This is a genomic window from Pseudoalteromonas sp. C2R02, from assembly GCF_018860845.1.
In the GTDB taxonomy this organism is placed as follows: Bacteria; Pseudomonadota; Gammaproteobacteria; order Enterobacterales; family Alteromonadaceae; genus Pseudoalteromonas.
The window spans coordinates 1-53,148 of the sequence record NZ_JAHKQC010000047.1 but is presented as its reverse complement, the minus strand read 5'-3'; the positions used below and the strand labels follow the sequence as shown (position 1 = coordinate 53,148).

At 34.4% G+C, this 53,148-nt stretch carries 44 protein-coding genes; 21 read left to right on the top strand and 23 right to left on the bottom strand.

Annotated elements, in window-relative coordinates; translation table 11 throughout:
* On the bottom strand, positions 1-499 hold a 499-nt coding region (locus KO527_RS23465; RefSeq protein WP_216042669.1), incomplete at its 3' end, for a hypothetical protein.
* Between the two features lie 469 nt (positions 500-968).
* Positions 969-3,155, bottom strand: a complete 2,187-nt coding sequence (locus KO527_RS23460; protein WP_216042668.1) for a transcriptional regulator — start codon at positions 3,153-3,155, stop codon at positions 969-971.
* A 203-nt stretch (positions 3,156-3,358) separates the two neighbouring features.
* Between KO527_RS23460 and KO527_RS23455 the strand changes: the two genes are divergently transcribed.
* A complete protein-coding gene (locus KO527_RS23455; protein WP_216042667.1) occupies positions 3,359-5,218 on the top strand; it encodes a serine hydrolase domain-containing protein in 1,860 nt (619 codons plus the stop codon).
* A 72-nt stretch (positions 5,219-5,290) separates the two neighbouring features.
* Here KO527_RS23455 and KO527_RS23450 read toward each other — a convergent pair whose 3' ends face one another.
* The 4 genes from KO527_RS23450 to KO527_RS23435 form a co-directional block, all read right to left on the bottom strand.
* A complete protein-coding gene (locus KO527_RS23450) occupies positions 5,291-7,309 on the bottom strand; it encodes a methyl-accepting chemotaxis protein (protein WP_216042666.1) in 2,019 nt (672 codons plus the stop codon).
* A 415-nt stretch (positions 7,310-7,724) separates the two neighbouring features.
* Positions 7,725-7,940, bottom strand: coding sequence for a DUF1653 domain-containing protein (locus tag KO527_RS23445; protein ID WP_216042665.1), 216 nt, complete (start codon positions 7,938-7,940; stop codon positions 7,725-7,727).
* A 63-nt stretch (positions 7,941-8,003) separates the two neighbouring features.
* Complete coding sequence (locus KO527_RS23440; protein ID WP_216042664.1) at positions 8,004-8,762, bottom strand: hypothetical protein; 759 nt, start codon at positions 8,760-8,762, stop codon at positions 8,004-8,006.
* Positions 8,763-8,870: 108 nt separating this feature from the next.
* Entirely contained in the window at positions 8,871-9,170 is a 300-nt protein-coding gene (locus tag KO527_RS23435) for a hypothetical protein (RefSeq protein WP_216042663.1), read from the bottom strand.
* Between the two features lie 112 nt (positions 9,171-9,282).
* Here KO527_RS23435 and KO527_RS23430 point away from each other — a divergent pair, with 112 nt between their 5' ends.
* The 8 genes from KO527_RS23430 (at position 9,283) to KO527_RS23395 (ending at position 19,577) form a co-directional block, all read left to right on the top strand.
* Positions 9,283-10,923 carry a methyl-accepting chemotaxis protein gene (locus tag KO527_RS23430; RefSeq protein ID WP_216042662.1) on the top strand — a complete coding sequence of 547 codons (1,641 nt, stop codon included), beginning with the start codon at positions 9,283-9,285 and terminating at the stop codon, positions 10,921-10,923.
* A gap of 91 nt (positions 10,924-11,014) precedes the next feature.
* A complete protein-coding gene (locus KO527_RS23425; protein ID WP_216042661.1) occupies positions 11,015-11,773 on the top strand; it encodes an SDR family NAD(P)-dependent oxidoreductase in 759 nt (252 codons plus the stop codon).
* Positions 11,774-12,051: 278 nt separating this feature from the next.
* Positions 12,052-12,657, top strand: coding sequence for a transcriptional regulator BetI (gene betI, locus KO527_RS23420; RefSeq protein ID WP_216042660.1), 606 nt, complete (start codon positions 12,052-12,054; stop codon positions 12,655-12,657).
* Positions 12,648-14,111 carry a betaine-aldehyde dehydrogenase gene (gene betB, locus KO527_RS23415; RefSeq protein ID WP_216042659.1) on the top strand — a complete coding sequence of 488 codons (1,464 nt, stop codon included), beginning with the start codon at positions 12,648-12,650 and terminating at the stop codon, positions 14,109-14,111. The genes betI and betB overlap by 10 nt, the downstream gene beginning before the upstream one ends.
* A gap of 97 nt (positions 14,112-14,208) precedes the next feature.
* On the top strand, positions 14,209-15,894 hold the full coding sequence (gene betA, locus KO527_RS23410) for a choline dehydrogenase (protein WP_216042658.1): 1,686 nt from the start codon (positions 14,209-14,211) through the stop codon (positions 15,892-15,894).
* Positions 15,895-16,074: 180 nt separating this feature from the next.
* The gene (locus KO527_RS23405; RefSeq protein ID WP_216042657.1) at positions 16,075-17,292 is read left to right on the top strand and encodes a BCCT family transporter; all 1,218 of its coding nucleotides are present in this window, start codon (positions 16,075-16,077) and stop codon (positions 17,290-17,292) included.
* Positions 17,293-17,308: 16 nt separating this feature from the next.
* Positions 17,309-18,013, top strand: a complete 705-nt coding sequence (locus KO527_RS23400) for a TorF family putative porin (protein WP_216042656.1) — start codon at positions 17,309-17,311, stop codon at positions 18,011-18,013.
* A 238-nt stretch (positions 18,014-18,251) separates the two neighbouring features.
* Positions 18,252-19,577 carry an aminotransferase class III-fold pyridoxal phosphate-dependent enzyme gene (locus KO527_RS23395; protein WP_216042655.1) on the top strand — a complete coding sequence of 442 codons (1,326 nt, stop codon included), beginning with the start codon at positions 18,252-18,254 and terminating at the stop codon, positions 19,575-19,577.
* Positions 19,578-19,625: 48 nt separating this feature from the next.
* On the opposite strand, the gene KO527_RS23390 is transcribed toward KO527_RS23395, so the two are convergent.
* Positions 19,626-20,225 carry an outer membrane beta-barrel protein gene (locus KO527_RS23390; RefSeq protein ID WP_216042654.1) on the bottom strand — a complete coding sequence of 200 codons (600 nt, stop codon included), beginning with the start codon at positions 20,223-20,225 and terminating at the stop codon, positions 19,626-19,628.
* Positions 20,226-20,512: 287 nt separating this feature from the next.
* Between KO527_RS23390 and KO527_RS23385 the strand changes: the two genes are divergently transcribed.
* Together KO527_RS23385 and KO527_RS23380 are read left to right on the top strand one after the other, a co-directional pair.
* Positions 20,513-23,290, top strand: coding sequence for a tetratricopeptide repeat protein (locus KO527_RS23385; RefSeq protein ID WP_216042653.1), 2,778 nt, complete (start codon positions 20,513-20,515; stop codon positions 23,288-23,290).
* Between the two features lie 92 nt (positions 23,291-23,382).
* Positions 23,383-23,802 (top strand): tetratricopeptide repeat protein, encoded by a 420-nt coding sequence (locus tag KO527_RS23380; RefSeq protein ID WP_216042652.1) that lies wholly within the window; start codon positions 23,383-23,385, stop codon positions 23,800-23,802.
* Positions 23,803-23,888: 86 nt separating this feature from the next.
* On the opposite strand, the gene KO527_RS23375 is transcribed toward KO527_RS23380, so the two are convergent.
* Positions 23,889-24,449 (bottom strand): DUF922 domain-containing protein, encoded by a 561-nt coding sequence (locus KO527_RS23375; RefSeq protein WP_216042651.1) that lies wholly within the window; start codon positions 24,447-24,449, stop codon positions 23,889-23,891.
* Between the two features lie 319 nt (positions 24,450-24,768).
* On the opposite strand from KO527_RS23375, the gene KO527_RS23370 reads away from it, so the two are divergent.
* The gene (locus KO527_RS23370; RefSeq protein ID WP_216042650.1) at positions 24,769-25,413 is read left to right on the top strand and encodes an HAD-IA family hydrolase; all 645 of its coding nucleotides are present in this window, start codon (positions 24,769-24,771) and stop codon (positions 25,411-25,413) included.
* Between the two features lie 42 nt (positions 25,414-25,455).
* Here the strand turns inward: KO527_RS23370 and KO527_RS23365 are convergent, their stop codons facing one another.
* Entirely contained in the window at positions 25,456-25,788 is a 333-nt protein-coding gene (locus KO527_RS23365; RefSeq protein WP_216042649.1) for a zinc ribbon domain-containing protein YjdM, read from the bottom strand.
* Between the two features lie 145 nt (positions 25,789-25,933).
* Positions 25,934-26,980, bottom strand: coding sequence for a Preprotein translocase subunit SecY (locus KO527_RS23360; protein ID WP_216042648.1), 1,047 nt, complete (start codon positions 26,978-26,980; stop codon positions 25,934-25,936).
* A gap of 364 nt (positions 26,981-27,344) precedes the next feature.
* On the opposite strand from KO527_RS23360, the gene KO527_RS23355 reads away from it, so the two are divergent.
* On the top strand, positions 27,345-29,258 hold the full coding sequence (locus KO527_RS23355; RefSeq protein ID WP_216042647.1) for a GGDEF domain-containing protein: 1,914 nt from the start codon (positions 27,345-27,347) through the stop codon (positions 29,256-29,258).
* A gap of 28 nt (positions 29,259-29,286) precedes the next feature.
* Here KO527_RS23355 and KO527_RS23350 read toward each other — a convergent pair whose 3' ends face one another.
* From KO527_RS23350 to KO527_RS23340, 3 genes are all read right to left on the bottom strand, one after another.
* On the bottom strand, positions 29,287-29,859 hold the full coding sequence (locus KO527_RS23350; RefSeq protein ID WP_354668660.1) for a hypothetical protein: 573 nt from the start codon (positions 29,857-29,859) through the stop codon (positions 29,287-29,289).
* Between the two features lie 485 nt (positions 29,860-30,344).
* Positions 30,345-31,292: an MBL fold metallo-hydrolase gene (locus KO527_RS23345; RefSeq protein WP_252734028.1), complete on the bottom strand. Its 948-nt coding sequence runs from the start codon at positions 31,290-31,292 to the stop codon at positions 30,345-30,347.
* Between the two features lie 241 nt (positions 31,293-31,533).
* On the bottom strand, positions 31,534-32,853 hold the full coding sequence (locus tag KO527_RS23340) for a DEAD/DEAH box helicase (RefSeq protein WP_216042645.1): 1,320 nt from the start codon (positions 32,851-32,853) through the stop codon (positions 31,534-31,536).
* A 205-nt stretch (positions 32,854-33,058) separates the two neighbouring features.
* On the opposite strand from KO527_RS23340, the gene KO527_RS23335 reads away from it, so the two are divergent.
* Complete coding sequence (locus tag KO527_RS23335; protein ID WP_216042644.1) at positions 33,059-34,132, top strand: type 1 glutamine amidotransferase domain-containing protein; 1,074 nt, start codon at positions 33,059-33,061, stop codon at positions 34,130-34,132.
* A 303-nt stretch (positions 34,133-34,435) separates the two neighbouring features.
* Positions 34,436-35,146, top strand: a complete 711-nt coding sequence (locus KO527_RS23330) for a VC0807 family protein (RefSeq protein ID WP_216042643.1) — start codon at positions 34,436-34,438, stop codon at positions 35,144-35,146.
* Between the two features lie 52 nt (positions 35,147-35,198).
* On the opposite strand, the gene KO527_RS23325 is transcribed toward KO527_RS23330, so the two are convergent.
* Positions 35,199-35,540: a DUF3703 domain-containing protein gene (locus tag KO527_RS23325; protein ID WP_216042642.1), complete on the bottom strand. Its 342-nt coding sequence runs from the start codon at positions 35,538-35,540 to the stop codon at positions 35,199-35,201.
* Between the two features lie 314 nt (positions 35,541-35,854).
* Between KO527_RS23325 and KO527_RS23320 the strand changes: the two genes are divergently transcribed.
* Entirely contained in the window at positions 35,855-36,145 is a 291-nt protein-coding gene (locus KO527_RS23320; protein ID WP_216042641.1) for a DUF3817 domain-containing protein, read from the top strand.
* Positions 36,146-36,474: 329 nt separating this feature from the next.
* On the opposite strand, the gene KO527_RS23315 is transcribed toward KO527_RS23320, so the two are convergent.
* Positions 36,475-36,747 (bottom strand): DNA polymerase III subunit epsilon, encoded by a 273-nt coding sequence (locus KO527_RS23315; RefSeq protein WP_216042640.1) that lies wholly within the window; start codon positions 36,745-36,747, stop codon positions 36,475-36,477.
* Positions 36,748-37,118: 371 nt separating this feature from the next.
* On the opposite strand from KO527_RS23315, the gene KO527_RS23310 reads away from it, so the two are divergent.
* Entirely contained in the window at positions 37,119-38,654 is a 1,536-nt protein-coding gene (locus KO527_RS23310) for an AbgT family transporter (RefSeq protein ID WP_042151658.1), read from the top strand.
* A 307-nt stretch (positions 38,655-38,961) separates the two neighbouring features.
* Here the strand turns inward: KO527_RS23310 and KO527_RS23305 are convergent, their stop codons facing one another.
* The 3 genes from KO527_RS23305 to KO527_RS23295 all read right to left on the bottom strand — a co-directional run bounded on the left by KO527_RS23305 (position 38,962) and on the right by KO527_RS23295 (position 43,640).
* Positions 38,962-40,125, bottom strand: coding sequence for a heparan-alpha-glucosaminide N-acetyltransferase domain-containing protein (locus KO527_RS23305; protein WP_216042639.1), 1,164 nt, complete (start codon positions 40,123-40,125; stop codon positions 38,962-38,964).
* Between the two features lie 39 nt (positions 40,126-40,164).
* Positions 40,165-42,282 (bottom strand): TonB-dependent siderophore receptor, encoded by a 2,118-nt coding sequence (locus tag KO527_RS23300; RefSeq protein ID WP_354668659.1) that lies wholly within the window; start codon positions 42,280-42,282, stop codon positions 40,165-40,167.
* Positions 42,283-42,713: 431 nt separating this feature from the next.
* Positions 42,714-43,640 carry a DUF5050 domain-containing protein gene (locus KO527_RS23295; RefSeq protein ID WP_216042638.1) on the bottom strand — a complete coding sequence of 309 codons (927 nt, stop codon included), beginning with the start codon at positions 43,638-43,640 and terminating at the stop codon, positions 42,714-42,716.
* 259 nt (positions 43,641-43,899) lie between these two features.
* Between KO527_RS23295 and KO527_RS23290 the strand changes: the two genes are divergently transcribed.
* From KO527_RS23290 to KO527_RS23280, 3 genes are all read left to right on the top strand, one after another.
* Positions 43,900-46,104, top strand: coding sequence for a transcriptional regulator (locus KO527_RS23290; protein ID WP_216042637.1), 2,205 nt, complete (start codon positions 43,900-43,902; stop codon positions 46,102-46,104).
* A 314-nt stretch (positions 46,105-46,418) separates the two neighbouring features.
* Entirely contained in the window at positions 46,419-47,315 is an 897-nt protein-coding gene (locus KO527_RS23285) for a hypothetical protein (protein ID WP_216042636.1), read from the top strand.
* Positions 47,316-47,594: 279 nt separating this feature from the next.
* On the top strand, positions 47,595-48,023 hold the full coding sequence (locus KO527_RS23280; RefSeq protein WP_216042635.1) for a hypothetical protein: 429 nt from the start codon (positions 47,595-47,597) through the stop codon (positions 48,021-48,023).
* Positions 48,024-48,158: 135 nt separating this feature from the next.
* On the opposite strand, the gene KO527_RS23275 is transcribed toward KO527_RS23280, so the two are convergent.
* Positions 48,159-49,304, bottom strand: a complete 1,146-nt coding sequence (locus KO527_RS23275; RefSeq protein WP_354668658.1) for an acyltransferase family protein — start codon at positions 49,302-49,304, stop codon at positions 48,159-48,161.
* Positions 49,305-49,483: 179 nt separating this feature from the next.
* Here KO527_RS23275 and KO527_RS23270 point away from each other — a divergent pair, with 179 nt between their 5' ends.
* The gene (locus tag KO527_RS23270) at positions 49,484-49,792 is read left to right on the top strand and encodes a hypothetical protein (protein ID WP_216042633.1); all 309 of its coding nucleotides are present in this window, start codon (positions 49,484-49,486) and stop codon (positions 49,790-49,792) included.
* Positions 49,793-49,940: 148 nt separating this feature from the next.
* On the opposite strand, the gene KO527_RS23265 is transcribed toward KO527_RS23270, so the two are convergent.
* From KO527_RS23265 to KO527_RS23250, 4 genes are all read right to left on the bottom strand, one after another.
* Positions 49,941-50,327: a hypothetical protein gene (locus KO527_RS23265; RefSeq protein ID WP_216042673.1), complete on the bottom strand. Its 387-nt coding sequence runs from the start codon at positions 50,325-50,327 to the stop codon at positions 49,941-49,943.
* A 111-nt stretch (positions 50,328-50,438) separates the two neighbouring features.
* A complete protein-coding gene (locus tag KO527_RS23260; RefSeq protein ID WP_252734026.1) occupies positions 50,439-51,599 on the bottom strand; it encodes a lipase family protein in 1,161 nt (386 codons plus the stop codon).
* 13 nt (positions 51,600-51,612) lie between these two features.
* Positions 51,613-52,140, bottom strand: coding sequence for a DUF6795 domain-containing protein (locus tag KO527_RS23255; RefSeq protein ID WP_216042632.1), 528 nt, complete (start codon positions 52,138-52,140; stop codon positions 51,613-51,615).
* A gap of 291 nt (positions 52,141-52,431) precedes the next feature.
* On the bottom strand, positions 52,432-52,956 hold the full coding sequence (locus KO527_RS23250) for a DUF6795 domain-containing protein (protein WP_354668657.1): 525 nt from the start codon (positions 52,954-52,956) through the stop codon (positions 52,432-52,434).
* Between the last annotated feature and the right edge of the window lie 192 nt (positions 52,957-53,148).

Here is a 53,148-nt window from a genome sequence, read left to right as displayed (position 1 = left end):
TCCGGCTCATATGTGTTAGGTGTTTATACTCTACATTGTTGCATTGTTCTAACTTTTCTTTCTGCTTGGAATAGGAGTTATACTTTTTATATAGATTAATGATAAGTACCTGTAACTTTCTATAGTCCAATTCAACCTTGTCGAAAATTTCACGTCTCTTTAAAGCTTTTTCAAACTCTTTTCTTGAAAAAAACGTTACTAGGCCGTCATTTTCTGTATTCAAAATAAAGTATAAAACTTTATTACTTAATATTATCTTCTGAGGATGAGTATTTGAACACCTCGGTAATTGAATTCCAACAACATAATTATTGATTTGAGATATATCCACTACGGTATTTTGGATTAACATTTTATCGTTTTTTGCAATATAGTGATAATCAGAACGACTGGTATTAAAATACTTATAGCCGTTTCCTAAATCATCGTAATCTACAAAGAGACCAACTAGGATCAACACAAAAAAAACAATAAATAAAAGACAACCTACTTTTTTCACCGAACCATCCAAAACACCTAACATTTGTATAAACGGCATGCACACTTATCAGGTTAGACCTCTTAATGTAAATTAAAAATAAGTCATTAATAATAAATAGCTTAGAGAAAAATAACGTCAAAAACGGAGGCGAGAAAGTGTGCGCGCACGCTTTCCTGGTTAGACCACTATATAAAAATCAATGTTTAATTATTTAAAATCAATAATATAAATTAAAATTTTTAACTAAATAAAGTGTGCTTGCACGCTTTGTAATTTATATGCGCCTATTATATCGGAGCATAAATTTGTATGTCACTGACTATACTAGTTTTATTTTTTATCAACAAGATAAAGCGTGCGCTACTTAAAAGCAAACCGTGCGATAAAGCTTAAGTTATGAGGTAAATAAAGCAAATAACATACTTTTTTAAGAGATTTAAAAACACTTCCACAAAATTGAATGTTTTTTCTCAGCTAAATATTCAAATCACCATTTCACTTTTACAAAATCGCTTTGTGCACTTAAAGATTCAACTAATAACAGTTTATTTTTATTCGGATGTAAATCAAATCCTAATCTAAATTTATTATTGCCAATTGAAATGCTTAATAAATCATTGTTAGCGCCTGCTTTTAATTTAGATATAGGCTCAAAAGAAACGCGATTTAAATATGATTCTCGACCTTGCCTCGAAGTAAAATATAATCCACTTTTATCTACTGACCAACGATGTAAATTAGCCGCTTCTATTTTAGTTAATTTCTCTTTTTTTATAACTTTATTCTCTTCAGTCTCTTCTAATGAAATCAGCCAAGCCACATCATTTTTATCTATGACAACAGCGTTATAGCCTTCAACCGCCAAAAATGGTCTATAGGCAATATATTCATTAATCACATGCGTATATGTTTTATCTTTAATAGTGATGTTTTTTATTTTAGCTTTACCATGTTCATAAACAGTTAAATACACAGATTCGTTATTATCATGCCATACAGGCTCTGCCACTTTCTTTAACGAATCCGTAATATAGGCTGGCTGTGACTGTAAACTTATATCACACTCAGCGAGTGCTTTAATGGGTTCTAGGACGAGCCTTTGATTTACGATAGCTGCAAAGTGGCTCTCTTTTGGACTGATCTCTAAATTTGTAATTTTTATATTACTTGGCCAGCAAGCCAATATAGATAAACTACCGCCAAACTCTTGTTTATGAAGTATTAAAGATTCAGTGGTTGATGTCACAAAATATACCGCTGTGCCAATATTATTATATCGAGGTAAGTCTTGCGCCCCCGGCAATGCGATAATGTCACTTGCAGATATTAATGGTCGGTTATGATCTACTTTCTCAGATAATAAAAAGTTTGGCTCTTCTTTGATATCCAAATAATTACCATTATGTTGGCGCATGAGATAACAATTATCTCCACAGTCAGCAAAAATATCATTTGTATAAGCTGGAAATTGGGGTAATTTAGTTAAGCTGTTTTTAATGATATCAAACTTAATTGCAGCACCGCTAAAAGCACTTAAAGTTAATGTATTATTATCTTGATGCCATACAATACGGTTAACAAACATAGATACAATACGATTCGCGATGAGTGTGCCTGATCCAGTTTCAATAACTAATAATGAAAACTCCCCTTTAGCAACTTCTCTGATAATAGCTAAGTATTTTCCATCAAATGATTCTGAAGCTAAATAATCACCTGACCCTGTCACTTGAGGAGATGTCATTGTTATTAATTCTTGTGTTACTAAATCAAATTTATAAATGCTGCGGTTATTTGATACATAGGCTTCTTGCGCTAGATAAAGCGCATTATCTCCATGCCAGCCAACAATATATTTATCCTTCAAACTAGGGTGTTGCAATATATCTACATTAACGACTTCCCCGTTTTGATTAAACTGTGTAATTATGCTGTTTGATACACCATTATGACTTCGTCCAAATGCCAGTTTATATCCTTGTTTCGACCAATAAGCACCTGAATAATGTGCACCATCCCAACTTATTCTTTGCAGTCTGTTATTTTTTAAGTTTTTAATAAGAATTTGTTGTGGAGAATCACTTTTACTACGGTGTGTAAATGAAATTGTTTGCGAATTATGATTGAAACTACCATAAGTTTCAGAGCCCGCAAGTTGTGTAATTTTACTGACTTTAAATTCTGTTGTGATTGTTAAATCATTATCAGTAGTGTTATTTAAGTAGAAAACATAAGAAAAACCAATGCACAAACAAGCTAATACAATAATAAAAGGATTTAAAAGGCTGGGTTTCACTTCGCTATTTGAAGGGTTTTCATTTGATTTATCAGTTATTAAAACTTTTTCAACTGGCGCTATAAATTTATAACCTTGACGTGGCACAGTTTTTATAAAAACTGGAGATTTCGCATCATCCCCAAGTATTTTTCGTAACTTTTTAAATGCAGCTCTAACTGCTTCATCACTAACATGTCTTCCAGCCCACACTTTATTTTGAATTTGCTCACGACTCACCACATTAGGTGACTCTAAAACTAATAAAGCCAAACAAGAAAACAGCTGAGGTTCTAGTTTTATTTCTTCATTATTTTTATAAATACGCTCTTTAGACAAATCAATTTTAAATTCGTCAAAAATAACAACATCCTGAAAACCTGACTCTAAACCAGCCATAAAAAACCCTAATAATACATGTGACCTTTTGTGAACACCCCATTATTACATGAGTTCACAACAGTTAACAAAAGGTTGTTTGCTTTAAACCATTCTTTTAATTAATTCTAATAAAACACTTTGGCCTACTAGGTTCAAGTGTTTTTAACTTGAAATTTCGCATTAATTTCATACTGAAAATAATAAATTCATAAAGAGGTACTATGAAACTTTTATCCATACCAATTATCATCTATTGCTTTTTACAGCTAGCGATTTTAAATATTGCTAATGCCAGTTCTGAGACAAAAAAAGCGCAAACATTAACTCAACTCAATAACAATATTTCAAAGATCATGGAAAAAAGTACACTTCCTTCTTTGGCTTACGCATTAGTCAATAAAAATGGTATTGAAGAAATTAAAGTACTCGGATTTTCTGATTTAGAGTCGCAGAAAATAGCTGATAAAAATACCTTATACCGTATAGGCTCAGTATCTAAAATGTTCACCTCTATTGCGATATTAAAGTTGATAGAACAAGGCCGTTTACATCTTGATGATGAAATAAAAGCGTTAGTCCCAGAAGTCAAATTTTATAACCCTTGGCATGATACTCATCCTATTAGAGTGGTTCATTTACTTGAACATACAACTGGTTGGGATGAAATCGCTTTAACTGAATATGCAAAACACAATACGCCTGAACAAACTTTAATTGAAAGCTTAAATTATTATCCTGAATCTAGAACATCTCGCTGGCCTGCAGGAAGCCGTTCAGCCTACTCCAATTCAGGCTCAGCTGTGGCAGCTTACATAATTGAACAAATTACAGAACAAAACTTTGAATCTTATATCCAAGAAACAGTTTTTACTCCGCTTAAAATGCACAACACAACTTATTTATATAATGGACAGGTTAAGAGGTTTGGTGCAATCTCTTATGTAAACCAAAAAGCTCAAACATATAAACATCTTATATACCGTCCAGTGGGTGCAATAAATTCAACTATTGAAGATATGGCTAAGTTTACAAAAATGCTACTTAATAGTGGCAAACCAATTTTAACTGCTGAATCTATCAAGCGTATGCGAAACAGTGAATCAACTAATTCAAATGAAATTGAAAATGGATATGGCCTAAACAATATCCCTGTTTTATTAAATAATTTTTTATATCACGGACATGACGGAGGTGTTAATGGTGCTTTAGCAGATCTAAGATACTTACCTAGTGACAACTCTGGGTTTGTAATTTTAACTAATAGTTCAAATCCAAGTAAATTAAAACAAATTCGAGAACAGATTGTCACTTTTCAAACTCAAGGGTTAAATAAACCTGAAGTGTTTTCAGAAACCATATCAAATAAAATATCTAAACAACTGAGCGGCTACTATTACACTGTAAACCCTAGATTTGAATTAGCACATTTTTTCAATAGATTAGTAGCTGTATATAAAGTAACTGCTACGGAGGAAGCATTATTATTTGGTGGTTTAATATTTAATGCTAAACCTAAACAGTTTTTATCGGCCTCTAAAACTTCATTTAAATCTATAGATAATGGTCTAGTAACTTTAGCGGTTGCAGAAGATCCTATTGATGGCAAAGTTATCCATTATGGAGATAAAGTACTTAAACGTACCAATGCCTTTGCTGTTTATTTTCAGCTTATAACAGCAAGTCTTTGGATAATAATCGTCATTTCATTCATTGTTGTTTTATTAATAAATGGTATTAATAAACTTAGAGGGAAAAAGCTAGCAATTGACCACAAACAATTGAGGAAATATCCATTATTAGCCTCTTTTACTGCTTTATTGATGGTCACATGTGTATTTTTAGGTATGCAAAACCCCTATTTAAACTTTGGCAATAAGACTGTTTTTTCATTAATGCTAATGTTAAGTACTGTTTGTTATGCCATTTTCTCATTAATAGCCATTTACAATACTGTTAAAATACCTATTAAGAAAGTAAATAAGCTAGCTTATAGTTATCATGCTACTTGTTCTGTTATTCATTTGCTTGCGTTTAGCTATCTACTATATTTTGGCATTATAGGTGTGAGAGTATGGGCTTAAATTCAAGCGAAGCAGCTTGAGTTGATAAAAAAGCAGAATGTAAATCCTGCTTTTTGAGTACAACTAACAAATCTAAGAACGTAACTTAAAGCGATCTACCAAGTGTTTCATTTGATCAGAAAGCTCATTCATCCTAGATGCTTTTTCTGATGTTTGATTCGTAACTTCTAATATTTCAGATGATGATGAGCTAATAGCGACAACATCTTTTGAAATTTCAATTGTTGTTGCTGACTGCTCCTCACAAGCCGCAGCAATTGATGTGATCATAGCTTCTATACTTTGGGTTCCAGCCATAATTATCTCTAAAGACTCACCTGCTTTACTTGCTAACTCAACACTTTTAGAGGCTTGCTCAATGCCTTCGTTAATACTACTAATCACAGCTGTGGTGTCTGTTTGTATCGCACCGATAGACTTGGCTACTTCTTGCGTTGCATCTGTGGTTCTTGCAGCTAAAGTTCTTACTTCATCTGCTACAACAGCAAAGCCTCGACCTTGTTCTCCAGCTCTTGCCGCTTCAATTGCAGCATTGAGGGCTAATAAATTTGTTTGCTCTGCAATACCATTAATCACTTGTATCACGTTACCAATTTCAGTGCTACGTTCTCCAAGTTGATTGACAATATTTGCAGTTGAATTAACCGCTTCTGATAATAAATTGATCCCTTGTACCGTTTGAGTAACAACTAAACCACCTGTTTTTGCTTGTGCTCCAGATTCACTCGCACTCGTTGCTGCGGTTGAGCTTTGGTGCGCAACTTCATTAACTGTTGCTGTCATTTCTTCTGTTGCCACAGAAATAACATTTGCTTTATCAGCCTGTTCATTACAACTTTGAGTCATATCTAAAGTTGCAGTTAATATCTCATTGGCGGCACTTGCAACAGAGCTCGATACGCTATTTATATCCCGAATTAATTCATTTAAAGAGTTTGCCATAGTATTCATAGCTTGAGCTAACTCTCCTATTTCATCACCACTATTATCTTCGATAGGTTGGCTCGTTAAATCACCTTCACTGACCCTATTTGCAACACTCAGTACGTTATGTAATCGTTTATTAATACTACTTGTTAAGTAAAATGAAATACCACCCGCAGTAAAAATGGCAATAATTGAAATGATAATTAATGTAGATAACTGGTTATTCAATGAAACTAATGTACCATCAATCGCCGCAATAGCATCAGACTTCTCCTCTTCAGCTGAACGATCTAAAATTTCTTCAACCTTAGCGAATAGTTGATGTTCCATTTCGTCCGCTGATTTTAAAGCAGACGATCTACCTGTTGGATCGAATTTTTCAAAAATAAGCTGCGCAGTAGTTTTTATCTCATTATATAGATTATATATTTTTTGAAGGTTAACTAATTCTTGAGGCTTTTGCTCTAGCGGTTTTAGTTGCTCAAAATAACTTTTAAATGAGTCACTATCTTTGTAAAAATCAGCTTTTTTACTTAAATCTCCTGCAGTAAAACTCGTAACAGATGCTAACATGTCTCCTGCTTCATCTATTAACTCTAAATATAGACGCACACCAGGTAAGTCATCTTTTAGTGACTCTGCTAAATCAGTAGATTTTAAAGCGTCGTTAAACTCTTCTTGCTTAAGTTTATCGAGCAAGTTTTCAAGCTCACGCGCTTTACCTTCTTCTAGATTTTTAATTAAAGAGAATGCCCACTTTTCTGTTTCAGGATTATAACGAGAAAAAATATCTTTATGAGCGCGACTAGCATAGGTATCAACGATTTCTTTAATTTTGGCCATTTTATCACGATCTTTTTTATTAGCCGATTCCAGAGGTTTTAACTGATTATAAAACCCCTGAAATTCCTGATAGTTTTTATCAAAATTTTCAACTTCATCTATTTCTCCAGTTAAATATTCTAATAAGTTAGATTGCATATCTCCAACTTCATCTAATACTTGTAGATATAAGATCACACCTGGAATATCATCACTTTGAACTTCAAAAACGACTTTTTGAATGTTACTACTCTTAATCCAAATAGTTAAAGATACGATTAACATCAAAAAAATCACTATACCAAAACCAGCATAGATTCTTTGAGAAAGGGTCATTTTCATAATGGAGTACTCTATCAGGGTAAGTTTTTACTGTAGTATATTTAGCTCGATTTACTAGTTTTAGAGTATCAGAACTTACACAAACAAAATGTTTAAAAATAAGTGATTTATGTATATTTATGTACTGAAGTTTTTTCGACACTAAAAAAAGTAAACGATGCTTTTCAAGGGATAAAACACCGTTTACATTTGGGTTACATACTTCAAATACAGTGTACCCGCATATTAAAATTAAAAGGTTGTTGTAATATTGGAATTTATTGATTTTTATTGAATGTGGATATTTAATAAACAGCTTTATTATTTTTCATAAAAAAGTCAGCAATAAAAATTATGAACTGCTATTTCAGGTAAAATATTTGTAAAATAAAAACTGCGTATTATTGAAGAAAATAACGGTTAATTTTAAAGATTTTTATGATAAATCTTCAACTTTAGAGAACCTTTTAAACGATTTACCATCTCTTTCAATGGTTTCATCAAACATAGTTAAAGGGCGTACCCAAATACCTTTATCACCATATTCAGGTTGATATACAACTAATAATTCTTGTGTTTCACTATGTTTTGCCACATGCAGTACTTGATAAAAATTACCTTTAAAGTGTTGGTATCGGCCTGGTTCAATCATATTAATTCCTTAAATAACTTGGCAAGCAAGCGCCAAACTGGCGCTTATAAAAAACAGTTAAGCTTAGCCGTTGAGCTTATCAAATAAACCGCCCAATTTTTCTTTGGCTTTTTCTTCTAACTTCTTTTTAGCTTCGTCTTTTAAAATTTTAGTTTGTTGTTTTTTAGCTTGCTGCCAAATCGCAGATAATGCTTGTTTAACTAATTCGGTGCCTAATTGGCTTGCAGGCATGCCTTTCTCGCCACCAATATTTGTTAAATTGATATCAGTTAACACAGCTTGATGTGCTTTATTACCAAGCTTTGATAAATCAACTGTTAAAGCAACACCTGCTAATACAAATTTGTTAACGCGAACAATTGGCTCTTTTGTCGCTGCAGAAGTGTTTTGAGATGCAGGTTCAGTTGCATTATTACTAGCTGTATTTTTCTTAATCGTATCGAGTACATCTTTAATATTAGCATCTGCATTTTCAGTAAACTCAACAAAAGCTTGCGGTTTATCTATGACTATTTTATCGATAATAATAAGATCGGTAGTCAAGCTCTCAAGATTAATATCTAAAGTGACTTCATCTAATGAAAACACTGAAGGTGCAGTATACTTTGATGGATTAGCCAAAACTAAACCTTTAATTGTGCCAGCGCCTTCTAACAGTTTCATATCTACTGTATTAACAGTGACAGGCTGCTCTATCACTTTTGTACCAACTTGCTCAATTTGCTGTTTAATCAAATCATTAAGTGCACCACCAGTTAAAAACCAAAATGCACCTAATATTACCAATATTAAAGCAGCTAGAATCATTGCTATTTTTTTCATTTCAAAATATATCCTTTATAAATTTAGATGAATTATATAGAAATTTAAAAAAACACAAAGTAATTAATGTATTAGAGAGCTTTAAATATGTTTGATTAAATAACCATGTTATGCAAATTTAAAAAATACAATACTGCCTATTAATACCAAAGCAACATAGAGTAAGAAATGAATACCTGCTTGGCGATGTTTTTTAGCATGTTCGCAAACTGTTTGATTAGTGATATTTTTAAGTAGTTTTAATCCGTTAGGAGAAACAAAAACCATAGGAATTTTAAAATATTTAGGTGAACCTAGTTGTTGCCATACTTCAGGCTCTAAATTTTTAACTGATTGATAGTAATAATATTCAGAAAATGCTGAGCGCAACATCAGCAGCACCCAAATTGATATCAAAAAAATTAGCATAAGTCCCTTCCTAAAAAATTAAATTGTCATCTATCATTTAAGCATAATAGATATTAGACAAACACCCAATCATGCACAAAAATTGTTAGTGGGATATTGGATAGGCTCAAATATGAATATTAGACAAAAAATTACACTGCCCGTCATTATTGGAATATGCTTAATCCTTTGCTGTACGTATTTTAGTATCTTTAAACTACAGTCATTACTTGATGAATCAGAACATATTATTAAGCATGATATGACAAAAAGTTTGTTAATAGCACAAACTAAAATCTCCTTTAAAGATCAAGTTCAAGCTTGGAAAAATATTTTAATTCGAGGTAGTAAAGCAGATTTAAGAGATAAATATTGGGCACAATTTTTATCTCATTCTAATAAAATACAAACCAACTTCAAAAAAATTGTTCAAATTTATGAATTGAACGATGTATTAAAAAACAAAATACAACAACTTGCCAGTGCCCATCTTTCTCTGAACAGGCAATATGAAGCGGGATTCAACGCATTTTCAATCTCCTCAGATATGGCTGCTGTAGATGAACAAGTTAATGGGATTGATAAGCCTTTTAGCTTGGCTTTAGAGCAAGTAATAAATAGCATTGCCGATATCGCACAAAATAATCAACAACAAATCAATCAGCAACAATCATTAGTTACAGCGGTATTTCCAGCGATTGCCTTTTTGTTATCTATCATGGTAATCGCAATCATCATGTACATCTTTAATAAAAAAATAATTAACCCATTAAATAAAATAATTGAAGATACAATTTTAATATCCCAAGGAAAATATGATATTGATATTCAATACCCTCACGATGATGAACTTGGCAAACTTAAAGACTCATGTATTGAAATTAAAAACCATATTGTTGATGCAGTTTCGAGTATTTCAGTGGTAAAAGTCGAAGTTGAAGATGCTTTTGCTGAGCTCAATCTTGTCGCGGAGCAAATATCTAAGGGAGCCAAAGAGCAAAGTGAATGTAGCCAAATGATGGAAAAGATCATAACAGGGTTAATAACCATAGCTGGAGAGCTTGAGCATCATAGCCATGAAGCAATGTCTTCTACTCATACAGTAATCAAAATGTCAGATAACTGTAGTGCTAAAATCAGCGAGTCATCAAAAGACATGCAAGACTTAGTTACAGAGGTAGAGCACACAACCACTATAATAGAAGAGCTATCTAGCCAAGCGGGTGCCGTAAGTAGTGTGTTAGACGTAATAGAAGGCATAGCAGATCAAACCAACTTACTCGCATTAAATGCAGCAATAGAGGCAGCAAGAGCAGGTGAAGCCGGCCGTGGATTTTCAGTTGTTGCCGATGAAGTGAGAACCCTTGCCACAAAAACACAAGAATCGACTCACAATATCAATAGCATAATTAAAACTTTACAAAGTTCGGCAGATCAAGCTGTTTCAGCTATGGCAGAAGAAGTGAACATCACCACAAAAAATGCTAAACAAACTGAAGAAGCACAAATGTCCTTAAAAAATATCTCTCAAGAAATGGGAAATATGGCAGCGCTGAATCAAAAAGTTGAAAATGCAGCAACTCAGCAAATGAATATCACTCATGAGCTCAATGAAACTTTAGAGCAGCTACATCACGTATCAGAAAATTACCGTACATTAGCAGAAAGCGATAAAGTCAGTAACGCTGTGGCTAATGCAAGTAAAGATCTCCATTTAATGGTAGAAAAGCTCACTGGTAACCTTGAACATCAAGAGATCGAACTATTTGATTAATTAAATCGAGTTCATATTAATTATTAGTAATTTACTGAATTTAAATACTTCTATACCATTGCAACATAAAATGACTTCCTAGAGAAATAATATGAAAACAGCATTTATTACAGGTGGTGCAACAGGTATTGGTGCAGCTACAGTAAAAAAATTCGTTAACCAAGGTTATAAAGTTGGTTTTATTGATACTAATCCACAAGCTGCTGATTCATTAGCTATAGATTTAAAAGAAAATATATATTTTTATAAAGGTGATGTACGTAAAGTATCAGATCAAATTGCTGCTATTGAAGGTACTATTGCAAAATTTGGCGAAATAGATGCTGTATTTGCCAATGCCGGTATTCACCAATCTAATTCTATTCTTACTGTCACAGATGAAGAGATTGATACCATTATAGATATCAATATTAAGGGGATTGTTATCACAGTAAGAGAAACCGCTAAAAAGATGAAAGATTCAGGTGGTGGTAGCATAGTGATAATGGCTTCAGATCAAGCATTAATAGGCAAACCTAATAGCTTTAGCTATGGCATGACAAAAGGTGCACTAGGCCAAATCACAAAAAGTTTAGCACTTGATTTATCAACACATCAAATACGTGTAAACGCAGTTTGTCCAGCAACAATCAAAACCCCTTTAGCAGATAAAGCAATGCAACGTTGGGCTGATGCCGACTTAGATGGCAATTTAGAAAAAGCATGGGAGCTTGAAGCACAGGCCCACCCAATCGGCCGTGTCGGTTTAGGTGAAGATGTTGCTAATTTGGTTTATTTTTTATCATCTGATGAAGCAAGCTTTATTACTGGTAGCTTGCACAGTGTAGATGGTGGTTTAACTGCAGGTTAGCACTCTATGTGCCAATAATTAAGCAGATAAAAATACCTTAGGATACTTTTATCTGCTCAGACTAATAATTTCACAATTACCCCTTAGCCAAAAAATCTAAAACATAACAGTTTAACAAATTCAAGAAAACCCCATTAATTCACGTTAAATCCCCCTAAAATAGCTTTAAATTCAATAAAATTACTTTTCCTCTAAATTACACCAACTTGATATTTTTAGCTAAAACCTATAACATTATTATTGATTGAACGTTCAATTAAAAATAAAAAGAGAAATTAGTGCCTAAAGTTGGAATGCAGCCTCTGCGAAAACAGCAGTTAATTAATGCAACATTAGAGTCTGTTGCGCAATACGGATTACAAAAAACCACCATCGTCACTATAAGTAAAATAGCGGGATTATCGTCTGGCATTATTAGTCACTATTTTGGTGGTAAACAGGGATTAATTGAGGCAACTGTTAAATATCTTTTAGAGCAGTTAAAAATCGCTTTATTAGAGCGTGTTACAGATCATACTCTCAGTGCCCCTGAACGATTAAAAATGATAGTTGAAGCAAACTTCACGCAACTACAACGCTCTATACCTGCCACAAAAACCTGGCTTAGCTTTTGGGCGCAATCAATGCACGAACCAGGCCTTGCAAGATTACAAAATATTAATAGCAAACGCTTATACAGCAATTTACTTTTCTCTTATCGTCAAATATTTGATGAAGACTTAGCACAAATCACATCAAAACAAACAGCTGCTATGATAGATGGTTTTTGGTTGCGAAGTGCATTAAACCCAAATCCTGAAGAAGCGTTCAAACAAGCACAACAATTGTGTAAAAACTTTATAGATGACTTAATCAAGCAACACGGAGATAAAACATGCCATTAAAATGTTATAAAAACTATGTAGATGGTGGTTATATTTCAAATTCCAGCGGTGAAACATTTGATGTAATTAACCCCGCTACAGGCAAAGTTATTTACCAAGTTGAAGTTACAGATGAACATATAAAACAAAAAACCATAAAAAGTGCAAAAAATGGTTTTGCACTTTGGTCGGCTATGAGTCCAACAGAGCGTAGCCGAATATTAAACAAAGCCGTAACTTTATTACGAGAACGCAATGATGAACTGGCAAAAATTGAAGTATTAGATACAGGTAAACCAATTCAAGAAGCTGCTGTAGTAGATGTACATTCTGGAGCTGATTCAATTGAGTTTTTTGCAGGACTTGCTCCCGGTATTGAAGGCAATCAGCAAGCTGTTGATGGCGATTTTTATTATACTCGCCGCGAACCTTTAGGTATTTGTGCAGGCATAGGTGCTTGGAATTACCCATTGCAAATAGCGTGTTGGAAATCAGCCCCTGCACTTGCTTGCGGTAATGTAATGATTTTTAAACCATCAGAAGAGACCCCCTTAGGCGCATTAAAGCTAGCTGAAATCTTCACCGAAGCAGGTATTCCCGATGGCGTATTTAATGTTATTCAAGGTGCGGGTGATATTGGAGCTTGGCTAACATATCACCCTGATATTTCAAAAGTCTCTTTTACAGGTGAAGTCGGTACAGGTAAAAAAGTAATGGCGGCAGCTGCCACATCACTTAAAGATGTGACAATGGAACTTGGTGGAAAATCTCCTCTGATTATTTTTGATGATGCTGATATAGATAATGCAGTGTCTGCGGCCATGATCGGCAACTTTTATACGCAAGGTGAGATTTGCACTAATGTGACCCGCGTATTTGTACAAAAATCGGTTTACCCTAAATTTATAGAAAAACTGATTGAAAGAACAAGCCAAAATATTGTTGTTGGCGATCCATTGGATCCAGAAACAAACTTTGGCGCTCTTATTTCTGCTAAGCATCGTGATTTAGTACAAAGCTATATCGATATCGGTATAAAAGAAGGCGCTAAATTACTTCATGGCGGTAAGGCACTCAAACCTAAAAACGCACCTGATGGCTATTTTATTACGCCAACTATTTTTGGTGACTGCACTGATGACATGACAATCTGCCGCGAAGAAATTTTTGGCCCTGTTATGAGTGTTTTAACATTTGATGATGAAGATGAAGTTATAAAACGCGCCAATGCAACTGATTTTGGCCTGGCGGCCTCGGTATTTACCCAAGATATTAATCGTGCCCATAGAGTGACCCATCAAATACAAGCCGGCATTTGTTGGATAAACAGCTATGGCGCCTCCCCTGCTCAAATGCCAGTTGGTGGTTACAAACAATCAGGTATTGGTCGTGAAAATGGCCTTGCGACACTTAACCACTATACTCAAATTAAAGCTGTGTATGTTGGTTTACAGCCTTTAGAGAGTCCATTTTAGATAAAATAGATTTTCATCTATAAATTTAAATCATTAACCATTTAATTGAGATCAAAACTACAGTTTTGATCTCTGAAGTAGTAAATACGAGTTTTACATGACAAAACAAAATTTTGATTACATTATTGTTGGCGCAGGATCTGCTGGCTGTGTTTTAGCAAATCGCCTATCAGAAGACAGTAATAATCAAGTATTGCTACTTGAAACCGGCGGCACTGATAAAAGCATTTTTATTCAAATGCCAACAGCATTATCTATTCCTATGAATACCAAGAAATATGCTTGGCAATTTGAAACTCAACCTGAGCCATACCTAGATAATCGCCGTATGCACTGCCCTCGCGGTAAAGTCTTAGGCGGTTCGTCTTCTATTAATGGCATGGTTTATGTTCGTGGGCACGCTAAAGATTTTGATGAATGGCATGAAAATGGTGCGACAAATTGGGATTACGCACATTGTTTACCTTATTTCAAAAAAGCTGAAACCTGGGCATTTGATTGTGACGATTATCGCGGTAAAAATGGCCCATTAGGGGTTAATAACGGTAATCAAATGCAAAACCCGCTTTATAAAGCATTTATTGATGCAGGTGTGCAAGCCGGATATTTAGAAACTAACGATTATAATGGCGCCCAGCAAGAAGGCTTTGGCCCTATGCATATGACCATTAAAAATGGCGTGCGCAGCTCTACCTCTAATGCCTATTTACGCCCAGCTATGGCGCGTAAAAACCTCACAGTGATCACCCATGCTTTAGTACATAAAGTATTGCTTGAAGGCAAAAAAACAGTGGGTGTACGTTATGAACGAAAAGGCAAAATAGTTGACGTAACAGTTAATAAAGAAGTTATTCTATCAGCAGGCCCTATTGGTTCTCCCCATATTTTACAGCTTTCTGGCATAGGACCAAAAGCAGTATTAAAAGATGCTGGAATTGAATTAAAACATGACTTACCTGGTGTGGGTGAAAACCTACAAGATCACTTAGAGTTTTATTTTCAATTTAAGTGTAAAAAGCCAATATCACTTAATGGTGAGCTAGATTTATGGCGTAAATTCCTAATAGGCACACGTTGGATATTGACTAAAAAAGGCTTAGGTTCAACCAATCATTTTGAATCATGTGGTTTTATCCGCTCAAAAGAAAACGTTGAATGGCCAGATTTACAATATCATTTTTTACCAGCAGCAATGCGATACGATGGTAAAGAAGCCTTTGCAGGTCATGGTTTTCAAGTACATATTGGTCATAATAAACCTAAAAGTCGTGGTTTTATAAAAGCAACGTCTGCCAATGCTAAAGCGCACCCTCAAATTCAGTTTAATTATCTAGAGCATGAAGCAGATCGCGAAGGGTTTCGTGCCTGTGTACGTTTAACCCGAGAAATAATCCATCAAGCGGCATTAGATGAATATCGCGGTGAAGAAATTCAACCTGGTATTGAGATTCAAACCGATGAAGAAATTGATTCGTTTGTTCGCCAATTTGTAGAAAGCGCCTATCACCCATCATGTTCATGCAAAATGGGCACAGATGAGTTATCCGTTGTTGATCCACACACAAAAGTGCATGGCATTAATGGACTTAGGGTGGTCGATTCTTCCATTTTTACCACAATTCCAAACGGTAATCTAAATGCACCTACCATTATGGTTGCTGAGCGTGCTGCTGACTTTATTCTTGGCCGAGATACATTACCACCATCAACAGCAGAAGTGATTATTGCGCCCAATTGGCAGCAAGAACAACGTACCAATAAACCAAATAGAAAAACAGATTAGATTCATTCGCGAGCATTTTTAATTCGTTAATTTTCGCAATCATGACGCTTATATTCACTGTCATCATTGCGAAAGTTAATATTTAGGTGAGAACCTGAAAACTTAAAATGCTCTTATTATAAAAAAGAAACAGGAGTATTACGTGTTTATATCTACTAAAATCAAAATAAGGAGACTGCTATGACCCCTTGGTTATCTGCCGGTATCTTATTTACCTTTACTGCCATCGCTTTTATATTATATCGCTGGGGAAATATCCGCTGTGTTGGTGTCACCCCCGTTAAAACATTTACCTTTATTGCGATTTTATTTACTTCAGGACTTGATGTGGGACTTATTATGTTTCCGCTCACTGAGTTTGCAGGTTATGCCGACTTGGCCGCTAGCCCTGAATATGCCTTTACAAATCCACTAGCAATTGAATTTGGCTTTTGGGCATTTTTGATTTGGGGTTTTTACTTTTTAACCTGTTTCTATTTTTGTGTAATTGAGCCTCGGGTAAAGTTCTTTGAAATTCCAGCAATAAAACTAATCAATAACGTGGTTATTGTTGGTACCTGTGCTTTTACAGCCTACTTATTGCTATCAAATCTTCCTTGGTATGTACCTCAACTTGGCGATGGTGAATCAATTATTGGCAGTTTCTACTTAATCGTATTTTTGGTCATTGCTGTTGCTGTTTATTCTAGTACCAGCATCCGTTACGTACGTTTATTAAGCTTGCTAACGACCTGGATGTTTATTGGTTTAATTTTATTAATGTGGGCAGGTGCTTTTCTTTCAGAAGGTTCAGGTATTGGCGAGTTTGCAACCACAGTTGCATTGCTTGGCGGCTACTTTGGCAATATTCATGAGTTTGTATTACCAATGAATGCATACCATGAGTTCTACCTTTACTGGTGGTTTGCTTGGAGCATCATGATAGGTCAATTTACTGCGCGTTTTGTTGGAGGCTTACGTACATACCAAGTATTGTTGGCTATGTTGATATTCCCATCAATTCCAATCGGGATCTGGTTTACTGTGTTGTATTACTACAGCGCAAATGGTCTAGAAACAGCTGGTTTTTACAATATAACAATGGCAATCGTAGGCATAACTTTTGTAGTTAACTCGCTTGATTCATTGATCCGTTTATATACAGACAACTTAAATTTAACTGTGTCACGGATGGGTAAAGTTAAGTACTTTTTAGGCAACTTAGTTGCACTAAGCTTACTCACTTTATTATTCAAATTGGACTTTTTACAGATCCAATGGGTCGGTGCAGTCGTTATTGGACTATTCTTTACTTGTTTTGGTTATATTTTATTTTCCAAATTCAAGGTTGTTAGTGAGATAGAGTGCTCACCAAAAGAGAATAAAATCGACTTTAATAAAATTGAACTAGTTAATTAATATGAGCATAAAACTAATGAATAAAAATATCATCGCTATTGCAGCAACTAGCTTACTTGCAGTGTCTGCAAGTTCACACGCTGCGCTATCTTCTACTGTGAATTTAGCATCTGACTATACCTTTAATGGTGTCAGTCAAACAGTGAACGATCCAGCTCTACAAGCAAGCTTTGATTATGCTGCTGACAACGGATTTTATGCGGGTACTTGGGCATCTAATGTTGATTTCGGTACTGGTGAAGATACAAACATTGAATGGGATGCTTACATAGGTAAGTTTTATCAGCTTAATGACAAAGTTGGTTTAGACACTGGTATTGCGTACTACACTTACCATGGTGATGATGCTTCAGATACATATAACTACCCAGAAGCTTACGCTAAATTTGCTTATAACTCTTCAATGGGTGATACCGAGTTTAATTTTTGGTATAGCTGGGATTACTTTGGTTTAGACGTAAATCACTATATTGCTATGATTGCACATACAGTAGAAGTATCTGAGGGTCACAGTGTTAAAGTGAGCTTTGATCGCTCTACTTCAGCCGATGAAAATAAATGGTCTTGGGATGGTGATGATGCTTATAACCATTACCGCGTTGAATATATGACAAGCTTGAATGGCTTTGATTTTAATTTAGCAGCTGAGAATACAAGCATGGATATGGATAGTGCAGATTCGCGTATCGTACTAGGTGTATCTCGTACTTTTAGCTTCTAGCAACATTATACATGCCCTTTATTGGGTATTTAAAAATATAAAAAACCGACTTTGCTCGGTTTTTTATATTTATCCTCAAAGGTTATACACTTTTGAGTTTCTTTCGTTAACATTAACGATATATAAAGTAACTTTTTAGTTGTTAAACATAGGTAAGATGTAAGTGCACTTTTATAGTCGCATACATAAAATTACAGCTAAAATTGAAATAACATTTAAGATAATTAAGAGTACCTTCATGACTAAGATACACAAACCAAACAGTTCTACTATGTTCAAAAGAGCCATTGACAATATGCCACTAGGCGTTGCTGATAGTTACCGTTACTGGGGTGAGGAAAACACCGTATTTTTAAAAAGTATGAAAGGATGTACTATCACAGATTGTGATGATCAAACGTTTACAGATTTCCGTTTAGCGTATGGCCCTATTATTCTTGGTTATCGTGATTCGCGTATTGATAGTGAAGTGATTAATGCAATTACAAACGTTGGTACTATTTCTGGTTTTTCTACTGGTTTAGATTCTGATGTTGTGGAATTAATAAAATCACTTTGTCCTAATATTGAAAAAATGCGTTTTTCAAACTCTGGCACTGAAGCTGTAATTGGTGCAGTACGTACAGCACGTGGTTTTACAAAGCGTAATAAAATTGTTGTAGTGGAAGGCGGATTTCATGGCCTGCACGATGAAGTAATGTGGAAATCAGATGTTGATAATTGGGATGTTAATACCCAGGAAGTTCCTGAAATCATTCCTTTTGGCGGTGGTATTCCACACAATACCCGTGAGCACCAAGTAAGCGTACCACTAAACGATTTTGATGCGATTGATGCTGTTTTTGCACAGCATGGCGATGATATTGCAGCTATTTTAATTGAACCTATCATGGGTAACTGTGGCTCAATTGCTTCAACACAAGAGTATATGCAAAAGCTGCGTGATATCTCTGATGCAAATGGTTCATTACTTATTATGGATGAAGTGAAAACCGGTTTCCGTGTTGCTAAAGGTGGCGCACAATCTTTATACGGTATTCATGCTGACTTAACAACCTACGCTAAAGCAATAGGTAATGGTTACCCAGTTGCATGTTTTGGTGGCCGCGCCGATGTCATGGACACGATTTCATTCGATAAAGATGGCGTAACACATGGCGGCACGTACACTGCGAATATGGTGGCATTAAGTGCAGCAAAAGCGACATTAACAGTACTTAAAGAAACAGATGCACTTGAAACAGTGAACCGTGCAGGTAAAGCAATTCAAGCATTACTATCTCGTGTATTTACTAAGTTTGGCATTGAGCATTGTTTTGCAGGCCCTGATTCTATGTTTGGTGTACATTTTGGTAACTCAGTACCGCAAAACTACCGTGACTGGAAACAAACTAATAGTGACCTATACACGCAATTTGCACTTAACTTAATTGATAATGGTGTAATGTTAGAACCTGATTCACGTGAACCTTGGTTCATTTGTGAAGCACATCAAACGACTGATCTTGCATGGTTAGAAGACGTTGCTGAAAAGTCGATGGAAGCAGCTATAAACGCAAAATAAATTTAAAGCCTCTTTAATTACTAGATTAAAGGGGCTTATAGAAACTGATTAAAAATGATAATGGGCTTGTAATGAAAATATATCCATATCAGCATCAAGATCAACAAGTGAATTTTTAAACACTAAAGTCCAATTATTAAGCTTATATTTAGCACCAAAAGCATAATATATGCTCGAATCTCTACCATCTTGCAAGGTTTCTGTATCAGTTCCTGAGTATGATAAATTTTTACTTTCATCTATCTCTAAATCCACTGACATACCGCCTAACTCACCAAAGACACTAAAGTTTTCTAGAACTGGATAACTGCCAATAATGCTTAAACTGGCACCATTGCCTTTCATTCCTAAATCTGTGTGATCACCCAGATTAAACAGAGAAGTTTCTGCACTAAAGTATTTTGAAAATGAATAACCCCCTATCAAAGAAAAACCATTTTCTCGACTTGATTGACCTTTTTCCTCTGCAGAAATATTTGCAATACCAAAGCCAGCATAAAAACCAGAATCTAGCACATTAGCGTGTACTGGCATTGCTAAAACAGCCATAGAAAATAAAATCAACCCGCTTTGTTTAAAGCTTGGTATAGACAAATTTAAATCAGTCACGATTTGTTTTTGATTATTATTTTTATTATTTGAAATCATTAGTTTATTTTCTACTTTAGGGTTAGTTTAAAGAGGATGTGAATGTGGAGCATACTATTGCACAGTAAAAACTGACTTTCAATGTACATGGAATTTATGCCTAACATTAGAGCTATTTGAACACAAACCACTTAGCAAAATGTTTGACTTAAATCTTGAAAAATACACAATAAACTTTTTACTCTTTTGATCCGTTAACTATGATTGCTTAAACCATTTCATAGTTTGACGTTATTTCTGACATTTATATACTAAAATATAAAAAGTATCTAAGAATTGAGTGAAATATGCTAAATCTTAAAGCCTGTATTGTTATTATTTTATTCGTTATTCATCCCCTATATGCACATGCAATTGAAAATACAAACGACGCTATAAAACAAGCGATTAAAAGCCCATCAGCACTTAATACTTATTTAAATAAAATAGCTACAAACGATGCAAAAAAAGCCATTAAAGCCATAACTGAATTTGATTTAAATAATAAACAACCAACTAATATCAATTTATATGCGCAATTATACAACCATGCAACAACAGCTTATTTACTCAATGGCGAAAAAACATTAGCACAATCATATTTAAACAAATCATTGTCATTAATAGTGCAAGTAACAGACGATACTATCGTCTCTAACATTTATTTTTCACAAGCATTAATTTCATCTGAGCAGGCAGAATATGAACAAGCGATTCTAATTCTAAATAAAGCGATTAGTTTATACCCCAAAACAGCTACCAATAAGCAACTTGGCATTGCATATCAAAAACTTGCAGATAATTACTTATCTCTTAATCAACATACAAAAGCTTTAAACGCCTTGTTTAACAGTAGTTATATTTTCAAAGCAATTAAAGATCCGATCTTACTTGCTGAAGTTTTTGGTAAAAAAGGCTCTGTGTATCGAACAATAGGTGATTTTGATAAAGCTTTAGAAAACATGTTGTTGAGTATAAAAGCACTGAGTAATACCAATAAAACAAAAAAGATTGCAATTGCCTATAATAATACAGCCATTATCTACAAAGATTTAGGTCGATATACTGATGCCATTGATATGCATAAAAAATCACTAAGATTAAAAGAATCCATTGGTTACGAAAAAGGTATGGTGTACTCATTTAATAATCTAGGCGAAACTTATCGGTTAAATGACCAATTAGAGCAATCCATTACTTTCTTAGACTTGGCTGAAAAACTTGCAACTGAATTAAATAATAGACCTTTATTAGGATCTACATTTTTATATAAAGGGCGAATCGCATTACAACAAAAAAAATACCAACTCGCGATTAGTTTTTTTGATGAGGCCATGAGCATCTACTTAAAAAGAAATGCACAATCTCGTATTGCAGAGGGCAATGTTGCTTTTGGTGAGGTTTATTTTGCTTTAAAACAATATAAAACAGCACTTGATTATTATCAAAAAGGTTTAAATATAAGCTTGTTAGCAAAAAAAAACACAGTAACTTTTGCAGCTTATCAGGGGCTAGTAAATGTGTACCAAGCGCAAAAAGATTATGAAAATGCTTTCATATCACTGGAAGAATACCAAACTAAAAGATCACAGCTATTTGATGAGCAAAGCCAAAAAAGATTAGAGTCATTAATTGTTGAAAAGCAACTTTTTACCACACAACAACAACTCAAATTTTCTCAACAAGATGCTAAATTAAAGCAAGCTTTACTCGATAAGTCATACATAGAGAAAAATATTTTTATTGCTTCATTAATTATTGTGCTGACCATCATGTTTCTTTTTTATAGAAAGAGGCAACAAGCAATGCAACGTAAACAAGAACAAGAAATTCATCAACAAGTAAAATTAAGCGAACAAAGGTTGAACCTGGCATTGTGGGGAAGTGGTGATATTTTATGGGATTGGGATCTTAAAGTTGGCGCGATTAAACGGGAAAACCTATCAAAACAAAGTCGCTTGCCAACTTATATCAATGGCAATACCATCGACTCCGTAAAAAAATATGTCCATCCCGATGATTTTGAATTACTTGCAGCGAGGTTTAATACGCATTTAACTGGTAAAACAGAGTTTTTTGAAGCAAGTTATCGTGTGCTAAACAAGGCAGGTGAATGGAATTGGATATTAGATAGAGGCAAAGTGGTTGAAAGGGACTCGCAAAATCAAGCGATTAGAATTACAGGCACACAACGTGATATTACCTTAATCAAACATCAAGAAATACAGCTAAGAGAATTAAACGACGATTTAGAAGACCGTGTAAAAGAAAGAACGATTGAGTTAGAAAGTATGAATGATCAATTAAAAGAAATTATTCAGCAGCTCAATGTGACACAAATTCACCTTGTTGAATCTGAAAAAAATGCCGCTATGGGTAATATGATTGCAGGACTCGCCCATGAAATAAACACGCCATTAGGTACAGCTATTACCACTGTCAGCCATTTACAGCATGAAGCTTCTATTACACTTTCTCATTACAAAGGCCAAACCCTTTCTAAAACACAACTTTCAAGTTTTCTAGATATTGTAAATCACAGTAGTAACTTAATTTCTAAAGGTGTCGGCAGAGCAAGTGGTTTAGTTGAAAGATTTAAACAACTCTCATTAAAAGTTGAAGAGAAAGCTCAAACCTACCCCCTTTATGATCTTGTCAAAAGCAGTTTTGGGGCATTAAAAGTAACTTACCCTGAGCAATACGACAATACGCAATTAATTTTAAATGTTAAGGGTGATGCAACAACACACCTAAACTCATTGACACAAGTGCTATTTATATTAATGGAAAACAGTTTCACTCACGGTCAAAGAAATGGTTTGAAGATTGAATGTTCATCTGAAATTGATCAAGAATATATTACAATCACCTATATAGATAATGGCGTTGGCATTAGTATTGAAAATGAAAAATCGCTATTCTCGCCATTTTTTACAACTTCTCGAGATCAAGGCTTGACGGGCTTAGGTCTGCACATTGCATTTAATATTACTAGCCAAGTTTTAGGTGGTAGTCTCAGTTATTTTCGACCATCAAATCAAGGTGTCGGATTTAAGATTAAAATTAAAAATATAGTCCAAAAATAGGCTATTTAACGAAACATTATTAAAGTGCCCTGCCCTGTTTAAGATAAAAACGATATAATCCTTATAATTATATAGCGTAAAATAGGCCAACCATGAATACCAAAATATATAAAAAAGTATTATCACTTACTGACAGCTTATTAGCGGCTGCAGAGCAGAAAAACCAAAAAAGATTTGATGGCTTTTATTTAGAATTAAAACAATTATGCGAACAAAATGACAATACAGATAAAGACCACCCAGTACAATGGGAAACACTAGCTGATTTTACTGATGATTTAGCCTTAGCCGTTACGATTTATGAGCAAGCATTAGTTAAAGCCGAAGAAATTAACTCTAAAGATTTCCGTTCTTCTATTGGGTATTCAATTGGCGCTTTAAAAGTTGAATTAGACGATAAATCAGGTGCAATTGAACATTTAGAAAAAGCGAAAATTAGTTGTAATAAAATTGCAGATAAAGAGTTGAAATCTGAAATTCATGATTTATTAGAAGAGCTTAAAAGCGCATAAAGGGTGCCTTCATATTAATGAGTAATCATATTTACTCATTAATATTATAAAGTGCTATTTCCCGGTAAAGAATTCATATGCTACACCTATAAATGTGTATAAAGCCAAGCTTTTTGTGACTCTCCATGGTTTGTTTTAACATCATAATGTTTATTCTCAGCTTTTAATTCACTCATTAGTTTATTTGCTAATTTATTTGCGTCAGCTTCAAGTTCCTCACAGCTAGTACGAGCACCTATTGATAATAATACGTTATCAATCTCTTTAGCCGTTTCAATTGCTAATGTGCCATGACCTTTTTCATGAATACTCAAATTCGGGTACCATTTATTCCAAACATTAATCACAGCTGCATTTGAAGAGTCTAATTTAGGCATAGTATAGGTAAGTGTTAAGTGCGTTTTGACCTTAGTAAACTGACAACTGTTTTTCAATGACCGCCACCAAAACCGCCATTTTATATAATACTTTGTATTTCCGTGAAAAATATCATCTCCCTCACGAATAGGTGTTGCTGTATTCAAAGATGAAAGTAATTGTTTTTTTGATTTAGAAGTTACTGAGTAATAAATAAATTCTTCATCTATTTTTACTTTAGATGCAGCATAAGGAGAGACAATAATTAATATAAATAAAATGGTTTTCACTAATACCCTCCTAATTTTAAAACGCCTTAATACCTATATTTCAGCATTACTTTAACAAAAGTACTTTGAGTGAATAAAGAGTCTACCACTAATATACGATCGCTATTAGGTGAATATCAAAGTTTAATTTAAAACGATTTGTTATTGGCATTCAGCATGAATTAATTGATATTAGGCTTTATTTATAACTATCCAATTTGTCATTGAGTGGCTTTTTTGTCATTCTATGATGCTCATAATTCACTAAATGAGTTTTATGAACTTATCAATAATTTGATTTTGAAAAACAGCTATAAATGATTACTTTGGAAAACTTATAATGTCGAATTATAAATTAGTTATGTTTGATTTTGACGGGACGTTAGCTGATAGCTACCCATTATTTATAAAAACATTGAATAACGCGGCTGATAAATACAAGTTTAAGCATGCCAGAAAAAAAGAAGAAAATGATTTAAAGCATTACAGTGCCCGTGAAATAATTAAACTGTTAGAAATATCTAAATGGAAAATGCCTTTTTTCATTAAATATATTAGAAATAATATGACTGAAAAATTTGACCAGGTCGTATTATTTGAAGGTGTTGGAAGTTTATTACAAGATTTAAAACATCAAGGAGTAAAGGTTGCTATTGTCAGTACGAGCTCTTATGAATATGTAGTTAATATACTCGGTGAAGAAAATACCGCTTTAATCGATCATTTTGAATGCAGTGCTTCACCATTTGGTAAATCTAAGAACATCAAAAAAACATTGAAAAAATTCTCACAGCTAAAGCAAGAGTGTTTACTCATAGGAGATGAGATCCGCGACATCGATGCTGCGCGAAAAGCATCTATTCCGATAGGCGTGGTTTCATGGGGTTATACCCATATTGATGCTTTAAATAATCACAAGCCAGATGAGAGTTTTTTACATTTAGAGCATATAAAATCAGTATTAGGGAGTTCAAGCAGACTTTGACTTGAAAAAACTGACATATTCAAGCCAAAGCAGACTGGTAACTTAAGCTTTTTTTACAAACTTAGCTGTTACCATCATTTCGCCGACACCATCAACTTTACAGTCAAGTTCGTGGTCTTTTTTATCCAGTACACGTCTAACAAGTGCCTTTGTGCCAATTTTAATGACTTGTGAGCTGCCTTTAATTTTTAAATCTTTAGCAACAGTGACTTTATCGCCATCACTGAGCAAGGTGCCATTGGCATCTTTGACGATCACAGCATCTTCGTCAGGCTCTTGCGGGTTCCATTCATACGTACATTCTGGGCATATCAAAAGCGATTGGTCTTGATACACATATTCAGATTCACATTTAGGACAAGCAGGTAAACTCATAATTTATTCATTAACTTTAGTAAAAACTGCCTGTATTTTATCAGTCTAGTAATCACATTTAAATACTCGCCTCATGTTCAAACATGCAGTTTAAACACACTTAAAAAATGAGGCAAACTATCAAATCTGTTAGCCTCAAAACAGATTAGGCAGTAGCCTCTTTATTTACTGATGAAAAACCTTGCCACTGATAATGATGGTTAGCCTTTTTAATCACTAAACCTTGTTGAAGTAACTGTTTGAAAATAATATCAACCTCTTCAGGTTCAATTTTAAAATGGTTTTTTACCGCTTTTTTACTACAACTGATTTCCTTAGACTCTAAAACATCATAAACCTGCTCATAACTGCTTTTTATTTGTTCAGGTTCTTGCTCTAATGCTGATTTAAATTGCTGTTCAGTAGCTATTTCTGCCACCACTGTATTAAGTTTTGCTGGTTTAACATCTGAGGTGACTGTTTTATTTTTATTAAACCTATATCTAAAGCGTTGCTCTTCTCCTATTAAACCAACAAAAAAAGCAGCAAAAAAATCAAGTAAAACAGATAAAAAAATGACCAAACCCAATTGCGCATTTTGAGGGCTCATATTTAGAGAGTTGGCTAAACTTTCAATTAAACCAACCACTGAACCTTGCTTTACCGCAGGTAGGTTATCACGTTCAACGGCTAGAGTTTGCTGCTTTTCTCTAAGCCTACTATTTTCCCTTTGAATGCGAGCTAGGCCAGTAGAGATAAGCTCTAATTCAATATATTTTTGAGCAGCAACATTATTTAATGCGATTTGTTTTTCTATCGACTCGATTTGCCTATCATAACTGTTGACTCGGTTTTGCTGTATTTGCACGTGGCTTTGTGCAGAATTAGTCGCACTGTTAATACCACCAATGCTACCGCCAATCGAAATTGCAGCCAGTACAATATAAAATGTAAATGCGATTGCCGCTCCAGTATAATTTTTATGAGCCTGGCGCTCACCCACTTCATACCAAGCAAAAAATTTGCCTAATTCAAAAATAACAGCCAATGAACCAAATAAAAACTGCATCCAAGGATCGCTGTCTATCGACAAGAATAATAATAAAGAAAAAATAATTGAAGCTAAAATTGCAGCGCCGGTGAAACTATAAACACCAAGCATGGCCAAGTAGCCTTTAGGGGATCTTAATGTTAAATCTGTTGTATATGACATAAATTAACTGTATCTAGATATATGACCTAAAATCTTAAAATGAGGTCGTAGCTGAAATTGGGCCGCCATCATACATTAAGAATTTATCTTATCCTCAACTTATTATGCTTTAGTGGTTTGAAAGCTGCTTTATTATTCAATTAGTTAAAAGTGAAAGCTCTATCACTTTTTTATTGGCTAAAAAATATTTTAATAGTATAAAATTAACCCCATAAAAATAACCATGCCACTTCAAAAATTTGACATTTTCCTAAGTGTTTCAGATCAAAAAAACACATATAAAATAAACAAAAACAACTACAGTTAATAGAGTTATGTTATTTAAACAAACGTAATAAGTTTGATCGTGATGAGAGTAACGGCTATGAGAAATAACTACAAAAAAACAAGTTTAGCTAAATTAATAGCAAATATTTCAATACTTTTTATTACACTTCTTTGCCTTATCCACAATAGCTTTGCTACTGAGACACATTCTGAGTGGTTAATAAAAAAATTTAAAGAAATAGATAATTTAAATATCAAAGATCCTGCTTTAGCACTTGAACTTGCCCAGAAAACCCTAAATAAACACAATAAGAATTTATCTGATTTTGAGAAAATTGGATTATTAAGCAAAATGGCACAACATAACTATTTTTTAGGCCATATCAAACAAAGTAAAAAAATTATAGAGAAAGCTAATGCTCTGGGCCCTGATCACAAAAGTGAAGCGGGGATTTTTCTATTAATGATGCATGGCGCTGTTATTGATGAAATGGGCTCATCAGACAAAGCGATGGTTTTATATCTAGAAGCTGTAAAAAACGCTAAAGAGACTGAAAATTTTGCATTGCAAGCTGAAAGCTATAGCTATATCGCAAACTCTTATGCCATGAGACAAAACCATATAAAATCATTAGAGTATTTTCACAAAGCTTATATATTATTTGATCAACTTGGAAAAGAGCTTGATTTGAGCTATTTAAAGATTCAAATGTCAAAAGAATATTCATATTTAGGCGATGATGACAAAGCGATTTCATTTGCACTAGAGGCTGTCAGCTACTTCAATAAACATAGTCTATTTTTTGATGAGTTATTCGCTCAAAATGCACTGGCTAGAAATTATTTAAGATTAAAAGAGTACAAAAAAGCGGAAACTGCCTTCAATCAAATCATTAAACTATCAGCTAAATTGAAAAAAGAAAACTTCGCTTTTATTGCTTATATCGGCCTTGCAAAAGTTTATAACTATACAAGAAATAATAAAGAATCGAGGTTTTTCTTGAATAAATATAGAGAGAAAAATACCAAATTTTTAACACCTTTTGAAAAAATGGATAATTACCTTTTAGAAACTAAGTTAGAAATCGCTGAAAATAATATAGAAAAAGCAGAGCAAGCAGCTAAAAAATTTGAAAGTATCCTCATCCATTTAGAAGAAAATAAAACGCTACTTTGGCGTATCGCTTTACTAGATTTAAAAGCAGAAATAGGAGTATTAAAAGGTGATTATAAACTTGCTTATGATGCGCTTTATAAAACCAGAGACTTACAAAGATTTTATAGCAATAGCGAACGAGAAAAAGTACGTTCTCGATATAAAGTGATATTTGATACCGAACAAGCAATACTTAAAAATCAACTGTTATCTCGAAATAATCAACTTGATAAAGTTGCACTAGAAAGTGCTCAGCAAAAACAATGGATACAAACCCTAATTATTATACTTATCTCTCTCATATTACTTATGTTAGTGTTCTTTTTAATACGTCAAAATATTACCAGTAAAGCCTTGCATAAACTTGCAAATACCGACTCATTAACCGAACTGGCTAATCGTAGATATACTTTTAGTTATGGCGAAAGTAAGCTGGTTTTAGCAAAAAAAGAAAATGCCGCATTTACCGTTATTATTTTTGATATAGACCATTTTAAAAAGGTTAATGATACATATGGTCATGCAGGTGGAGATATTGCTTTAAAAGCATTATCAGCATCAGCAAGCACCTATGTGAGAGAAAATGATATTTTAGGGCGAATAGGAGGAGAAGAGTTCCTGTTAGTATTACCAAATACTCCTATAGGTAAAGCCACTGCGATCGCAGAACGTATTAGAGAAGCAATAGAACAAAAAATAATACAAATTAATGAGCATAACCTCAATATCACCGCCAGCTTTGGTGTAGCCACTTTAACTGATAAACAACAAACTTTTAATGACATATTTCAAGATGCTGATTTAGCTTTATATCAAGCTAAAGAACAAGGTCGAAACCGCGTGATTAAAGCTTAAACAGCACTTATAAGTCATTTTATAATGATTATTGAATCAAATTAACATTGCTGACTTGCAAGGTTGCTTCACCGCCCTTTTCATCAGTTAAGCTTGGTGTGAAATAAATCGCATTCACTTCTTCAAGCACAATACCGTAATCTTTTGAGTCTTTTGGTGTCCAATCTGGTCTAGAGAAGTTTTGTAATGCAACTTCTTGTGTTGACCAATCTTTAGATGCAGGCAGTTTAATTTGATAGTGAGCATAACTTTTATCACCATGTTTACCGTAATGTTTCTGAGATAATTTAATTATGAGCGGTATATCACATTTATAAGTCAGATTAATTTTCTTCATCGCATTAAGAGATGGTTTATCAGGCGTGTATATTACTTCAATCCATGAATTTTTTTGTTTATCAAGGCGAGGAATACGATTAAATTTAACCCAAACTTGCCCTTCATTTATCAAATTTTCGTTTACTGAAGCTGTACTGCCATATGGATCGATAGCATAATGCCATTGATTTTCATCTAGTACTGTTTGTTGGATACTCGAATACGCTAAATCACTCTTAAATAGTAAAAACCCTACTAATGCCAATTTAATTATATTTTTCACATACTTCCTTATTAAAGGTTTTTTGATTAACCAGATGATTTTAAAATATTGATCAGAATTTAATGGTATCAATCTTATATAACATTGCCATCTAAAAGCAATCAAGTAAACGTGCCTTCAGGAAGATTTAGACCAAAATGCGTGTCAGTTCCCTTAAATAACATGGTATTCACGCGCTCATTATTCTTAAACTTACTTGAATAAGCTACGATGACTATAAACTCATTAGCATAATCATTTGATAAAGCAGTAAGCCTTCACAAAACAAAAAATGTTTCCTGATTGTTCATATGCTTTAAATTAATTTGACTGAGAACAGCTGTTTGAAGTTTTTAATAACCCGATGGAATAGTAGAATATTTCATGTACTTACATGAGGTTAATAACAATACATATTGTTATTATAGTTTTATTTGTCAAATCACAATCCATAGTCGCTCTTTTAACATTAATAAAGTTATTAATTAGCGCATCGAAACTTAATTTTATTCGACCTGTTTTTTATAAATCATATTAACTAAATATTCAGTATTAGAATCAAAATCTTTATATAAAGGTCGGTATTTATCACCTAGTTTATGTTGAACTTGGCTCAATATCTCATTTGCTTTTTTATCACTTTCATACCCTCTTTTTACCAAATACCACACACTTTTTAGCAACTCAGCATCTCTAATAATTGAATTAACGTTAGTTGGCTGACCATGACCTGGTAAAACGATTGTAGGTTTCAGATTAGCCACATAATTAAGGGTAGTGATCAAATTAGGCACATTACCGCTTGGCGTCATAATTGGCATCCAATCAGAACTCAGGACATCGCCGCCAAATATTATGCGCTGTTTTGGTAACCACATTAAAACATCACCTGAAGAGTGGCCATCATTAGAATAAAAGAACTCAAACTCAATTGCACCTAATGTACGTGTTTCTTCTTTGGATAGGAATTGTGTTGGATAAGCTATATGCGTTTTATCTGTCGCACCTTCAGTCATACGAGAAAAGGCGTCAACCACGCCCTGCCCATCTTTCTTCATTGATTCCATAGAAGTTTTAGTTGAAATCACTTGAGCACCTACATCAACAAATGCAGCATTACCTAACCAATGATCAGCATGGCTATGAGAATTTACAACCCAACGGATAGGTTGCTCAGTCACAGACTTGATAGCTTTTATAATGCCTTTACCTATTTTTTGGGATGATCCTGTATCAAATACTAATACACCGTCTGAAGTCACAACAAAGTAGCTATTAGAATTCCAGCCTTTGTTTTCAGCACTGGGCCTGCCATATGAGGGGGAAATAATACTATAAACATTTTTTGAGATAGGTTTTGCTGAAAAGTTAAAGTCTGAATTGCTAGCCCAAACAGGTTGAGTTATCGAGCCAATGGCAGCTAATGCTAATAAGGTTTTTTTAGATATGTCCAAAATAACTTCCATGATTTTATTGTCTAATGTATATATCATTAAGATATACGACAAAAAGCGCTTTATTATATGTGAAGTAAAACTTATCGAATTTAGTTTAATTTTAAAACTATTAACCCATCATTTTTGTTACATAGTGTGTATTTGTTACACCTACTTATAAAGAAAAAGCGAGCATCACTTTTGTAATACTCGATTTTAATATCAGCTGAATAATTTCTTATTCATCTATTAATATATTTTATCTCCTCGAATTTTTACGGCCTTTAGATTTACCTCTATTAGGCTGTGGATCTGCTTCAAAATTACCATATTCGTCATCATCTGGTTTTTTTCTTTTTGATTTACCTGTTTTTTTTGTAGTAGAAGCTAACTTTGAGTTTTTATCTTTAGCTGCAGCTTTTGAAATTGCTTTAGCAATTTCCTTTTTATTTGGCTTAAAGCCAGCGATAGTTTCAAGTTCAAATTTACGCTCAAGTAGTCGCTCTATTGCTTGCAACTGTTTAGATTCATCAGCGCTAAATAATGAAACCGCTAACCCTAAAGTACCCGCACGGCCAGTACGACCAATACGATGCACATAATCCTCTGGTACATATGGCAAGTCAAAATTAACCACATAAGGTAATTGATTTACATCTATGCCACGCGATGCAATATCTGTGGCAACCAAAACTGTGATATCTTCATTTTTAAAGCCCTCTAAAGCATGAGTACGAGCATGTTGAGTTCTGTTAGCATGAATTGATGCAGCTGTAATGCCTGCATTTTCAAGTTCAGATACCAAATTATCAGCGCCTTGTTTAGTACGACTAAAAACCAGCACTTGATGCCATTTATTCTGTTTAATTAAATGAATTAGCAACTCAGTTTTACGTGTTTTTTCTACTGAATAGATTTTTTGTTTGATTTTATCAACGGTGCTGTTTGCAGCTGTTACTTCAATTAATAAAGGATTATTTAACATGCCACTTGCAAGCGACTTGATCTCATTGGTAAAAGTCGCTGAAAACATTAAAGTTTGACGTTTAATTGGTAATAGGCTTTTAATATGGCGAATATCATCTATAAACCCCAAATCCAACATACGATCAGCTTCATCTAAAACCAGCATTTCAAGCTGGTCAAAGTTAATTGCCTTTTGATTATATAAATCAACCAAACGACCAGGAGTTGCAACCAAAACATCTACACCGCTTTGCAACAGGGCAATTTGCGGCTCTATTCTTACACCGCCAAACACAGCTGCAGAGCTAAGCTTCATATGTCGACTATAGTTTTCTACACTTTTAGCTACTTGAGCTGCAAGCTCTCGAGTAGGCGTAATAACTAACGCCCTCACTGATTTAGGCGCAGGGCTCCCTCCCTGAGATAGCAGCTGAACCATAGGTAGCGAAAAACCAGCAGTTTTACCAGTTCCAGTTTGCGCAACGGCCATAACGTCGCGCTTTTTAAGTACAGCAGGAATGGCCTCAAGCTGTATGGGTGAAGGCTCTGTGTAACCTTGTTCTGAAACAGCTTTCACTAATTCATTGCATAAACCTAAAGCGCAAAAAGACATAAAATAAATTCCTTGGGTGTTTAAAGAGAAGAAAACAGGCTTCAAAACCTTAAAACATAACGCCATTGATGGCTGAAAATTGTGGCTATCATATAGTAGAATCAATAAAAGCCAACAGATATTTAATCATTTAAAAACCATTTCACATATATTTCACTTACAGTTTTTTAAGCTAGTTGCAACAAAATAAATAGGAGCCGAGTTCATGCTTAAAAAAATAATATTTACCTTAGTAACCTTAACTATCCTACTTGTTGGTTTAGCATTTGGCGCTAAATCTTGGGTTAAAAGTTTATTACCAGAAAAAGCACACTTTGTAGCAATCAAACAAACCAAAGTAAGTGACTTACCTTATATTACCCAAAATATCCCAGCATATAGAGGTAAAATATTAGCAGTTGTTACTAGTGTAGATAAAATGGGTGAAGATAAAGAAACTGGTTATGAACATACTGAATTAGCCCGTGCTTATTGGGTATTTACAGCTAATGGCTTTGAGGTTGATATCGCCAGTCCAAAAGGCGGAAAGCCACCAGTTGTGATTGATGGCGAAGATATGGGCGCATATGATTATGCCTTTTTAAATGATCAAGGTATTCAACAAAAAGTAGCGAGCACCATAGCATTAGCTGATGTTAATCCTAACGATTACGAAGCCGTATATTTTGTCGGTGGCAAAGGCACTATGTTTGATTTCCCTGATAATCCGCATGTGCAAAACATTGCTAAAACTTTATATCAAAATGACAAAGTAGTCAGTGCTGTTTGCCATGGCCCAGCAGCACTGGTAAATGTTGAATTAGATAATGGTGATATGTTGCTAGCAAATAAAAACGTCAGCGGATTTACCAACGAAGAAGAGTTGTTTCTAATCCCTGATGCAAAACAAATTTTCCCTTTTTTACTTGAAGATAAATTAAAAGCACAAGGCGCACAATTTAATGCAGGCACAACCTATTTAGAAAAAGTAACACAAGACGGAAAACTCATCACAGGTCAAAACCCTTGGTCAGTTTGGAAACTTGCTGAAAAAGTAGTCGCTGAAATAGGTTACAAGCCTAAAACGAGAGAACGCACCCCGGAAGAACACGCTATAGAACTTTTAATGACATACGATGCTAAAGGCTTTAATGCTGCAGAAACTCAGCTAAAACAAAAACCACAAGCTTATCAACGTATTTTAATCTTAATGCATGGTGTATTAGCATTTATGCAGTTTGATATAAGCAAAGGAATCGACCTTTTAAGTCTGTCAAATCAATTAAAGCAAATGAACTAAAGTTGAGATAGGCTCTGAAAATCATCTCTTAAGCAAGCCTAAGACTTTTAAAGGTATTAGGCTTTTTTATTCAATCTATAGCCATTTTTGAAATAACAATGAACAACTACGCGGATAAATTCTCACCGATAAATAATCACAACTGATACTCCCGTATACGGGACTTCAGCAGTTCATTTCTTGACCATGTCGTTTTAAAATAAAATGTAACCTACAAACAGTAACAAATAAAATAACCAGCTTAGTCGCAAAAAATGATTGAGTGCGATAACATCATATAAAATGACTTTTTGAAAAAACTTAATGACACAAGTTCAGCAACAACAAGATAAGCCTAAAAAGAACAATCCATTATTAGAAATATTGTTTAATATCTTGATCCCTTCCCTTATTTTAATGAAATTTTCGGGCCCAGAACATTTAGGCACTTTACTTGGTTTAATTATCGCACTTGCATTCCCTGTTTGTTATGCAATATACGACTTTACTAAAGTTGGTTCTTTAAACTTTATTTCATTGTTAGGTTTTTTAAGTACACTACTCACAGGCGGTATAGCCTTGTTTGAATTGGATGTAGAGTGGTTGGCAATTAAAGAAGCTGCTATTCCAGCCATGATAGGTTTAACTGTTTTATTATCTGGATTTTTTGGTAAACCATTGCTCGCAAAACTACTATTAAATTCATTCATCTTTAATCTTAATTTGATATATGACACGTTAGAAAAAAAATCAAAAACAGAGCAATTTAAACAAAAAATTAGCCAAGCTAACTTTGTGTTAGCGATGACTTTTGTATTTTCATCTACGATGAATTATTTATTAGCCAAATGGATTGTAACAAGCCCCGCAGGTACAGTTGAGTTTAACGAACAACTCGGTGAAATGACTTTGCTAAGTTATCCAGTGATTGCTATTCCATCAACAATCATGCTGTTTGGTATATTATTTTATGTTATTAAAATAACGTCTAAATTGACTGGAATAAAGTTTGAAGACATGATGAATGCTGATTAGCTTTTTAAAGCTTAAAAATTATAACTTATTGCCTTAAATCAGCTAAATCATTTCACTCGTTTTCTAAATGTTTTTTTAATTCCTTGGGAATTGGCATAGGTTTGAACGGGCTAACATTCGTTCCACCTGTATTGCCTAAAGGAACCCAAATTCGAGAAAATACAATTGAAGCTAAAATACGCATAACTTGGCCTAAAACTTCTTTAATATTAATTGTTTTAATGCCTACTTTTAACATCCACCAGTGAGAGCTTGTATGGGAGATAACATAAGATTGCCCTAATATATGTGCACGCTCTAAATGCCCAAAGCACTTAATATAATCTCCTGCTTTATAAAGTTTTTTGGCAAACAACATCTCTTGAGCAAACGCTTTTTTTAATTCAGTGTTCATTTTTTCTTCCTCAATCAAATAAAAAGGGAAATTAGCCCCCTTTCTTTAACTGATAGCATAAATAAAAAAAACTTAATTAATTGAATAAACCTGCTATCCATTGAAAAAAATCAAGCGCAATGTTAACAATTAATTTTTCTCTATCTTTTTCAGTTATTTTTCAAAAAAACGGCAGCTTTCATATCGTCACACACTAAATATAAGCACAACAGTATTATTTTAATATCCCCAATTCCCCACAATTTACTCTAATTATAAACTTGACCCTAGCGCCCCATCACCGGATAATCTTTTTTATTTTATAGGCTTTAATGATGCTTAAGTTTTTTCGTGTGATCAGTATATTAGAAGGCTTTTCTTATTTGGCCGTTTTAAGTGTTACGCTTGGTTTTATTAGCCGGGATTTTGTATCTGGATTAGGCATGCTACATGGCATATTATTTATGCTCTACCTATTTTTAGCTTTATCCGTTTCAAATAAGGAAAAATGGTCATTAGTTACATTTTTATCTTTATTTATCGCCTCAGTTGTACCTTTTGCTTTTATTGCAGTAGAGCTATACCTTGGCCGACATCTAAAATCACAAAAACTAACTGAAGCTTAAATAATACCAATTCCAATAAATATGTGATCAATCTAAATGGTCTAAATATACAATAGCCGCGTTGCTTTCAATCCCAATAGCCAGCTATTGGTCAATCAAGCGCCTTGCTCTTGAAAATTTATCCTAATTTATATTAGATCACTAACTTAATAGAATTGGTATAACGTAAAGCATGGTCGTCTCATTTATATCGTTTATGGTATTGAGAAGAAGAATCTAAACGATGTGTTTGGAAATAGTTAAATTAAAACAGTGCCATTAACTATGATTGACACTGTTCTCATTTATCACTGTTTCGTTGAAACTTAACGAAAGTTGTTTATGGTGTTTTATTGTTCGGTAAATGCTGCTTTTGCTTTTTCTAACTCTTGCTCATTTCTAAGCTTTATCTTTTCTTCCACTGTCAGTTTAGCTTCTTGATCAAGTACTATTTGTCGTTGTTTAAGGTTGTACTTTTCATCTTTAGTCAAAAACTTATAGGCTTTTTTATTGGCAAGTGCGTAAGCAACAACATCTTCACCTTTTACTCTGCGCTCATCAACACGTTGTGAAAAACGTGCGTTGTCACGGTCTTTACGCTCTTGGGCATTTAATTTACTCATATCTTGTATCCTCATTAGTTAATCACGCTAGTATTACTACGCTCAGTCAAACAAATGAGATTTAATGCACATTTATAAAGCTGAAACAGAATTTTAGCATAATATCTATTGTAAGCCCTATGATATCTAACTTAGAGAATATAAATTAAAGCGTTAATACTGCAAAGTATGTAAACCAATTAGAAATAATATGAATAAATATAAAAAATAAAGATATCACAGTTATATTTTAAAGTACTTTACCGTCTGTATTATTCTATTTACATCAGCAACAAAAAAAACCGCTTAAAATGTTTCAAAGTTTTTCTAGCTTTGCTCTAATAGAGGCAAATATAACAAAAAATATGATTCACTCATTTTAAGGACATTGTATGAATGCTGCTAATCAAAAACCTAGGCTTATAGACAGGTTTTTGAACTCAATTGAACGCGTAGGTAATACCCTGCCGGATCCTGCTATTATCTTTTTATTCGCCATGACGCTTATATGGTTTTTATCAGCCATATTTTCTCAGGTTTCATTTGACGCCATTGATCCTCGTACAGGCGAAGCTATCATAGTACATAACTTATTAACGGGTGATGCTCTAGCTAACTTCCTTGCTAGCATGGTAAAAACCTTTACTGGTTTTGCACCTTTAGGTGTTGTATTGGTTGCTATGTTAGGTGTAGGTGTTGCTGAGCACTCAGGCTTTATCAATACTGGCCTAAAAATCATGCTAAAACGCACCCCTAAAGCCTTATTAACTCCTTCTATCATTCTGATTGCGATTGTTAGTCACACTGCAACAGATGCAGGCTATGTTTTAGTTATTCCATTAGCAGGTGTTATATTCTTTGCCATGGGACGCCATCCATTAGTCGGTATTGCAGCAGCATTTGCTGGGGTAAGTGGTGGTTTTAGCGCTAACTTTATTCCTTCTGGTATCGATCCTTTACTACAAAGCTTTACGCAAAGTGCGGCACAAATTATTGATCCTGAAATTGTAGTAAACCCTTTAAATAACTGGTTTTTCACTTCAGCTTCTAGCATATTTATCGTGTTATTAGGCTGGTACATCACAGATAAAATCATTGAGCCTAGATTAAAAAATACACCTATAGATGGCGATACTTCAGATTTACCACAATTTGATGAAATAACTCAAAAAGAACGTAAAGGCTTTTATTTAGCGTCTTTTGTTATGGTAGCAGGTCTTGCATTACTAGCATGGGCAAGTTGGTCTGATGATTCTCCACTTAGAGGACCAAGTGGCTCTTTAGCTGATTTTAAAGCACCGTTAATGCAATCTATCGTACCGCTAATTTTCTTATTATTTTGGATACCAGGTGCCGTATATGGTTTTTGTGTTGGTACCTTTAAAAACAGTAAAGATATGATAGATGCCATGAGTAAATCTATGGGCAGCATGTCTTATTATATTGTAATGGCATTTTTCTGTTCTTTATTTATTGCTGCATTCTCTCAATCTAATTTAGGTGCTTTACTGGCAATTGAAGGTGCACAAGTATTAAAAGCAATGGCATTACCAAGTGCAGTAACAATTGTAGGTATTATCTTCTTAACAGGTTTTGTTAATTTATTTGTAGGTTCAAGTTCTGCAAAATGGGCACTACTAGGTCCAGTATTTGTACCTATGTTAATGCAACTGGGTATATCACCTGACTTAACACAAGCGTCATACCGTATTGGTGACTCTAGCTCGAATATCATCACCCCATTAATGCCGTACTTCCCATTAGTTGTGGTGTACTGTCAGAAATACGTTAAAGATACAGGTATCGGTACTTTAATATCATTAATGCTACCTTTCTCAATTGCATTTATGATTGGCTGGACATTATTCTTATTAGCTTACTGGGGTCTGGGTATTCCTTTAGGTTTACAATCTAGCTACACATATTAGTTAATTTTATTCATACAATTAACTAAATATGCCCACTAAAAAGTGGGCATATTTTTATCTTTTCATAATTTTATAAACTTTTATTCAAAATATGGGCTAAATAATCTGCGGTAAATGAACTATTCAGATTTAACTTATATATGATAATTACATGTAATATCATCCAACAAATAGAAGGTAATTCCTCAAAGGTAAACTAAAGCCTTAAATAATTTTTTATATTTTCTATGATGCAAATAAAAAAGTCCGGCGTACTTTAAAAAAGCAACCGGACTTTGCACACATAAACAAAACTTACCTTTACGAATTAAAAGTATTTAACCCAACCCATTGAAGTTGTTCTTTTAAACGCACCAAACTTTTTACACGGCCAATATAAAAGCACAATTAAACTTGCGGCAATTAACCACACAATGCCAATATTACTAACGCCTAAATAGCCAATTTGTTTTTCACCATAATGCATCGTTGGTCCAAAAACACCGTAACCTATTGCGTAATAGACAAGTAACGCATACAAGTGAACGATATAAAAAAACATAGGCACAGAACCGATCACATTTACTTTTTCAAGCCACTTGCTTTTAGCAAATTCAAGCCAAGATAAAATCAATGAGCCTATCCCTAAAGAAAATAATAAAAAATTCAGTGAAGGCGGATATTTAGTGTAATTTAGAAAGTCCATAACCGTTTGTACGAATGTCGCCTGCACTTGCCAATTAATCGTTTCACCATATGTATTAGCGCCTCTAAGCACCATTAATAATAACAAACAAAAAATTCCTGCATTACGTAATACTTTTTGTCTCAATTGTTTATTTACAGAGGAACTAAACAATGGCCCTACAGCATAACCGACCATAATGACACCAATCCAAGGTAATACAGGGTATGAAGCTTTTACTTTCACGATACCATCCATGATTAAATACCCTCTATCATGCAGGATGGTCCATAAGCTATAACCGAGTTCATCAACTTGAAAAGATACCGGGGTTAATAAATTATGACCGAACACAATAATTAAGCCCAATACAGCTATCCATGCTCTGGGTAGATACGCTAACAATGCTAATGAAATCATACTAACCCCAATAGCCCAAATAACCTGTAGATATAAAGTTGTATAAGCAGCAAACCATGAAAAATTAATCAAAGTTGCTTCAAGTAAAATCAAAATCAGACCGCGTTTGATCAAAAAACCTTGTACTGGTCGTTGTGGTCCATTACTTGGATTTGCATAAAGCCAAGCAGACAAACCAGTTAGAAACACAAAAATAGGTGCACATAAGTGTGCACTCAATCGCGTGAAAAATAACGTAGGATCTGTACTGTCAATATCCATAGGATCCAGTACCTGCTTATGTAAATAAAAGCGCTCTCTAGCATGGTCAATTAACATCAAAATAATTACGAATCCACGTAAAATATCAATAGAAGCAATACGAGAACGAAAAACGTTTTCTGTCATAATAAACAGCGCCCAAATTGGGCGCGCCTCTTTATCTAATTAGAATGAATATTGAATGCTTGCTTTATATGTCAATGGTTTACCAGGCATATTCCACAGAGCTGAATATGAGTTCGCGATATAAGCTTCATCAAAAATATTTTCGATACTCGCATTAAAACTCACTTTGTCATTGACTGCTACTTTGCCAAATAGGTTTGTTAGCGTATAACCATCTAATTCGTAGGTTGGATCAATCGTTTCACCTAATCGCTCACCCACATACTGAACATGCATGCCCAGTTTTACGTCATAATTGGCAACAGCAGTAAAATGCTGCAAGGTAATATTAGCTGTATGTTCAGGTACATTGATTAAACGACTACCTGAAGGAATATCTACGCCCCAATCAGGATTGTTCATGTCATTATTAGTATGAGCGTCTGTATAAGCATAATTGACTAATAACTCAGTATTTTCTAAAAGAGCGGCAGTTAAATCAAACTCAACACCAGAGCTTTGTGCTTCGCCAAGTGCCATAGAAAAACCAGAATTAATAGGATCAGATGTCAGGATATTTGATTTTTCAGTACTAAATAATGCAAAACTGGCAACCACCGTATCATCATTACTTTGCCATCTAGCGCCAAATTCAAACGATTCGCTTTTTTCAGGTTCAAAAGCTGCGCCATTTACATCTGCACCAGAATTAGGTCTAAACCCTTCAGCATAATTGACGTAAAACATAACAGGTTCAGCTAACTGATATGTTAGTCCTAATCTTGGATTAAACTCTGATTGTGATTGAGAAGCGACATCAGAATTAAAGTGATTGGTAATATCTTGCTCAAATTTATCGTAACGTAAGCCAACAAGTGCCTTTAAGTTCTCGCTCAGCATTACTTGGTCTTGAAAATAAACACCCCAAGCCGTTTGTTCCTCAGTTCTATCTTGCGAAGGTGCAAGTTCTGGTGCTGCTTGACCATATACTGGGTTATAAGCATTAATTGAGTAGCTTGTATCACCACTACCCCAACCTACACGCCAACGATTTTGCAATGAATCCAGTTCATAATCATAAGTATCAGCACCAACCAGTATGTTATGTTCAATATTAAGTGCGTTGACATGACCGCTTAGCTCTACTCTAAAAGACATATCTGAGGCATCATAATCACGATAACGACGCTGACGGCTGACCGTTTCTCCATCTACATAAAGTAATTGGCGCCCTGGTGATAACTCTATTTCTGTCGAATAACCTTCTAACGAAGAAGTCCTATAACCTGCACCAAACGATAGAGTCCAATCTTGATTAAGTTGATGATCTAAAGTGAATTGATGACCTAATGCAGCCACATCCATAGGACCGTCGTTTGGTTCACCATAAAATGTACTGTGATCAATATCGATACCAGGTAAAACTGGAATACCACGATCAAAAGGAATGGCTTGATCAACATATTCTAGTTCATATGTGATGCTGGTTTGTTCTGTGATTTTGTAAAGTAATGAAGGTGCTAACGCAAGTTTTTCTGATTCTACAGTATCTCTAAAGCTACCTGAGTCTTCATAAGCACCATTAATGCGAAATGCCACTTGGTTACTCAAAGCAGAGGTGAAATCACCTTCAAAGCGTGTATGCTCGTCGCTGCCTAATTCTGCACTTACATAGCCTTGTTGTTCAAATTGTGGCTTTTTAGTCACAATATTAATTGTACCACCAGGTTCGCCTCTACCATAAAGAGCAGAACCCGGACCTTTTAATATTTCTATAAATTGAATGTTAGATGTATCACGTAAACCGCTAAAACCACGACCAGCACTAAAACCATTGATCAAATAAGCTGAAGGTAAATTTTCATCTCCTGAAAATCCTCTAATTGCAAAGCTTTCCCAAAGGCCACCAAAGTTATTTTGTCTCGCAATACTGCTTGATAAACCTAAAGCAGTTTGAAAATTAGCGATACCCATATCTGAAAGTTGATCAGCTTCAATTATCTCATACGATTGCGGCAATTGAGCTAATGGCGCATTGCCTCTATATGCTTGTTTTTGGGTATGAACCGATATTTTTTCGATATCTTTAGTGCCTGCATATGCCGTAGAAATAGAAGCTGAAAGCACAGATAAAGAAAAAATCGTACCATAATTTTTAAATTTGGAATTGAATAACACTTTGTTCTCGCATTGTTGTATTAATATCAATAGCATCATAATTGATATGTTATACTATAACAATAATTGCTTTTATACTTTATAAATAGAATATCAAGGGTGACTATACTATGGCTTCTTGAAATAGTTATTTAGACTTTACGGGATTAGCTTATTAACAGGTTTGTTAATTTATTTGTAAGCCCAAGATCTGCAAAATGATGATTCTAGCTCGAATATCATTAATGCTACCTTTCTCAATTGCTTTTATAATTGGCTGGAAGATTTTCTTATTGGGATCTTGGCATTCCTTTAGGTTTACAATCTAGCTATACCTGTTAGGGAAATAGATTCTATCGAGATTTAAAAATGTCATGCCCTCTATCTTAGTGGGCATTTTTCAACACTAAAATAAAAAAGGTTAACGCTATTAGGTTAACCATTTAAATTCATTAATCTTTCAAATAAATTTTATCTACCTTGTACACAGTTGAGGCTTGTGACCCTTGATTGAGTACTTTATCCATAGATGTTCCGTCTGTATTCACTTTATAAATATCATAAAATCCATGAGTACTCTGAGAAGAGAAATAAACCTTTGTGCCATCTGATGACCAAGCAGGATCCCACTCTTGTATGCTATTAACTGTTAAGCGCTTTTGATTAGCGCCGTCGATACCCATAACATACACTTCTTGATTGCCATCTCTATTAGATAAATACGCTATTTTCTTGCCACTAGGTGAAAGTTTAGGCGACATATTGTCAGTATCATCATTGGTCAAAGTAATAATATTACTACCATCACCATTAGCGATGCTTATTTGACTCGGGCCCGATTTTGACTGAAATAAAATTCTACCATCAGGCATAAACTGCGCCGCTCGCCCTTTTATTGCTTTTATTTGGCGTTGTTCTGTACCATCGGCATTCATCAACCAAACTTCTTCTTGCCAGCCTCTACTTGAATCTTTATATTCTCGAGAAAAAATAATGGTTTTTCCATCTGCAGACCAAGCAGGTGCACTATCCCATACATGTTTAGTATTAGTTAAACGCTGCATATTGGTGCCATCAATATTACCAACATGAATTGACCAGGTTTTACGTTTGTCATATTTACCATAAAAAGCAACCTGCTTACCATCAGGAGATACTGAAGGGTACCCGTCGTGCTTAGTTACATCTGCTATTTTAATTCGAGACTGACCAGTTTCATCACTCAGATAAATCGATTTACTTTTTTGCTCTTTAAATCCATAAACCAGAGAATACTCAACCGATGAACTAGGTGTTGTACTCTGACATGCCGACAATAAAACCAACACTGAACTAGAAAGTAGCATTGTTTTTATTTTATCTAACGGTTTCATTTTCATTAATTACATCCTCGTAAAAAATTAAGATTATTAGTTTGGCAACTTGGTTGCTGTTAACACAAATGAGTTAACACACGATATCAAACCTAACTTTAAACACATGACATAATCATGATTTATTGCTGATTTTTACCTGATAAAAAATAAAAACCAATATTATCAGTTAGTTAATATTTTTTGTTTAGCTGATGATGTGGATATGCTAAGGTCTCATCAGATAAGGTATCAATATTAAAAATTACTTTGAATAAGAGGCTATATGGAAGAGCAGTATTGGGTTGGCGAATTTTTTGTCGATTTAACAAGAAATCAAATCACACAAAATAAACAGCCACAAACCCTAGCCCCTAAAGCACTTGCAGTATTAACTTGCTTAGCTGAAAATCAAGGTAAAGTTGTTAGCCAGGAAACACTGCTGAGTGCAGTTTGGCCCGACACGATAGTTTCTAACAATACACTACAACGTTGTATTGCCCAGTTACGTAAAGCACTAGGAGACGATGGTAAAGTACAAGTTTACATTAAGACTCATGCAAAAAAAGGCTATAGTTTAGAATGTAATGTGCAATGGAAAAATACCGAACATAGCGATACTCCAGATACTTTAGCTCATGAACCCATATTAAAATCAGCTGACGCCAAAGAAGAAATAGCCAAAACTCCCTATACAGAAGAAGTCAGTAATAATTCAGAAAAGCTAAGTGATCCAGTAATTGGAGCTGTTAACTCTGGCAGCACAATATCTTGGCAAGAAAAATATAAACCCGCTTTTATAATCATCGCCATTTTAATAGTTGTATTTTTAGTTACAAAGTTATTATCTACAGCACCACAGCCTAAGTTATCAGTCACTCAAATACGCGCAGTAACAGCAACAGACGGCAAAGAACTTGCCAGTATTTATTCACCTGACAATCAATATTTTATATTCCATCGTTTTTCAGAAGATAAATGTGTCAGTAATATCTGGGCAAAAAACCTTGAAACACAACAAGAACACCAGTTAACTGAACACTTAGATTCATATGGCGCGCACAGTTTTTCAAAAGACGGTAAACAACTGACCTTTATTCGAAAGCTAAACTGCGAGCAACCTATTAGCCAAAAGAAATGTTATCAATTATTAAGTTTAGACTTTAATGAGGCACTAACATCACCGCAATCTATGCGTGTATTATTAGAATGTAAAAACTCAGAAATTCGCACTCCTCGCTGGTTAAATAATAACAATATTGCGTTATTACAAAAGCAATCAGAGCAATGGCAATTAATCAGCTATTCTCCCACTGAAAACACAAGTCAACTTTTACATACAATAAATAACGGCAACATTATCTATTATGACTACTCAGTAAAAGATGACTTAATAGCGCTGATCAGTATTCATGAAAATAACCAATACTATATTGAAATACTGTCAACCAATGGCGAATTAATATCACAGAACCAAATAAGGTTCCCTAAGGGAGTTGCCCGCTATCGGTATCTTTATGCCAAATATTCACCTATCGATAACCACCTTACTTTTAGCACTGGTAGGAAACTTTTCACGCTTTCATATGATGGAGAAGTAACAGATATAAGCTTACCTCTAGATGAACCTATGGGAACACCTGTTTTTAATTCAGCTGGTGATAAGGCACTTGCCATTAAAGGTCACTTTGATAGCGATATTGTATCTATACCATTTACAGCATTAAAACAGACAAGTCCCTTTGAACTTTCCAAGGTACTTGAACGTTCAATACAAATGGATGGCGATGCGAACATTCAGCCTAATGGCAATAAAATAGCTTTTAAGTCAAAACGCTCAGGTGAACAACAAGTTTGGATCACCGAAGGACAAGGAGCAAAAAAACTTAGTCGTTTTGCTATGGATACTTATATTCAAGGCCTAAGATGGGCTAAAGACGGAAGTAGCCTATTAGTCAATGCAAACGATGCTCTGATCCAAGTAAACCTTGATTCTAGCCAAAAAGTATTCCCACTCGCTAACTCAGTGTTTCAGCTATTACAGTGGGATAGTAAGAATAACCTCGCTTTGTTGCAGTTACGTACAAAAGGGGTAATTAGGCTCGCTGAATTTAACTTACAGACCTCTGAAATAGATATTCTTAGTAATAAACCTGTTAATTGGGCACAAAAAAACGAACATAATCAACTTATTTATAGCGACCATATGGATAGGTTTTGGCTTAGAGGCCCGGTTGAAGATCAGCATATTGCAGCCCTTGATGGTCAAGGCGGTGATAATCAAAGGTTCTTAATCAAACATAATGTTATTTATGGCATTAATAATGATAAAAAACTGTGGTCATATAACTTGGAGACGAATGCTTTTGACATAATAGCGCAATTACAAAGCAACCTTGATTACATCAGCGATATCGATGAATCACAACTACTTATAACAGTTAGAGTGACATCCGAAAAAGAAGTAATAGAATTATCATTAGAGAAATGAGCAATTAAAACCATCGTATTTAGGTACCTAATTTTAACAAACCCTATATCAATTTGAGCATATTAAACTGCGTATCAATCGGCACACTCATACAGAGTTTAATATGCTCAATCTTCAATGCTTGCCTCTATGTTTCTCTAAAAGCCAATCATTATTATCATATAAATGCATAAAGCCCTGTGTGTATTAACTTCTTCAACAAGAAATCAGCTAAAAATCATAGTGACTTCAGGTGTTTTAAAATCGACTTGTTTAAAGTGATGTTTATTCAATCACATTTAGCGTAAATCGTTAATATCAAAATTAGGTAAATTATGAAGTATATTTTTATGTCTATTACTGTGCTGTTTTCTATTCTGGTATTCAGTAGCAAAACTTATGGTCAAAATGAATTCCCAACCTTGCAAGGACCTTATTTTGGACAAAAAACTCCTAGTTTAATACCCGAACTTTTTGCGCCGGGTATTATTTCAATTAATGGTAGATATGATTTTGGTATTTCTTTTTCCCCTGCTTTAGATGAGATGTATTTTTCAGTACAACCAAAAAAAGGTACTGCTGATATTTATTTTTCAAAAATCCAAGATAGAAAATGGCAACCGATTCAAAAAGTAAAATTTACTAAAGGACAAAAAGATGGAGAAATGGAGCCATTCGTCAGAGCCGATGGCAATAGAATTTACTTTACCGGATACAAAGCCGACTTTTCACAAGAAGAAATATGGTATGTAGATCGTTTAGGCAGTGGCTGGAGCAAGGCTATAAGACTTGATTCACCAATCAATGACGATGCTGTGATGCATTTGACTCAAGCTAAAAACGGCGATGTTTTTTATCTCAACCGTTCAAAACGAAATATATATTCATCGTCATATAAAAATGCTGAATTTCCTAAAGTTCAAGAGGTTCCTTTAGAAATTGGATCTCACCCTTTTATTTCTTCATCTCAAGATTATTTATTAGTACAAGCTCAGAATAAAGAAGATAAACAAAGAAATAGCGATATTTATGTATACTTTAAGAAAAAAGATGGCACATGGACAAAACCAATTAACCTTGGAGATGCTGTAAATTCAAAGTTTCATGAAAGAGTGCCAAGCGTTACGCCAGATGGTAAATATTTATTTTTTAGTCGATACAACGAAGCAGGTGCAATCGCAAATATTTACTGGGTAAGTACACAAGTGATAGAGAATGAAAGACCAAAATAATATTCTAATATACAAAACTATCAAACTCATGAATCCACGGAGCGAAAAAAAGCAACAATTTACTGAAGGTTAAGTTAATAATGCCTAACCTTCCAACTCTCAGGCCCTAAAAACCATATTCATTTATCATTTGCAACAAAAGTATGTTGTGCTAACATCCCTTTAGGGTTGTCAGGAAGCCCATTCTCGTGAAAGCAAGCGCACCTGTTCGTAAGGCAAAACTTACACTCTCTATTTTAAGCCACAAACGAGAACGGCTAATTAATTGATGGAGTTTGTATGAACACCCCTAAAACAATTTCAAAGTTAAACTCATTTTTACGTACAGCAAAAATACTACACCGCATTACAAAAAATGGTTCGATTTCACAAGCTATGCCTATTATTCGTAGATTGTACGTTGCAGATATTTTCTATGGGAAAGCGTTATCACAAGTCTTTAAAGAAAGGCTAACCCTACAAAGAAAACACTTTTTTCGTTTACTCGCCATTGAATCTGGCTATAAAAACTGGGAAGAGTTCAAACCAGCCCTTGAATCAGCGCAACCTCTTCATATTACAGAATCTTTCACTGATATCGCAAACGATACTTCAGTGATGAAAATATGGTGCTCTAGTGAGTTAGAAGCAAAAAACTATGTTGCTGTAAATGGTGGTGAAGTACTTCAATATGGCGATCAAGCTATGGTGCTATCAGCAGATAAATAGTAATTATACCAATTAGTATTATTTAACAGAGTCTGTAGTTCATCATAATCTACAGACTCATCTTATCTTAATCGTTAATAAACTTATAAATTACAGTGCTAAGTATTATTTTGGCTAGTTTGAGCTAAAACCTGCTTAGTTTTTTTGCCTTTTACCATTTAAAAAGACACCTATGAGCGTGTTTCTAACTAGTAAATGATATGAGGCGACACCTATAATGACCGTAATGCTAACTGAAATGATAAGTTTAATACTAGCTGGCAAGTTAATATTAATCATCGGCAGCTGAATATACATTAACAGCGGCACATGAATAAGATAGAGCCAATACGAAGCATTAGACATATAAATACTAAATTCATTACGTTGATTAAGCCACTTAAACCCAGCTAGTAATGCAACTCCAGTCCAAGTAACTATCGCAATAGTTTGACTAGCAAGTGCCACAATATTAATACTTTCTAACTTCACTACACCACCAGCATTCGCAGCTTCAATTACTTGTTCAATAGTTAAAGCCGCTGGCAATACAGCAAAATAAGCTATAGTAGAAGCAACTGCTAATAAAAATAATATATTAATACGTTTGAGATACCCCGCCAAAAGTTCATGGTGATGGTAAAAACCAGCGCCCACTAAAAACATCGAGCCATATAAACCATATGACCAAAGTTCTGGATACAGTTTATCCGCTGCAGGAAACGGTACCATCAGATTAAACATCGCAACAAATATTATAATTGGCAATACAATACCCAAAAATAAAGGCCGCACAACAATAGAAAGCACCTTACGATAAGCCTGTTTATACAAGCTTAAAAGCCAAACTAATAGGCAAAGTTGCGTTAAATTCCACAAAAACCAAAGGTGCATTGTGGATATAGGAGGATTTTTAACCACTTTAAACACGTTAAATAATGGCGGCAAAGGATGTGCTATTTTTTCTCCCCATGTGATGACATGAAAAATGAGTGCAAAGGTTATTGGCAGAAAAACCATAAAAGGCACTAAAACACGTTTTAAACGATTTGAAATAAAGGCTTTCGAACCTCGTTTCTCAATTAATAATGCAGCACAAAACCCTGCTATTAAAAAGAATAATGGCATTCTAAACAAGTGTGACCATAAGGCAAAGTAGTTAAAACCAACATGGCTGTTAGGATCTGCTACAAACCAAATATTCGAAAAATAAGGGCCATATGCAAGCGCTGCGTGAAATACAATACCGAGTAATAATGCTAGGCTACGTAAATTGTCTATATAATGAAAACGAGGTTGCACTTTAAAATCCCTGTACCTAAATGCGAAGTGCATACAATGTAACATTCAATCTCAGTTGGTACTACATCTCGACCCCATTAATATTAATATCTCTCTTCCTACGTTGCTTGCCCTCTATTAGTTTAGTTATAATCCGCTTTTCAGGTTTCACTTTTTGCCTTCTCATTTTGGAATACTCCATGAAGAAACTCTCTAAAGTCCAACAAAAGCAACAAGATCTTGTGATGAAAACTGCCGATATGCTTGAAGAACAAGCTCGCGCAGAAATCCCAGGCATGCTGCAATGCTGGTTTGATGTCGAATACCACTTGTTTCCAGGTTCATTACTGCTTTGTTTTCAATTTGAAAATGAGCAAGCATTAGCAGCTGCAGAACCAGATTTACTAAAATGGCAAAAACGCTTAAGCGCTGCGATGATGAAAAAAGGGGTTATTTTAAAAAATATGCGTAAACATTTAGTATTTACTATGAAAGGACCTGAAGACTAATATTCAGCCTTCATAAATAAACATCAATGGGTTCTGGTTCAATATCTGCTAAATCCATTGATTTGGTTTATAACTAAAAAGATAAATATCAATAAGATGGTTTTGGCTATCAAGTTTTAATTATTAGCCTTCTTATTATAAAAACCCGCTATAAATCAGTAGAATAATAAAGCCATGCGCCAAGCGCTAATAGCATATCTATAGACATAAAAATTAAAACTCCAAGAAAACATTCTATATATGAATCAGCTATAAATACGGCAAAAATCACACTAATAATCAACATTGAAGGGAAACGACCCCTAAAATATGTTTCCCCCTTGAAACGTCTGTGTCGGTAAAATAAAAAGTCTAGAGCACCTCTATCGTCCGGTTTTTCAGCTTCTTTTATTTTCTGTTTGAATTCGCCGCTTTCTTTTCTTCTTTGAATTTCTTCACATAATTGCTTATATCGTTCAGGATATTTATCCCTATCTATATTTTCATTAACATCAAAAAATTCATCCAATGTATAATTTGAATAGTTAATTGACACAATACTTCCTTGTATATCTAACAAGCCTAAAAAATTATTTTTAAAGACCAAGTTTATAAAAAATGCGTTTTTATAATATATATTGATAAAGTAAAAATGATGCCATTTAATTTAAGCCGCCGATAAAGCTCGTTTTGCCATTTTTAGAAGTGTGTCTAACATTAAACCTAAAGCATACCGAATAAACTTATAAGTTAATTCTACTGCCTTAAATGGCAAACCACAAAAAGCAAGAATATGACCAAGAATGCCTTTTACATCATCTGCACGTCCTTTTGAAATATCAATACTATCAGTTAATACACGTGCTATTTTATCGTATACAGTTAAGGTGTTAGATATATCAGCTTGAATAGCATGTAACTTACCTGATTCGGCCAAATGCGTCATTATTGCTTCGCCAATAACGCGCGCCCAACGAGTAGTCGGTTTTGCTTGTAAACGATTGTTATAGTCTAATTTTACCTGTTGCTTTAATCTCGCTTCTTTACCTTTATTTACCGCTGCATAACTACTAAAAGCTGATGCCGTATGTAAATAACCAGGAGTTTGATCTGTCATACTGTGTGCTCTAGGTGTGATACTCGGAGCGCCATGCAAAATATACTCATCTTCAGTATGCACAAAGGGCCAAACAGGAACAAGTGGCACGGGATCACCAGCATGAACACAACGATAAATACCATTGTTTGTAGCGGTTACTGTTTTTAGTGCAAAGCTTGGGTAGCCGACTCGTGGCGAACCAAAGGTATACAACTTAACGTCAGCGTTAAAGCGTTGCTTTAACCAATTGGTAGCAAGGTTTGCTAATGCGCCACCTAGGCTATGGCCAACTACGTGAATTTTTAAGCCTGTTTTCGATTCTTTTGATGCTTGTTTAAAATAAGTTTCTAGCTGTTGCTTTATCGAATTAAAGGTATGATTAAACCCCGCATGTACTGGCTGACCATTTGAGCATGTACTCACACCACAGTGCACATCAGTTATAATATCACGTCTTCTATCCGTGCCTCTAAGCGCTACTACAAATTCACCTTTAAAAGGACCTGTTTTCCCTTTAGCAATACACCCAAAAGGGGTCGCATGTTTAAAGATCCTTTCTAGGAGCCCACCACTAACGCCTTTTAAGGTATCATTTTCAAATGAAAAACCAGCTTCCAATCGACTATAATGTGCACTATTCGAAAGCGATTTATTTTGAAGTGTTTCGTATGCTATTGTAGCAAAACGAGCTGAAATCTCTGGAGTTAATGTCTGCATTGCGTTACTCATTTAAATATCCTTATTATTCCTCTAAAACACCTTGGCTCATTCTGGCAAATTCTGCTTCGGCATCAATAATGATAAAATCATCTTCCCAGCGACAAATACTTAAAGCTTCATGTCGATGCGAGTGGTTGATATTTTTAAAAGAAAATAAAACTTCTTCATCTTTAATATCGCCATTAAGTGACTGAAGTTTGATTGCATATTCGGGCTTTAATACGATTCCACTATTTTGGCTTGACCAAAGTAAATAATCATCACCATAGTAATGAGCATAAATTCTCTGACTCGTGAATCTTTCTGCTATCAATAAAGCGGGCTGACTAGAACGTAGACTTTTTTCTGGCATTGAAAAATAGCCATCATTATCTGTATTACACATATCTTCAGTATATTTACCATCAGAGTATGAAAGCGTTCTTGTTATTGTCGCGTTGATAAGTGGCTTACCATGATTCATCAACCGTCCTTTGACGGCTGGGCACAAATGTACCTTATGGGTGCCAATATAATTATTGAGTTTTCTGAAAATTTCTAAAAAAGACATTATCTAGCCTGCAGTTATTCGTTAGCTAGTATTTATAGGTAAATTAATCTATTGATTCGCTAACATCCATGTTAGACCCCATTATAGGTAAATCATAATTAAGATCAACAGCTAAATTGCATACTTTTATTTTTAAGAGGGAAGATAAATCGTAAATTTACAATTAGATTACATAGTTAGAAAGTTGATTTTAAATGCAAAAATAACAATGTAAAAAGACTTTATAGAAAATTTTAAATGATCAGCACCGCTGGGATTAATGTACGCATTCCATTACTCACTTTAATATCTTTATTCTTCTAATGCGCCTTGGCACATTCTCAAAAATTCAGCTTCTGGATCAATAATAGTAAAATCATCTTGCCATCGACAAATACTCGATGCCTTAAATCGGACTGAACGCTCATTTCGAAATGAAAAATAAATTTCATCATCCTCAATATCACCGTAAAGTGACTGAAGTTTGATTGTATATTCTGGCTTTAATACGATTCCACTATTTTGGCTTGACCAAAGTAAGTATTCATCGCCATAGTAATGGGCATAAATTCTCTGACTCGTGAATCTTTCAGCTATTAGTAATGCAGTTTGACTTGAACGTAGGCTTTTTTCTGGCATTGAAAAATAGCCATCATTATCTGTATTACACATATCTTCACTATATTTACCATCAGAGTATGAAAGCGTTCTTGTTATTGTCGCGTTGATAAGTGGCTTACCATGATTCATCAACCGTCCTTTGACGGCGGGGCACAAATGTACCTTATGGGTGCCAATATAATTATTGAGTTTTCTAAAAATTTCTAAAAAAGACATTGTCTAGCCTGCAATTATTCGTTAGCTAGTATGTATAGAGGATTAAATCTATTGATTCACTAACATCCATGTAAGACCCTATTATAGGTAAGTGTTTTTTTAAAATCAAAGGACATGAAAATCTCAAAGTATATGAAGTATATGAAGTATATGAAGTATATGAAGTATATGAAGTATATGAAGTATATGAAG

What these genes read in the sequence shown, in the direction of transcription:
- KO527_RS23460 (WP_216042668.1), bottom strand. Translation starts at nt 3,155, where the DNA reads ATGGCTGGTTTAGAGTCAGGTTTTCAGGATGTTGTTATTTTTGACGAA.
- KO527_RS23455 (WP_216042667.1), top strand. Translation starts at nt 3,359, where the DNA reads ATGAAACTTTTATCCATACCAATTATCATCTATTGCTTTTTACAGCTA.
- KO527_RS23450 (WP_216042666.1), bottom strand. Translation starts at nt 7,309, where the DNA reads ATGAAAATGACCCTTTCTCAAAGAATCTATGCTGGTTTTGGTATAGTG.
- KO527_RS23445 (WP_216042665.1), bottom strand. Translation starts at nt 7,940, where the DNA reads ATGATTGAACCAGGCCGATACCAACACTTTAAAGGTAATTTTTATCAA.
- KO527_RS23440 (WP_216042664.1), bottom strand. Translation starts at nt 8,762, where the DNA reads ATGAAAAAAATAGCAATGATTCTAGCTGCTTTAATATTGGTAATATTA.
- KO527_RS23435 (WP_216042663.1), bottom strand. Translation starts at nt 9,170, where the DNA reads ATGCTAATTTTTTTGATATCAATTTGGGTGCTGCTGATGTTGCGCTCA.
- KO527_RS23430 (WP_216042662.1), top strand. Translation starts at nt 9,283, where the DNA reads ATGAATATTAGACAAAAAATTACACTGCCCGTCATTATTGGAATATGC.
- KO527_RS23425 (WP_216042661.1), top strand. Translation starts at nt 11,015, where the DNA reads ATGAAAACAGCATTTATTACAGGTGGTGCAACAGGTATTGGTGCAGCT.
- betB (WP_216042659.1), top strand. Translation starts at nt 12,648, where the DNA reads ATGCCATTAAAATGTTATAAAAACTATGTAGATGGTGGTTATATTTCA.
- betA (WP_216042658.1), top strand. Translation starts at nt 14,209, where the DNA reads ATGACAAAACAAAATTTTGATTACATTATTGTTGGCGCAGGATCTGCT.
- KO527_RS23405 (WP_216042657.1), top strand. Translation starts at nt 16,075, where the DNA reads ATGACCCCTTGGTTATCTGCCGGTATCTTATTTACCTTTACTGCCATC.
- KO527_RS23400 (WP_216042656.1), top strand. Translation starts at nt 17,309, where the DNA reads ATGAATAAAAATATCATCGCTATTGCAGCAACTAGCTTACTTGCAGTG.
- KO527_RS23395 (WP_216042655.1), top strand. Translation starts at nt 18,252, where the DNA reads ATGACTAAGATACACAAACCAAACAGTTCTACTATGTTCAAAAGAGCC.
- KO527_RS23390 (WP_216042654.1), bottom strand. Translation starts at nt 20,225, where the DNA reads ATGATTTCAAATAATAAAAATAATAATCAAAAACAAATCGTGACTGAT.
- KO527_RS23385 (WP_216042653.1), top strand. Translation starts at nt 20,513, where the DNA reads ATGCTAAATCTTAAAGCCTGTATTGTTATTATTTTATTCGTTATTCAT.
- KO527_RS23380 (WP_216042652.1), top strand. Translation starts at nt 23,383, where the DNA reads ATGAATACCAAAATATATAAAAAAGTATTATCACTTACTGACAGCTTA.
- KO527_RS23370 (WP_216042650.1), top strand. Translation starts at nt 24,769, where the DNA reads ATGTCGAATTATAAATTAGTTATGTTTGATTTTGACGGGACGTTAGCT.
- KO527_RS23365 (WP_216042649.1), bottom strand. Translation starts at nt 25,788, where the DNA reads ATGAGTTTACCTGCTTGTCCTAAATGTGAATCTGAATATGTGTATCAA.
- KO527_RS23360 (WP_216042648.1), bottom strand. Translation starts at nt 26,980, where the DNA reads ATGTCATATACAACAGATTTAACATTAAGATCCCCTAAAGGCTACTTG.
- KO527_RS23355 (WP_216042647.1), top strand. Translation starts at nt 27,345, where the DNA reads ATGAGAAATAACTACAAAAAAACAAGTTTAGCTAAATTAATAGCAAAT.
- KO527_RS23340 (WP_216042645.1), bottom strand. Translation starts at nt 32,853, where the DNA reads ATGTCTTTTTGCGCTTTAGGTTTATGCAATGAATTAGTGAAAGCTGTT.
- KO527_RS23335 (WP_216042644.1), top strand. Translation starts at nt 33,059, where the DNA reads ATGCTTAAAAAAATAATATTTACCTTAGTAACCTTAACTATCCTACTT.
- KO527_RS23330 (WP_216042643.1), top strand. Translation starts at nt 34,436, where the DNA reads ATGACACAAGTTCAGCAACAACAAGATAAGCCTAAAAAGAACAATCCA.
- KO527_RS23325 (WP_216042642.1), bottom strand. Translation starts at nt 35,540, where the DNA reads ATGAACACTGAATTAAAAAAAGCGTTTGCTCAAGAGATGTTGTTTGCC.
- KO527_RS23320 (WP_216042641.1), top strand. Translation starts at nt 35,855, where the DNA reads ATGCTTAAGTTTTTTCGTGTGATCAGTATATTAGAAGGCTTTTCTTAT.
- KO527_RS23315 (WP_216042640.1), bottom strand. Translation starts at nt 36,747, where the DNA reads ATGAGTAAATTAAATGCCCAAGAGCGTAAAGACCGTGACAACGCACGT.
- KO527_RS23310 (WP_042151658.1), top strand. Translation starts at nt 37,119, where the DNA reads ATGAATGCTGCTAATCAAAAACCTAGGCTTATAGACAGGTTTTTGAAC.
- KO527_RS23305 (WP_216042639.1), bottom strand. Translation starts at nt 40,125, where the DNA reads ATGACAGAAAACGTTTTTCGTTCTCGTATTGCTTCTATTGATATTTTA.
- KO527_RS23295 (WP_216042638.1), bottom strand. Translation starts at nt 43,640, where the DNA reads ATGAAAATGAAACCGTTAGATAAAATAAAAACAATGCTACTTTCTAGT.
- KO527_RS23290 (WP_216042637.1), top strand. Translation starts at nt 43,900, where the DNA reads ATGGAAGAGCAGTATTGGGTTGGCGAATTTTTTGTCGATTTAACAAGA.
- KO527_RS23285 (WP_216042636.1), top strand. Translation starts at nt 46,419, where the DNA reads ATGAAGTATATTTTTATGTCTATTACTGTGCTGTTTTCTATTCTGGTA.
- KO527_RS23280 (WP_216042635.1), top strand. Translation starts at nt 47,595, where the DNA reads ATGAACACCCCTAAAACAATTTCAAAGTTAAACTCATTTTTACGTACA.
- KO527_RS23270 (WP_216042633.1), top strand. Translation starts at nt 49,484, where the DNA reads ATGAAGAAACTCTCTAAAGTCCAACAAAAGCAACAAGATCTTGTGATG.
- KO527_RS23260 (WP_252734026.1), bottom strand. Translation starts at nt 51,599, where the DNA reads ATGAGTAACGCAATGCAGACATTAACTCCAGAGATTTCAGCTCGTTTT.
- KO527_RS23255 (WP_216042632.1), bottom strand. Translation starts at nt 52,140, where the DNA reads ATGTCTTTTTTAGAAATTTTCAGAAAACTCAATAATTATATTGGCACC.
- KO527_RS23250 (WP_354668657.1), bottom strand. Translation starts at nt 52,956, where the DNA reads ATGTCTTTTTTAGAAATTTTTAGAAAACTCAATAATTATATTGGCACC.